The organism is Bradyrhizobium sp. 23AC (assembly GCF_054863025.1).
The window spans coordinates 1-57028 of record NZ_JAVAYN010000008.1 but is presented as its reverse complement, the minus strand read 5'-3'; the positions used below and the strand labels follow the sequence as shown (position 1 = coordinate 57028).

The following is a 57028-nucleotide window of genomic DNA, read 5'->3' as shown; positions in this document are numbered from 1 at the left end:
GGAAAGAAACGGCTCTCTTTTCTCGCCGGCCTCGACGACATCTTCGCGGTTGCGCGGCCGCCTTCGCTGAAGAAAGCGCGTGCGTCCGCACCACCGCACTGGCGGATGACCCTCGACCAGCTCGACGAGCTCGCGCTTCGCCATTCGGCGCACGCGCGCGTGTTCGGTAGCCTGGCATGGGAGACGCTGACCGGGCTCGACTACGTCACCGTGGGCTCGGATCTCGACCTCCTGCTCGAGACCAGCCCCGAAACGGATCTGGATCGTCTCGTCGCCGATCTGGCTGCGATCGAGAGCCAAGCGCCAATGCGGCTCGATGGCGAGCTGATGCGCGCCGAGGGTGCCGCGGTGAACTGGCGCGAATTCCAGGCGGGCGCGAGCGAGATTCTGGTCAAGAGCCTCGAGGGCGTCACTTTGCTCGACAGGGGCGACTTCATTTCGGGAGTGACGCGATCATGATCACCGCGGCCTTGCGGAGCGCTGAACCGCTCGCTCCACGCCGGACGGGAATTGCGTCCGATGCCTCCGCAATCGGCGACGTCGCCGCCGACTGCCTTGTCCTGGAGCTGGAAACCTGGCCGAAGCCGGGTCTCGTGAGCCATGTCGACAATGGCAGTCACGACGACATGGATGTGGACACGTTTCGCCGCAGCGCTGCGGCCATCAGGCCTCATTTTCAACGCCTCGCCGATGCGGGCGCGCTTGGTTGCGGCATGGGACGGCTGCGGATCATCGGCCTTGAAGCCGAGCGGGCGATGCTCGCGGCGACCTCCGGCGTCAACACGCATCGCGGCGCGATCTTCGGTCTCGGCCTGTTGTGCGCGGCGGCCGGTGCGAAGGCCGGCGGGCTGGTCGATCCGGCATTGCCGCTCGGCCATGTCGTTGCGCGCCTCTGGGGCAGCAGCATCCTCGACGGTCCGGTGCTGCTGCACAGCCATGGCAGTGCCGTCCGCCGCCGCTTTCACGCTGGCGGCGCCCGTATCGAGGCCGCGCAGGGCTTCCCCAGCGTCTACCGTATCGGCCTGCCAGCCTTGCGGAGGCGCGCTGCGCCAGACGATGTGGAATCCGCTCGCGTCGAAGCGTGCTTCGCGCTGATCGCAGTCGTCGAGGACACCAATCTGCTGCATCGCGGCGGACTTGATGGCCTCCGTTTCGCGCATCGCGCGGCGCGTCGATTCATCGATGCCGGCGGCGTGCGCGCGGACGGCTGGCGTGCGCGGGCGCGGTCGATCCATGAAGACTTCGTCGCCCGTCGTCTCAGCCCGGGCGGATCAGCCGACCTTCTTGCCATGACGCTTTTCGTCGACGCCCATGAGCGAACGGGCCGATGATGTCCAACGCAATCCTGATGGCCCTGGTGCCCGTCTTCTTCGTCCTGTTGTTGGGATACGCTGCCGGCAGGTTTCATATCGTCGACAATCTTCACGTCGACGCTCTCAATGCGCTGGTGATGGATTTCGCGCTGCCGGCCTCGCTGTTCGCGGCGACAGCTTCGGCGTCGCGCCACGAGATGATCGACCAAATTCCGCTCTGCGTGGCGCTCGGCGTTACGATGCTGCTGCTCTATGTCGCCTGGTACTTTGCCGCGCGCAGATTCTCCTCGGTCTCGCGGTCCGACGCGTCGCTCCAGGCGCTGACGATCGGCTTTCCGAATCTGGCCGGAGTCGGCCTTCCAATCGTGGCATCGGTCGTGGGGCCTGCTGGCACCGTCCCGGTTGCCGTCGCATTGGCGACCGGATCGATCCTGATCAGTCCGCTGACCCTGATCGTGGCTGAAATGGAGGCGGTCAAGGCACGCGGTGCCGAAATGTCCGCACGACAAGTCGTCACGGCGGTTTGGCGCGCCGTCACCAAGCCGGTCGTGCTGGCGCCCGCGCTCGGTATCCTGCTGTCGTTGTCGGATTTGAATCTGGATGCGCTTGCCCATGCGTGCCTCGCGCTGATCGGGAATGCGGCCGCTGGTGTAGCCCTCTTCCTCACCGGAGCTATCCTGTCGGCGCAGTCCTTCCGGCTGGATTGGAGGATCGTCGTCGCAACCATCGCCTCGAACATCGTCCGGCCGCTGCTCGCCGCGGCAGTCATTCACGTGGTTCCGATTGCACCCGATACCGCGAAGACGGCCATTCTGCTTGCCGCGGTACCCTCGGGCTTCTTCGGCATCCTGTTCGCCGTGAACTACCGGCTGGATTCGGCAACGGTGGGCTCCATGGTCATCGCGAGCACCGGATTCAGCGTCGTGACCCTGGCGGTTGCGATCGCAATGCTGTTTCCAAACTAGGCTGCGACAATGACGCTTGCGATCCTGTGCTCGGGGCAAGGCAGGCAACATCGGAAGATGTTCGCCCTTACGGGCGATGCGCCGGAAGCCGAGCAACTGTTTACGTATGCGGCGACATTGCTGGGCGGCAGGGATCTGCGTGATTTCGTGCGCCGAGAACCCGACGAGACCCTGCATAGCAACCGCGCCGGCCAGGTTCTGTGCACCGTCCAGGCGCTGGCTGCGGCAGCCGCGCTCGCAGATGCCATTCCGCATGGCGCCATCGTCGCCGGCTACAGCGTCGGTGAGGTCGCGGCTTGGGGCGTCGGCGGTCTGTTCGAACCGGCGGCCACGCTCGACCTCGTGGCGCGTCGGGCGGAAGCCATGGAAGCTGCAACGCGGTCCGGTGACGGGTTGATATTCGTTCGCGGACTTTCACGCGAGGACGTCGACCGGATTTGCGCGCACCACGGGGCGGCGGTCGCCATCGTCAATCCGGGCGATGCCTTTGTGATCGGCGGCAACCGGGAGGCGCTGAACAAGGTCGCCGCAGACGCGGAGACGATGAACGCCAGAAGAATCGTCGGTTTGCCGGTTCAGGTCGCTTCACACACTGAAAGGCTCGCAAAAGCGTCGGTTGCCTTTCGCCAAGTCCTGCGGGCGGCGTCGGTTGCGTTCCCGCCGGCTGCCGGTGCGCGTGTGCTGAGCGGCATCGATGGGGCTTCGGTGATGTCCGCCGGGACAGGTCTCGACAAGCTCGCTGCGCAGATATCGCAAACCGTGCAGTGGGCAAGTTGCCTGCAAGCCTGTGTCGAGGCGGGTGCTACAGTGTTTCTCGAACTCGGGCCCGGATCTGCGCTGAGCAGGATGATTGCGGAGGTTCGGCCCGACTTTCCGACACGTTCGCTGGATGATTTCAGGAGCCTTCAGGGCGTGCGCGCCTGGCTAGCGCGGCAACTGGCAGCCTAGGGATCGCGTCCGGTCTCGCATGGATGGCGCTTCGATCGCGCGTGATGCTTCCCAAAAAAGGGGCCGTCCTTTTGGGGGAAGGACGGCCCTAATGCTCGTATGCCTGGGAGGAGGGGCTCGAGCCGTGACTTGGGGTCTTAAGTCACGCAACATCCGCAGCATCACCGATCGCGCGGGCAAAGTATTTCCTGAACCCAGCCTGTTTCTCATTTCGCATGATTCACGAAGGGGCGGCCGGCAGGACGGGAGACACGGACTTGCGGGGCGAGGCCGGATCGCTGTCGGCAGGCCTGGACGAGGCCAGCGTATTCCGGCTGACGCATCGCCAGCGTGCCGGGGTGTCGCCCGTGATGCGCTTGAAGACGGTCGAGAAGTGCGCTTGCGTGCAGAAACCGACGGCCAGTGCCACCTCGGCCAAAGACGTCTCCGAATTCGACAACAGCGATTTTGCATGCTCGATGCGCTGATGCAGCAAATACTCGCGTGGCCGGTACCCGGTCGCAGCGCGAAACTGCGCCGCAAAATGCATGCGAGATAGTCCCGCGACCTTGGCGAGGTCGGACAGGCTGATGCTGCGGTCGAAGCGCGTTCTGACATACTCTTCGACCCGACGGAGCCGCCATTTCGGCAAGGCGTTGACCTTGGTGCGCGGCAACTCGCGCCGGGCAACATGCATCGCCAGCGTTTGGCCGATGCACTGCGCGAATTCCTGGTCGGCCGAATGGCCATGCTCGGTCAGCGCCTTTGCGAGCTGCTCGGCGAAGGGGTCACGCAGCAGAACCAGATCGTTCAGGCTTTCATGCGCGATGGGATCAGTTCCGGGCAGCGGCGACAGAAAGTAGCTGGCGGACACGTGGAAGTGCAGAAAATCGCACGGTGCATAGAATTGCGCGCTGATCTGCTTCGCCGGCGCACCGACATAGAGGGTGCCCGCCGGCATGATGCCGTCGAAGACAATCTGATTGCCTCTACTCAGCTTGAGACGGGTTGTCTTCAAGGCGATGGAGAAGAAATAGCGGTCCGGAGGCGTTGTCGCGTCTTCGTGTTTCACCGCGGTCGGAGCACAGGTCCAGCGCGAGATCGTGATGTCCTCGGTGGCGAGGCGTTGTTCAGGCCTGCGCCACTTCCGTTCCTGGAGAAATACGCGCGCCCCTCGCGGAGAGTCGGATTCGCGGGGGCTGGGTTGATACGCCGACCAGGCGCCGGCCGCGGGCATATCGGTGAGCATCGTTCGTCCCGTCTCTTGGGTTCCACTGCCGTCGTGACGGCCGCTGAACTGCCGAATGCAACAAGTCGATGCTCAAACGATAAGTCTGAACTCGCCGCAAAGCTCGTTAGGGATGCTTAAGCGGTGTTAGATTTTGCAAATGCACAGAGTGCGACCGGATGTCGCAAAAACTCCAATTGGACCAAGGGCCTCAAGGACTTGTCTGTGAAGCCCGATGCTAGGCTCTGTGATACGCCTCGGCGCCTTGCCGGACTCAGCGAGGGCGCGGCGAGGCGTCGATGCCCGGGGTGAGGCCCGGCGCGATCGTCTCCGCGGGAGGAATTGCGGGCTCCCGCGCGCAAGGATGCCAACGGACGCGCCCCGACGGCGGCGCTAATGGAGTTCACTTGCATCGCGCAACATCCCTCGGCAGGGCGGGCGCCGCTGCCAATGTCGTGATTTGTCCGCAAGTATGGGATTTGCGCCGGTTACCGGTATTTCCGGTCCACCAACATGGTTGCCGGAATGCACGCCGGCCATTCGAAGATGGCCGTTACTCGTTCGCGTGGAAAATGGACTATTGCCGCGCTTGGCCTGCTAGCGCCTCTTCGAGGCAGCGGATGATCTCGTCGCCGCTCGAGGGTTTTCCAAGATAGCAATGTGCGCCTGCCGCCATCACGCGCTGGCGCACCAACTCGCTCGGAAATGCGGTCATGAAGATGATGGGAAAACGACGACCCGAGGCAACCAGCTGCGCTTGCAACTCATCGCCTGTGATAACAGGCATCTGAATGTCCGCGATCATGCATGTCGGATCGTTTCCCGGCGATTGGCGCAGGAATTCGGCCCCGGACGCATAGGCGTGAGCCTCGTAGCCGAGCGAACGCACCAGGCTTGCGAGTGACGTGCGAACGCCTTCGTCGTCGTCCACGATTGCAATCACCGGGGTCTTGGCCATTGGCACACATCCTGGCCGCAATGTTCCGCAAGGAGGATATCTCCCATTGCGCGGCCGATGGCACCTTATGCCCCGCTGGGCGGTCCCACCGAAATTATACTCAGGTTTGGTCCGGGGTCCTGCGGATCTGGGAAACCCCGAGCGCCTCGGCCTGGCGAACCAGCTCGGCCAGCGATCGGGCCCCCATCTTGCGCATGACGTTCCCGCGATGGATCTTGACCGTGATCTCGCTGAGGCCGATCAGGCCGGCGACCTGCTTGTTCATCAGCCCGGCCGTGACATGGCCCATCACCTCGCGCTCGCGCGCCGTCAGGGTCTCGTAAAGGGCGCGGATATCCTCCTTTGTCGCGGCCTCGGCCCGGCGCAGCGCATCGCGCTCGAGCGCCACCGTCACGGCATCGAGCATGTCCTGATCGCGAAATGGCTTGGCGAGGAAATCGACCGCACCCGCCTTCATGGCGCGCACCGACATCGGAATGTCGCCGTGGCCGGTCATGAAGATGATGGGATATCTGATGCCCTGCCGGGTCAGTTGGCCTTGGAGATCTAGCCCGCTAACGCCCGGAAGCCTCACGTCCAGCACGATGCAGCCCGGGCCCTCGGGCAGCGTGCCGCCGAGCAGCTCGGCCGGTGAGCCGAACAGGCGCGTCTCCAGACCAACGGATCGGAACAGGCTGTCGAGCGAGGCCCGAATGCCTGCGTCGTCATCGACGATCATGACGACCGAGCTGGATGGTTGGGCCGGTGGAGACGCTTGGTTGGGTCGTGTCATGGCGGGGCGTGTTGTTGGCTGAATGGCAGTGTTAGGTGGAACGTCGCCCCCGAGCCGGGGATGCTCTCTGCCGACAATTGGCCGCCATGAGCTTCCACCGTCGTTCGGGAGATCGCAAGTCCCATGCCCATTCCTCCGTTTTTCGTCGTGAAGAACGGGTCGAACAGGCGCGGCAGGTCGTCAGGGCGGATACCGGGACCACTGTCCTGCACCGTAATGGCAAGGTTTTCGGCCTGGGCAATGCCGACGCGCAACGTGACGACGCGGGAACCGCTTTGGCCCGACATGGCCTGGCCGGCGTTGATCAGCAGATTGACGAGAACCTGCTGGAGCTGGATCCGGTCGCCGCGAATCGGCGGTAAGCCGGCCTCGATCTCGACGGTGAGGACAACGTCGTCCTTGGCGAGCTCGCGCGCGACAAGTGAGGTTGCCTCCTCGATGATGTCGCCGATCTGCAGCATGTCCTGCTGGGGCGGTGCCTTCTTCAGGAAGGTTCGAATCCGGGCAACGATCTCGCCGGCACGGCGGCCCTGGGCGACGACGTGATTGATGGTCGTTGCAACCTCCCTCAGATCGGGCACGTCGCGCCGCAGCCATCGCAAGCCGGCCTCGCCACTGGTGACGATTGCTGCCAACGGCTGATTCACCTCGTGGGCAATGGAGGCGCTGATCTCCCCGAGAGTGGCGACGCGCGCGGCGTGGGCGAGGTCCGCCTGTGCCGCGAGCAGTGCATCCTGAGCCTGCCTGCGCTCGGTGATGTCGACGACGAAGGCGAGTACGTTGCGATCTCCGTCGGGCCCCGCCGGGAAGGAAATTGTGAACAGTACCGGAATCTTGCGTCCATCCAGCCTGATGAGTTCGGTCTCGCCTTCGTAGAATGGCTCGCCTTCCGCGAACGCCACCAATGCGCCGACGAACTTCCGGTCGCTCCGGTCCAGGAGCTTGTCGATATTCGCGATGAAGACGGAAGAGCTGCTGGCTCCGACCATCTTCTGCAGGGCGGGGTTGACGTTCGTGATCTTGGCGAGCGGCCTGACCTGCCAGAAGAAATCGGGATTTCGCGAAAGATGGTCGCGCAAGCCGGCCCCGTCGAGGTTCAACGCCGTCAGCGCTTTTCGGAGGTCGCTCCAGTCCTCTTCGGCGACGCCGATCCGGCTGGCGTCGAACATCCGGCGGTAACGTCGCTCGCTTTCGACCAGCGCGCCGTGCGCCATCATGCGTTCGGTCACGTCGGTATGCGTTTCAAGCACTGCGACGGGCTTGCGCAGATGGTTGTGCTGCAAGGCCCATCGGGTATCGACGGTGATTGCGGCGCCACCCTTGGTCCGCTGCTGCACCCGGCCTTCCCATCGGCCGGTGTCGATCAAGCCGGCCTCGATGACGTCTCGCTGGTCGGGATATGTGGTTTGCAGAAGCTCGTCGGCGATCTTTCCAAGGGCCTCGTCGGCTGACCAGCCGTAGGTCTGCTCCGCGGCCTTGTTCCAGAAGGTGATCACGTTTGCGCGATTCCTGACGAAGATCATATCATGCGACAGGTTGAGCAGGCGCGCCTGCGCCGCCAGGCGATTGGTCGCGGTGTGATTCTGGAGCGCAAGCACGGTGGTGATGGCGATCGCCGCGAGGCTCACCAGCGCACGGAGGGCGGGCGAGGCGATAGATTGCAGGCCGTGCGAGAGCAGATAGGCCGCTATCGTCAGGGCGGCACAGCCGGTGGCAGCGACCAAGATGTCGTGGCGCCGGTTCGTCCTCGCCGCGAGCAAGATGGCGACGACGTAGAGCACCGCGACGGCGCCTTCGAGCGGCGTCAGGACATCGACCAGGAAAACCGCGACGGCGAGCGCAGTAGACCAGATCCGCAAGCCGGTGCGGCTCATCGATGGCCCCGTGGCTCGGTCAACTATCGTCATTGTCGCTGGTCGTCGTTCGCTTCATTCGAGCGGCGTTGATGCCGCGATTTGATCGCGCCGACAACATCCTGCCGCGTGATTTTCGTGCTCTCTTGGAAGACGCTCAGTGCGTCGAATCCGGTGCGAATGCCGGCAAGGGCCGTTACTGAAGCAAAACAAGGGCACTTCGCGATCCTGCTGGTCTGTGGCGCTCGGCGAGCGCGTCAACTTACCGCAGGCGGAGGTCGATCGCCCATCAGGGCGATTCGGCATCCGTGGCGAGGCCGCGCGGGATGGCTGTGCCGCGATCATACCTAGGTATGACCCGATCACCCCGAGAACCTATCGATGCACCCCCGCGTAGAATGGAGCGCGTGGACCGGCGAATTATTCTTCTCATGACATTCGGACAGGCCGGTTCGGCCCTGCCGGATCGAAATGGGACAAGGAGATTCGACGATGTCGCTGCAGATGTCACACCAGCAAGCCGCCAAGGATCATGTCGTTCGCGGGATCGACGTCTCGGCAATCGATCGTCGTCGGCTAGGCCCGTCGGGCCATGTCGAGTGGTTCGACGACGACGGGACGACGCTGTCTCTCGTTCATCTCGACGTGGCCCTGGCGGTCGAGGCATCTGCGGGCGATATCGAGCGATCCGCCGATCGCGTGCCCAGCTTCAGAGTCTCCGCCAAGCGTCTTGCGAGTGTATCGGACGGGAGCGAAGAGACCTCAGTGGATTTTACGGACCCCGTCATGCGGCGTCTCTCTGACGCGCTCGCGGCGACCGAAGCCACGCATGACGCTCATTCCGCCATCCTGGCGGATGCGTTGCGGCTGGCGATCCTTACCCGCCAGTTCAGTCGCCAGGCGCGTGACGAGTGCGCCGAACTCGATCGCGCTGCCGGTGAGTACGGTGATCATGTCGGTCGGACCGTACGGTCGCTGCAGAAATGGCGCCTCAGGCGTGTCATGCAATACGTTGACGAGAATTTGAATGTAAGGATCACGCTGCAGGACCTGGCGACGGTCGCCGGCCTCAGCAGGATGCATTTCGCCGCGCAGTTCCGCGCAGCTGTCGGCGTTCGGCCTCACGAATACCTTCTGAAGCGTCGCATTGCGCGCGCTCAGGAACTGCTCGCGCAGGCCGACGCATCTCTCGTCGACGTCGCCCTGACGGTCGGCTTCCAGACGCAGGCGCACTTCACCACGGTGTTCAAGCGCTTCACCGGCGATACGCCTCATCAATGGAGGAGCGCCCATCTTGCGCAGCTTGCGCCGCTACCGCGCGCGGGAGCCAACAGGTCATGACCATCATCGGAATTGAGGCTCTGGTGCTACCGCTGGCGGGCATCCATTCGGTGCTGACGCACCAGGAGCTGATGGGGACGGTCGAGTTCGTCCGCGCTCTCGGCAGCTCGTATCGCCTGGCAGCGTCAGAACCGGGGGCGAGTCTCTTCTATAGCCGCTTCGCCTTCGATTTCTGCAGGATCGTCGTGGCTTGCGTCACGCGATAGGCAGAGCGGGGTTCAGCCGGCCGATCGAACAATCGGTGATAAGAACCTGACCGAGTGCGCAGACCCGACATCGGGTCTGCTTCAAGACGACGGTCAACGCACGTGTTCGATATGAGCCCGGATCGCCTGTCGCTCTGCATCGATCCAGCCATGCTGGCGCGCCTTGGCTACCATCTCCGCATAGCGCCGATCCCAGCTTGCGTCGTCAGGGCGGCCCGCCAGCGTGGGGACCAGATCGATCGAGACAAGCGCATCACGATCGTCGAGAAGCGTGATCCCCTTCCAGCCCTGCGTTTCGGGATTCGCGTCGGCATGCAGCGCCAGCTTGAAGTTGCGGAAGTCGAACGGCTCGGTGAGCCGGACAATGCCGCCGTCGAAGCATTCGATGATCACGATGCCGCTCCCGTGTTCTGGCCCTATGGCGACGATGCCGGTTTGGCGTCGCCGGAGCCGCCTATGTTTGAGGCAAGGCCCGCAGCGCGCCCTGAAAATTGACGAGAGGATCGCCGTCCCCGCCGCGCGTCGCCACGATCCTGCCGATGAAGAGACCGTGCGTGCCGACCATCTGGTGATGATGCAGCACGCATTCCAGGATGCCGATCGCCGGTTCGAGCAGCGGCACGTCGAGGACGCCTTGGGCCCATGGCGCCGTCGCGAAGCGGTCAACGCCCTTGGCGCCGCCGGCAAAACGCAACGCCAGATCTTCCTGTCCGCTGCCGAGGAGGCTGATGCCAAAGCAGCCATTGGCGAGGATGGCGGCATGCGTTTCGGAGCTCGCATTGACGCCGACGAGGAGACAGGGCGGCTCCATGCAAAGCGAGGTGACGGAGCTGACTGTCAGCCCGCGCCGTGTGGTCCCTGTTCCCGTCGCCACGATCGCGACGCCGCTCGCGAGGTTGCGCATGGCCAGGCGGAATTCGGCAGCTTCGACTGAGCGGACATCGGTCATTTGAGAGATCTGGCATCCCATGACGTACCTCCGGGCTCGCCCTGGCGCCGCGCTATGCCGAAACCGCATCGCCCGCGATCGTGCCGCGCCCCGCAGGGGCGGATTTCAGCTCTTTCCGGATCGCGGGGATGATCCTGCTGCCCCACAATTCGATCTGGCGCAGCATTGTGCGCTGATCGAAATCGCCGAGCTGGGTCTGAAGCGCGATATGGGTCGGCTTGAGAATGCTGATCTCTTCCAGCATACGGTCGATCACCTGGTTGACGCTGCCGACGGGCAGGTTGCTGCGCATCGTTTCCAGGCTCATATCGTTCGGGCCGGCTTCTTCCTTGATCAGATAGCCGTCGTCGCTCTGGGCGCGTCGGAACTTCAGGCTTTCGGAGAGCCGGCGCTGAAAGCGCGCATTGTCCAGATAGGACTGGATCTCGCTGTCATTGTCGCTGGCATAGGCGCAGCGCAGGAAGCCGAAATGCGTGTCGTCGATGGAACGGCCTTCCGTGGCCGCGATCCCCTCGAGACGTTCGCGCAACGCCTTGATGGCGTCGAGGCCGTTGAGCAGCGCGGTGACGAACAGATTGTGGTTGTCACGGATGGCGCGGCCGAGGGTTTCGCCATGGCCCGACGTGACCCAGATCGGCGGCATCGGTTTCTGCACCGTGCGCACGGCGATCGCGGTCGGCGGCATTTTCAGGTGCTCGCCGTCATAGGAGAAGATGCGCTCGCGCATGCCGGCCTGGAGCACGTCGTAGAACTCGGCGAACAGGGCGTGCGAATGATCAAGATCGACTCCGAAGCGATCGAACTCGAATTTCTGGTAGCCCGAGCCGATGCCGAGATCGAGGCGGCCGTTCGAGACGGTGTCGGCAAAGCCGATCTCGCCGAGCAGTCGCGCCGGGTTGTACAGCGGCAGCACGCAGACCGCAGTGCCGAGGCGGATGCGCCTGGTCAGGCCGGCGCAATGCGCGACCATCATCAGCGGCGAGGGGCAGAGGCTGTAATTGTTGAAGTGATGTTCGGCGTACCAGGCCGTGTCGAAGCCGGCGTGCTCGGCGGCAACCGTCTGCTCGACGGCGTTGTTGATGACCTGCTGCGAGCTTTGATGATAGCCGCGCTGCTGCGCCAGAATGAATACGCCGAATTCCATCGGTTGCGTCCTCCACCGGATTGCTTCTCGGCCGCGCTTGCGGCCGCCCGTCGCTTTTGCGACGCGTTCTCAGCAAGCTAGGGCCTTGAGATTTTTCGAACAATTGACGTATTCTAAGCATGTCCTTTGCAAAATCTGAAAAGATCGAATGAATCGCCTTCAGGCCATGGAATTGTTCGTCAGCGCCGTCCGTGAGGGCAGCTTTTCCGCGGCCGGGCGCCGCGTCGGACTCTCGCCGGCGTCGGTGTCGCGCTACGTGGGCGAGCTCGAGGCGCAGCTCGGCGTGCAGCTGTTGAACCGCAGTACGCGCCATCTCGGATTGACCGATGCTGGCAAGATCTTCTTCCAGCGCACCGAGCAGGTGCTGCACGGCATCGAAGATGCCGAAGCCGCGGCGCTTGCGCTTCAGACTGCGCCGCGTGGAACGCTGCGGGTGCACTCGCGGACGCTGTTCGGCATCAAGGTGCTTTCGCCCCTGATACCGGGCTTTCAGAAGCTCTATCCGGAGCTGAAGGTGGAGCTGCGTCTATCCGAGCGGCGTCCCCAGCTTCGTGAAGATGAATTCGACGTCGACTTCCAGATCCAGGCGGCGAAGGACGCAGGCCTCATGCAGCGAAGGCTGCTGAGGAGCGAGCGGATTCTCGTGGCTTCACCGGACTATGTCGGCCGGATGCCGAAATTGCGCGAACCGGAGGACATCACCCGCCACAATTGCCTGACCTACTGGATGGGTCCCGACGACGTGGTCTGGAAGTTCATGCGCAAGAACAGGCTGCGCGAGATTGTCGTGCCTTCGTCCTTCAGTAGCAACAACGGCGTGGTGCTGTGCGATCACGCCGTTTCCGGGCACGGCATTGCCCTGCTGGACGACTACACCGTGGCGGAGGAGTTGAAGAGTGGGCGTCTGATCCGCCTGCTGCCGGGCTTCCGGGTGACGAACTCCACCTTCGACGAAGGCATCTACGCGACGTTTCTCCAGAGCAGCTATCTGCCGGAGAAGATCAGGGTGTTCGTGGACTACATGGCGGAGAACGTGCCAAGGCAGATCAAAAGATCGCAGTAATCGAGGAGGGGCTTAGCCCGAAGTAAACCGGTGCGCCGGCAGTCCGCGAACGCCGAGGCCTTCGACCGCGAACAGGCCGCCGGCATCCGGGTGATCGTCGGCGAGCGCGTGGCTGCGCGAGATCGATGTCACGTAGAGAACGTCGAGATCGAGCCCGCCGAAGGTGATGCTGGTCGGATGACGGATCGGCATGTCGATCGTCCGCACCATCGTCCCGTCAGGCGCAAACCGCGCGATCTTGCCGATGCGCACGAGGACGGACCAAAGGTAGCCTTCCGAGTCGATCGTTCCACCGTCGCAACCTGAGCGATGCGCCTCCGTATCAACGAAGACGCGCTTGTTCGCGAGGGGACCATCCGCCCTGTAGTCATAGGCCCAGATAATCCGTCTTGCGCTGTCGGCGAGATAGAATGTCCGGCCGTCCGGGCTGAAGCACGGTCCGTTGCTCACGGCAAGGTCGGTCTCCAGCAGCTCCACCGCGCCTGTTGCGTCCAACCGGTAGAGACCGCCCAGCGGCGTCTCACCCTGGGCGCGGTCACTGTGCATCGTGCCTGCCAGGAAGAGCCCATGGGGATCGGCCTTTCCGTCATTCAGCCGCAGCTTCGGGTGGTCGAGCCCGATCGACGGCCCTTCGGTCAGTGTGCGCTTGTCGAAATCGTGACCGGCAAATCCGTGGCGCATGGCCAGCACCGCGCCGCCATCGTCTCGCAGGGCCATCGAACCGATCGGCGCAGGCACGCTGAACGCGTCCGCCGCACCGGTGGCGGGATCCCGCATGCGGATCAATCCGGCCAGCGCGTCGATCCAGAAGAGGCACTTCCGTCGCTCATCCCATACCGGGCTCTCGCCGAGTTGGTCCTTTGTCGCGCCGATGCGCGTAATCCGGATCGCGCTCATGGTTCCTCTCGAAGGGGTCGCCGGGCTTGACCGATCGGTCTGTGAAAAACTAGTTTCATTCCAGGGTTCTCTGGTTGGCGCCGGGCCGCCGAATGGATTGCAGGCTTCATGACTGAACTGTCAACGATGAAGGACGGCGTTGCGAACCAGGCGGAGGCCTCCGACCGCGTGCTGCAGATTCTTGCCGAAGCCGGGCGGCTGTTCGCCAGCAAGGGATTCGAGGGAACGTCGATGCGCGACATCGCGCTCGCCTGCGGCATCTCCAAGTCGCTCCTCTACCACCATTTCGCCAACAAGGACGAGATCTACGCGCGCGTGGCGGTCGGCTCGACGCTCGAGCTCTATCTGTTCGTGCGCGACCGGATTCCCGACGGGCCGCCGTCGCAGAAGATCCGCGCGTTCATGGTCGCCACGGCCGAATACTTCCGGCGCTATCGCTGGGCCTGGATCGCTTCCACGACCGCCTTCTGGAACGATCCCGATCGTCACAGGCACAAGGAGCGGCTGACGCGCCGCGACCGTTTCGAGAATTTTCTCCGCGGCCTGATCCAGGAAGCCATCGATGCCGGCGAAATCCGCAAGGTCGACGTTCCCATGACCGGGCGGCTGGTCCTTTCCTCGCTCAACTGGATGCATCGCTGGTACAATCCCAACAAGTCGGCGACCCCCGAGCAGATCGCGGATATCTTCTTCGACATGATCTTCAACGGGCTGCGAAGCGGCGAATTGGTCGAGCTTCCCGGCGCGGTGCCGCCCAAGGAGCCGCCCAAGACAGGCCGGCGCAAGTCGCGCTGAGCGGCGGCTGGCAGCCGGGCCTCATTCCAACACGATGTTTTGCGCTTTGATCACCGGTCCCCAGAGCGCGGCATCCTTGGTCAACTGCGCGTCGAGCCGGTCCGGTGCGCCGAGATCGGTGATCAGGCCGTCGGTCTCGAGTTGCTTTGCGATCTCGGGCTTCTGCATCGCAGCGTTGGCCGCCGCGTTCAGCCGCGCGATCGCATCGCGCGGCGTGCCCGCCGGCGCGTGCAGTGCGGTCCAGAATGATGCCGTCAGGTCGGGATAGCCGGATTCGGCCAGGGTGGGGATCTCCGGGAAACTCGCCATGCGCTTGTCCGAGGAGACCCCGAGGATGCGAAGCTGACCGCTGCGCGCGTGCTCGATGACTGCGGCGGGCGTTGCGAAGTTGAGATCGCATTCTCCCGACAGCGTTTCCATGATGGAGGCCGGATTGTTGCGATAGGCGACGTCGGTGACGGCAAATCCCATCGACTTGCTGATCATGATTCCGAACAGATGCGTGACGCTGCCCGGACCGAGGGTGGCATAGAACAGCGGCTTGTCGCGTCCCTTGGCATAGGCGACGAAGCTCTTCACGTCGGAGACGGGCGTCCGCGCGTTGACGGTCAGCGACAGCGGGCCGTTGCAGAGCATGGCGACTGAGGCGAAGTCCGCGAGCTTGTAGGGCAGGTTCTTGCGCAGCAGCACGTTCAGCGAAATCGGGCCGGTGCCGCCGGCCAACAGGACCGATCCGTCCTTCGGCGCGCGCGCGACATATTGCGATCCGACGATGCCGTTGGCGCCGGGCTTGTTGTCGACCAGAACCGGCTGGTCCAGGCTTTCCGCCATCGCCTTCGCGATCGAGCGCATCAGGCTGTCGATGGAGCCGCCGGGCGCATAAGGCACGATGATGAAAACCGTTTGCGAGGAGCGCGCTCTCACGATGCCAGGTGCGGCAAGCGGAGCGGCGAGGGCGCCGGCGATCAGAGTTGCCGCTTGGCGTCGGCTGATCCTGGGCATGCGAGTCCTCCTCAAGGGCGTTTTTCGATTGCACGTGAATCTATCGACTGACCGATCGGTCGGTCAATAGAAGATCGGCAGGATATTGCCAGCTCCGACGTTCGGTGCTATCACCGCGAAAAGCTGACCGATCGGTCAGGAGACAACAAGCAGAAGCCCAGGAGGAAGCCATGTCAGAAGATATCGTCACTCTCGAAGTGTCCGATCACATCGCGCTGGTGACGCTGAATAGGCCTCCCGTGAATGCGCTCGATCGCGCGATGCGCGATCGCATCGTGGCCGTGTTCGACGAGATTTCCGAGCGCAGCGACGTCAGGGTCGCAATCCTGACCGGAGCCGGGAAGGTGTTCTGCAGCGGTGCGGATCTGAAGGATCGCCCGGATCCGACCAAGATCGGCGCGTTTCACAGCCACAACCGGATCACGCGCGAGACCGGCAATTGCATCCGCGAATGCTCAAAGCCTGTCATTGCGGCAATCAACGGCGTTGCGCTGGGGGCCGGTGTCGGCCTGATGGCCTCCTGCGACATCTTCTACGCCAGCGAAGAGGCCGTGTTCGGCATGCCCGAGATCAATGTCGGGCTCGCCGGAGGTGCGGCCATGCTGAACACCTTGTTCGGCCGCTCCCTGATGCGTCGCATGTTCTTCACCGGCAATCGGGTGCCGGCCGCCGAGCTCTACCGCCTCGGCATCATCGAGGCCTGCACGACCAGAGAAAACCTCATCCCCGAAGTGATGAAGCTCGCCCGGGAGATCGCGTCCAAGAGCCCGATCGCGATGGAATACGCCAAGAACGCCGCGAACATGGTCGAACTGATGCCGCCGCGCGACGCTTATCGCTTCGAGCAGAACATCACTATGGCGCTGTCGAAGACCGAAGACGCCAAGGAAGCGCGGATGGCGTTCCTGGAGAAGCGCGCACCGGTGTTCAAGGGGCGCTGAGATGCGGCCGGGAGAAGGTCTCGAAGCGCTGATGTCGCCAAGTTCGATCGCGATCATCGGCGCCTCGCAGGAGGCGACCAAGATCGGTGGCCGGCCGGTTGATCTGCTGCGCCGTCACGGCTATGCAGGCCGCATCTATCCGGTCAACCCGAAGGCCGCGATGGTGCAGGGCCTGAAGGCCTATGCCTCCGTTGCCGAGGTGCCGGAGGCGCCGGATCTCGCCATCATCGCGGTCGACGCGGAGCGCGCGGGCGAGGCCGTGGAGCAGTGCGCCGCGCGTGGCGTCCGCAGCGTCGTCGTGTTTTCGTCCGGTTTTGCCGAGCTCGGCGAGCAGGGCCGCGCGATGCAGGAGCGGCTGCGCGTTGCCGCGCGCAACGGCGGCATGCGCCTGCTGGGGCCGAACTGCCTCGGCGCGGTCAGCATCGCCGAGAAGAGCATCGCGACGTTTTCGATCGTGCTCGAGCACAGCATGCCGGTTGCCGGCTCGCTCGGAATCGTGTCGCAGAGCGGCAATCTCGGCAGCTACACCATGCGGCTCGCCAGCGAGCGCGGTGTCGGCGTCAGCCGCTTCATCACCACGGGCAACGAGTGCGACATCGATATCGCCGACGGCATCGCCTGGATGGCGCGTGATCCCGCCACCAAGGTGATCCTGTGCTGCCTCGAGGCCTGCCGCGACGCCGGCCGCCTGATCTCGGCGCTGGAGGAGGCGCGCGATGCCGGCAAGCCGGTCATCGCCATGAAGATCGGGACATCGGCGGCAGGCCAGGCCGCCGCGGCGTCGCACACCGGAGCGATGGCGGGGGCGGACGCCGTGTTCGACGCGCTGTTTGCCCGTTGTGGCGCGGTGCGCGTCCGCAGCATCGACGAGCTCATCGATCTCGGTCATGCCGCATCGATCCTGCTGCCGGATCGGCTGCCGAAGGGGCCGGGCGTCGCGATCCTCACAGCCTCGGGCGGTTTCGGCGTGCTGCTCGCGGATGCGGCACAAGCGGTCGGGCTGACCTTGCCGGAACTCGGACAGGAGACGCAGCGGCAGATTCTTGAGCTGGTGCCGTTCGCATCGGCCCGCAACCCGGTCGACGCCACGGCGCAGATGTCGAGCCGCCCCGATCTTTTGGAGAAGATCATGTCCGCCGTCGTGGCGGACGAGAGCGCTGACGTGGTAATCCTGCCTTTGCCGTTCTCGCTGCACCTGCCGCGCCTGCGATCCATCTATATGGACACGCTGCGCAACATCCGCGCGCAGTTTCCGCACCGTCCCGTCATCCTGTGTGTCGACGGCCCTGAGGATGCGCTGACCGAGCTGCACGCACTGGGCTTTCCGACGGTGGAAAGTTTCGACGGCTGCTGCGCAACCATCGCTGCACTGGTGCGATTGCAGGCAGTGTCGAAGCACCCGCAGGAGGCGCCCGCGGCGGTCGAGCGAGCACGACCGCTTGTAGCCGATGCCTTCCGCCACGAACTCGGAGCCAAGCGCGCGCTTGCCGACGCCGGTGTTCCGGTCCTTGTCGAGCATCTTGTGCAGGACGTCGATGCGGCGGCGCGTGCCGCCACCGAGATCGGTTATCCCGTCGTGTTGAAGATTGCCTCGCCCGATCTGCCGCACAAGACGGAGGCCGGCGGTGTGGTCGTGGGCGTGGGCTCGGAAGCCGAGGTTCGGCGCGCCTATCCCCAGATGCGCGATCGCGTCGCCACCAGGGCGCCGCATGCAACGATTGATGGTGTGATCGTGGCGCCAATGGCCAAGGGCGTGGCCGAGCTCATCCTGGGCAGCCGCATCGATCCGGTGTTCGGGCCGGTGGTGATGGTCGGCCTCGGCGGCATTTTCGCGGAGATCCTCCAGGACTCCGCCGTGCAGATGGCGCCGGTCAGCGAGACGCAGGCCATGGCGATGCTGAAATCGCTCAAGGCATTCGCGGTGCTCGACGGTGCGCGCGGCCGGCCGCGAGCCGACCTCGCAGCCGCGGCGCGGGCCGTTGCCGCGTTGTCGCGTTTTGCCGCCGCGCATGTCGATACGATCGCGGAGATCGACGTCAACCCGCTGCTGCTGCGGGCGGAGGGCGAGGGGGCCGTGGCGCTCGATGCGCTGCTGATCCCGCACGGTGCGCCGCCAACCCACTGACCCAAAAAATAGAGCCGGCGGAAGCCGGCCCCCAGGAATCGCTTAAAAGCAGGAGGAAACGGTGAAGAGATCGACGATCACTGCGCTCGGCATGATTACCTTGCTACTCACGAATGCGCCGCTGTCCGCACAGGGCATCTCCGGCGACGTCGTCAAGATCGGCATCATGAACGACCAGAACGGCCCCTATGCCGACAATTGCGGCCTCGGCTCGGTCGCCGCGGCGAAGCTCGCGGTTGGCGATTTTGGCGGAACGGTCAATGGTAAGAAGATCGAGCTCGTGATCGCTGACGACCAGAACAAGCCCGATATCGGCGTCGCCATCGCGCTGCGCTGGGTCGACAATGAAGGTGTCGACGCCATCGTCGGCTGCTCGGCTTCGTCGATCGCGCTTGCCGTGCAGGACATCATGAAGAACCGCAAGAAGCCCTATCTCCTTGCCGGCACGGCGGGCTCCTTCTTCACCAACGACAAATGCTCGCCGATGACCACGCAGTGGGTGGTTGATACCTATGCCCAGCCGAAGGCCACGGTGAAAGCGCTGCTCGCGCAGGGGATCGACAGCTGGTTCTTCCTGACGGTGGATTATGCCTTTGGCAAGGCCTGGCAGGCGGATGCGACGAAGTTCATCGAAGCGGGGGGCGGCAAGGTGCTGGGCTCGGTGCTGCATCCGCTGAACTCGTCGGATCTCTCCTCGTTCCTGCTGACGGCACAGGCCAGCGGCGCCAAGGCGATTGCGCTCGCCAATTCGGGTGCGGATTTCGCCAATGCGATCAAGCAGGCGCAGGAGTTCGGGCTGACCAAATCGCAGCTGCTCGTTCCCCTCGGCCTCATGATCAGCCAGACGCACGGAATTGGCCTCAAGGATATTCAGAACGTTCGGCTGACGACGCCGTTCTACTGGGACATGACGCCGGAGAGCCGGGCCTTTGCCAAGCGCTATGCCGAGGCGACGAATGGTCAGCTTCTCAACGAGGGCAAGGCCGCCACCTACAGCGCAATCACGCATTATCTGAAGGCGGTCGCTGCGGCCAGTTCCGACGACGGTGACGCCGTGATGCGGCAGATGAAGAACACGCCGATCAACGACTTCGAAATGAAGAATGTCAGCATCAGGGCTGACGGCCAGGTCATGCGTCCGCTCTATGTCGCGCGCATCAAGGCTCCGGCGGAATCCAAATACACCTACGACTATTACGACATCACGGGCACGATCGCGCCCGAGGATGCGTGGCGGCCGGCATCGGAGAGCGCCTGCGACCTTCTCAAGTCGCAGTGAAGGACTGGCAGCCGGGCGGGACATGTCGGCAGATATGGCGAAAGCAGGAAGCGTGCGATGAGTGTGGTTGAAGCGGTATCGATGCAAGCCGTCGCGGCGGAGAACCTGACGGGTGAGGCCTATCGCGGCGCGATGCGTCGCTGGCTGCATGGTAATCTGCCCGCCAGTTTCCGCAGCGACAGCGCCGCATTCGCATCGCCCACACTTCAGCAGTCCATTGCCTGGGAGGCGGCGATGTACCGCGCCGGGCTGACGGGCATCACTTGGCCGCAGGCCTATGGCGGGCACGGCCGCTCCTTGCGTGAGCACCTGATCGCCAATCAGGAGATCGGTGCGCTCGCGATGCCCGAAAGCGTCAATTCGATCGGTAAGGAGCTTGCCGGTCCCATCATTCTCGCGGTTGGGACCGAAGAGCAGAAGCAGCGTTTCCTGCCTGCGATCCTCGACATGCGCAACATCTGGTGTCAGGGGTTTTCCGAGCCCGAAGCCGGCTCCGACCTGGCGGGGCTTCGCACCCGCGCCACACGCGACGGTGACGGCTGGCGCATCACCGGCCAAAAGATCTGGACCAGCGGCGCATACCGGGCCCAACGCTGTCTCGTGCTCGCCCGCACCGGGCCGCTGGAGGATCGCCATCGCGGCCTTGCGATGTTCGCGGTGCCGCTCGATGCGAAGGGCGTGCGGGTGCGGACCATCAAGTCGATCGATGGCCGCGAGAGCTTCTGCGAGGTGTTCTTCGACGAGGTCGAGGTGGCTCAGACTGATGCGATCGGTGCGCCCGACGAGGGCTGGGCCGCGGCGATCCGCGTGCTGGAGATCGAGCGTGCGACCAACCGCATGTATCGCGCCTGGCGATTCGAGAACGAGTTGCGTCATCTGATTTCGGCCTGCAAGGCGGATGCCGCGCTGTCGCAGATGGTCGACGATCATCACTACGCGGTCAGGCTCGGCGAGGTCGCGGTCGAGATCGAGGTGCTGAAAGCGCATGTCGAGACCGCCGTCGAGGCGCTCGTCAACGGTGACAAGATCGGCGCGCGGGGCAGCCTTGCGAAGCTCTATTGGAGCGAATCGCATCAGCGCTTTGCCGCGCTTGCCCTCGAGCTGCTTCAGCAGGCCATGTTGCCGCAGCTCGCGGCAATCAAGGTGGCGCGGCGGCGTTTCGAGGCGATCTATCTGCAGGCCCGCGCCGAAACGATCTATGCCGGCACGACCGAGATACAGCTCGGCATCATCGCCGATCGGATCCTCCAGCTCTCGCGAGGCAAGTGATGACCGTGGCCGGTGAAGGACTTCAGCCCGCCGAATTCGCCGCAACCGCGACGCGTGCCGTCGTGGCCTGTGCCGGGCAGGAGATGCGTGCGCAGGCGCGCAATCTCGCCGATGACGGGCTGCTCGGCATCATCGCGGACGAGGAGGTCGGGGGGCTTGCCCTGCCGCTCGGCTTCGCGGTGCCGGTGATCGCGGCCGCCCATTCCGGACTGCTCGGTTTTCCGCTGCTGGAGACGCTCTTTGCCGGCCGCCTGCTCCAGCAGTCGCTGCCGCATCTCGCCGCCGCGATCATCTCGGGCGAGACGTTGGTGTCCATCGCGTGGCAGGGCGAGGCTGTCGCCGAGCGGGAAGGTGAAGCTGTCGTACTGAGCGGCTGGGTTGCGCGAGCCCCCTGCGCGGACAAAACCGACTATCTGTTGGTCCGGATCGGCGAGGGTGCTGCGGCCTTGGTCTCGATCGATGCCGAGGGCGTTGTAGTGGAAGACGCGGCAGGTCTCGACCTGACGGTGCCGGAACACGCGGTGGGTCTCCAGAGGGTCCGCATTCCCATCGACTCGATCCTGCCGGCGAACACATGGGATATGCTCAGCTCAGACGCCAACGTACTGCGTGCCGCGGCCATCCTGGGATCTGCCGAGGCCTGCCTGTCGCTGGCGCAGGAGCATGCGTCGACGCGCCGGCAGTTCGGTCACGCTCTGTCCTACAATCAAGCCATTCGTCATGCGCTGGCGCGACAGAAGCTGGGGCTGGAGAGCATTCGTCATGCGATCACGCGAAGCGTGTCCGAGGGGAGTGGCTCCGTTCAGCGTGATGCGGCGTTCCTGGCCGCGGCAACCTATGGCAGCTCGATCAGCGAAGGCGCGCTGCAGATCCATGGCGGTATGGGCTTCACCTGGGACATTCCGGTGCATCGTCATTTGCGCCGGATCCGCACGCTGCAAGCCCAGGGCGATGCCAGCGGCCTGATCAGCGCATTTGGCCGCCGTTACATATCGGAAGTTGCTCCGTTCACTGAGGCAGGAGCATGAAGGAGATGACCATGACCGAGACCAGGGATCAGACGCTCGCGGGCCGCGTTGCACTCGTCACCGGTGCCGGAAACGGCATCGGCCGCGCGACTGCGCTCAAATTGGCCTCACGCGGCGCGATTGTCGGCGTCAATGATCTGAAGCCGGAATTCGTGAGCGGCACGGTCGATGCGATCAAGGCTTCCGGCGGCGAGGCGTTGGCCGTTACGCAAGACGTGTCCAGTCGCGACGGCATGCGGCAGGCACTGCTTGGAGTGGCGGAGCGGCAGGGACGCTTCGACATCCTCGTCAACAACGCAGCCTGGGTCCGTTACCAATCGGTCGCCGACATCGCGCCGGAGACCGTCGAGCGCATGCTCAATATCGGCTTCAAGTCGGTGATGTGGGGTATCCAGGCCGCCGCGGAAGTCATGGATGCCGAACGTGGCGGCGCGATCGTCAACGTCGCTTCGGTGGCCGGTCTGCTTTCGGCCAAGAACAGCATCGTTTACAGCGGCATCAAGGCCGGCGTCATGGGCATCACACGCGCAGCCGCGGCGGAGCTCGGGGAGCGCAACATCCGCGTCAACGCGGTGGCTCCCTCGGCCATTCCGACCGAAGGAACCATGCGCAACCGCAACGCCGAGCTCGACGCGCGCCGGATCGCGCGAACGCCGTTGGGGCGGCTCGGCACGGTCGACGACATCGCCAAGGCGATCTGTTTCCTCGCCGGCGACGAGAGCGGATTCATCTCGGCACAGGTGCTCACCGTCGATGGCGGGATCACCTTGACCAACATTGCCTGACGGTGCGATCGCCATGTCCAGTCTGACGCCGGAACAGCAGGTCCTGAAAGAGGCCTATATCAAGGCGCGCGGCTATTGGCGGCCCTGGACGGAAGGCCTGCTGCGCCTCGATCCCGAATTTCTTCAGACCTACGGCAAGTATGCGGGCTATGCCGCCGAAAAGGGGCCGCTGTCTCCCAAGATGCGGGAGCTGATCTACGTCGCGCTCGATGGCTCAGCGACGCATCTGTTCCGCTCAGGGCTCGCACTACACCTCCGCCTCGCGCTTCAGGAGGGGGCGTCGGCACGGGAGATCGTCGATGTCTTCCGTCTCGCAACGGCTCAGGGGCTCGACGGCTGCAACGTCGGTGTCGGCATTCTCGCGGAAGAACTGGCAAGCGCGGGCATGGATGTCGATCAAGGCGAGCTTTCGGACGAGCAGAGGGTGCTGCGGGATGCCTATGTCGCGCGGTTCGGCGATTGGCCTGACTTCTGCGAGCAGTGGCTGCGGCGCGATCCCGGCTATTTTGCCCTCTTGTTCGATCTCCTCCGAGGCGGAACGGCCGGGGAGGGTCTCGACCAACGGTCGCAATGTCTGATCTCGATCGCATTGAACGCCTGCTTCACGGCGCTCAACCCGCAAGGGCTGCGTGTGCAGATTAGACGGGCCCTGCGCCTCGGCATCGCCCAGCGGGAGATCCTTCAGGTTCTCCAGATGACCGCGCATCTAGGCGTTCATTCCTGCGCCATCGGCATCCCGGTTCTGATGGAAGCCCTCGATGAGCGCGCGTCGAAGGCGGGCGCAAGCGGGGAAGGGCCGGGCGAGGGAGAACGAGCATGAAGGGATTGGCGATCCGCAATCACAGGGCCTTCGCGTCCGGCGCCCTGTTCCTCGCCTTTGCAATCTTCTTCTTCGTGGCGGCGCTAGGCTACCCCGCGGGCACGGCCGCGCGAATGGGGCCGGGCTATTTCCCGCGTCTGCTCGCGGTCGTGCTCGCTGCCATCGGTCTCGTCGTGATCCTCAGTGCCATGAAGCCCGCCGCGGAACGGCAGCTGCTGCGCAAATGGGATTTCAAGGGGCTCGCCTGGGTGACCGGGTCCGTGGTCCTGTTCGCAGCCTTGCTGTTTCCGCTCGGTCTGGTCGGCGCCTTGTTCGTGCTGATCATGGTGTCGAGCCGGGCCAGCTCCGAGTTCACCTGGACGGGCGCGCTGGCGAATGCGGCGGTGCTCATTGCGCTCTGTCTTGCCGTCTTCGTCTACGGTCTCGGGCTGCAGCTGCCCGTCTGGCCGTCCCTTCTCAACTGAACGGGCCGACCGATGGATCTCGTCCACAATCTGGCGATGGGCTTTGCGACCGCCGCCCAGCCCGCCAACCTGCTCTACGCCTTCTTCGGATGTCTGCTCGGGACCCTGATCGGCGTGCTTCCCGGCCTTGGCCCGCTCGCAACCATCGCGATGTTGCTGCCGATCACCTATGCGCTGCCGCCGGACGCCGCGCTGATCATGCTCGCCGGAATCTATTACGGCGCGCAGTACGGCGGCTCGACCACTGCCATCGTCGTCAATTTGCCCGGCGAGTCCTCCTCTGTCGTGACCACGATCGATGGCTACCAGATGGCGAAGCAGGGCCGCGCCGGCGTCGCGCTCGCCACCGCTGCCATCGGCTCGTTTTTTGCCGGATGCGTGGCCACGCTTGCGCTGGCCGCCCTTGCAGGCCCGCTGACCGCGACGGCCCTGCTGTTTGGCCCAAAGGAATTCTTCGCGCTCATGATCCTGGGGCTGATCCTCGCCTCCGTGCTGTCGAGCGGCCCGTTCATCGAGGGCATCGGCATGGTCGTGCTCGGCATGCTCCTCAGCCTCGTCGGCACCGATCTGAACAGCGGCAGCCAGCGCTTTGCCTTCGGCATTCCCCAGCTGTTCGACGGTCTCGATTTCGTACCGTTGGCGATGGGCATCTTCGGCTTTGCGGAGATCGTCAAGAATCTCGAGCAGGACGACAAGCTGTCGCTGGTCACTCAGAAGATCACCAATCTGTTTCCGACCCGCGACGACTTCCGCCGCATGGTGCCCGCGATGCTGCGCGGCACGGCGCTCGGCACCCTCCTGGGCGTCCTGCCTGGCGGCGGTGCGGTGCTCTCGTCCTTTGCGTCCTATACGCTCGAGAAGAAGCTGTCGCGGCATCCCGAGCAGTTTGGCAAAGGAGCCATCGAAGGCGTTGCAGGGCCTGAATCGGCGAATAACGCAGGCGCGCAGACCTCGTTCATTCCTTTGCTGACGCTCGGCGTTCCCTCCAACGTCGTGATGGCCCTGATGGTCGGTGCCATGAACATCCACAACATCCACCCGGGTCCGGAGGTGATGACGAAGAACCCGACCCTGTTCTGGGGCCTCATCGTCTCGATGTGGGTCGGCAATCTGATGCTGTTGATCCTCAATCTTCCGCTCGTCGGGCTGTGGGTGAAGCTGCTCACCATTCCCTACCGATATCTGTTTCCGGCGATCATGGTGTTCTGCTCGATCGGCGTCTATTCCATCAACAGCGGAACGTTCGAGGTCTACGAGGCCGCAATGTTCTGCGTGTTCGGCTACGTCCTGATCAAGCTGCAATTGCCGGCGGCGCCGCTGCTCCTGGGGCTGGTTCTGGGCCCTGCCATCGAGGAGAATTTTCGCCGCGCCATGGTGCTGTCGCGCGGCGACGTCACTGTGCTGCTCACCTCACCGCTCTCGGCGAGCCTCCTGGCCGCGGCCGCAATCGCGATTCTCCTGATCATGCTGCCCACGATCCGGGCGCGGCGCGAGGAGGCGCTGCAGGAATAAGACGCACGAGAGGTATCCGAAGGCTCCATCCATGATCCGTGAACCTGCCGCCTTCGAGGCCCTGCTGGAGCGCGTGCGTCGGTTTGTCCGCGACATTGCCATTCCGGCCGAGGCGCGCGTCGAAAGCTGCGATGAGGTCCCGGCGGACATCGTCGCCGTCATGCGAGCCGATCTCGCGGGCGGCGTTGAAGCAGCATTGACCTAGATCAACCGCCGCCATGGCCGATCGGCGCGAGTGTCACGTGCTCGCCACGTGAAGTTCCAGGCCTTCGCCGTAGCCGGTGAGGGAAACCGCGGCGGTGGGTCCACGGGCGGACCTTTGGCATCGTTTGGCGGGGACGTAAGACGTCCTGGGGTGAATTGAGGGCGGGTGGGTTGCCATGATGCTACAGTTCCTCGCCGGCACGCTGGTCAGCATGATCAATATCGGGCTCCATGCGCTCGTGACGGTCGTCGCCGTCGGGATCGCGCGCAGCGCAGGTCTGCGTCACTTCAAGCGGCCGAAATTGCACCTGATGGGCGTCATGATCGCGACCGCCGTGGTGTTGAAGGTCGCGCACATGCTGGAAGTCCTGGTGTGGGCCGCGGCCTATGGCATCGTCGAGGCTGCCGCCGCCGACACCGACCTGCTCTACTTTGCTTTCGTCAACTATACCACGCTCGGTTATGGCGACATCACGCCGGTACGCGAATGGCGGCTGATCGGCCCGTTCACCGCCATGAATGGCGTGCTGCTGTTCGGCTGGTCCGCCGCCATTCTTTTCGAGGTGTTGCGCAAGACGCTCGAGCATCTTGGGCTGACTGAAGCGCCTGGCCCAGTTTCACGCCGGCCATGAATGCGGCTGGGGCGAACGGCCCCCCGGATCGTTCGTCAACCGCGATCGACGTTTCGCCAGTTCAAGGATGCAGGTCGAGGCTGGCGAGCTGGTTCCGGTCGAGCAACACGATCTGCCGTTGGGTGTTGCCGATGAAGCCGAGGATGCCGAGCTCGTGCAGGCGCGACAGAGCGCGCGAGACCGTCTCCAGCGTCAGGCCGAGATAGTCGGCAATATCGCGTCGCGACATCGGGAGCGCGATGACGCCCGCCGCCGTCAGCCGCTTGTCCATTTCGAGCAGGAACGCCGCGACCCGTTCCAGCGAGGTCTTGCGGCCGAGCAACAGCATGTGGTCTTCCGCATGCTGGAGATTGTTCGTGGTCATGCTGAGCAGGTTTCTGGCTACCATGGCATCGCTCTCGGCCACCGTTTCAAGACTTTGTCGCTTGATCAGGCGCACCGTGGTGTCGACGACCGCTTCCGTCGTAAATCGATGCTCCCCGCCGTTCTCGAGCCCAAAGATGTCGCCGATGAGGTGGAATGCGCCGATCTGCCGGCGACCATCCGACAACAGCTTGTAGCTCCGCACCGCGCCCGCCTTGACCTGATAGACATATTCGGCGGGCTCTTTCTCGCCGTAAATCTCGGTGCCTTTTCTGTACGAAAATTCGCTTAAACTGACGAGCGCATTTGAATCGCTGGTCATGCCGAGGTCACGGAGGGAATTGGGACGCTGTGCGGAATCGGTTGTGATGCGAACAAACATTGGCCAAGTCCTCAGCTCATCGCCGAATTTGGTCCGTCCGACGAAGTATTTCCGCTGTTGGGAATGCGCCGCGCTGTTCCGCTCCCGCCGGGTTGATTTACGCCCAAGGCAGTATTTCAATCCATTGTCCCTAGGTTCATTGTACCAAGGGACAGCTCTGGCGCTTGGTGCGCAGAATGAGAAAGCGCTGCCGCTGCGGGGATTTGGCTCATTGCATGCAGATATTTCGGTTCTCAAACTGTTGAAGCTGACCTTGTCCAGCGAGAGGACGTCAATGGTCCTCGCTGGAACTGGGTGAGAGGTTGAAGGTGTCGGGTCTCGTTCACGTGGTTGATGACGACGAGTCCTTTCGGACCGCGATAGCACGGCGTCTGAAGCTCGCGGGCTATGAGGTCGCGACCTATGCGTCGGCACTGGAGTTGGAGAAGACCGCGCTGGATCCCGAGCAGGCCGGATGCATTTTGCTCGACGTGCGCATACCAGGATTGAGCGGCCCCGATTTGCAGGCGCGATTGATCGCGTCCGGCTCGACGCTGCCGATCATCTTCCTGACGGGGTATGCAGACACGCCGACCACCGTGAGGGCGATCAAGGCGGGTGCGGAAGACTTCCTGACCAAGCCGATATCCTCCGAGCAGTTGATCGATGCGATCGAGCGCGCTCTGGCGGGTCAGCGGACGGCGCGCGTTCAGCGCAGCAAGCTGGATACTTTTCGGACTCATCTGGCCACGCTGACGCAACGCGAGCGACAGGTGTTCAATCTCATCGTGCGCGGCCGGATCAACAAGCAGATTGCGCATGAACTCGGGACGACCGAACGCACCGTGAAAGCCCACCGCCATCAGGTAATGGAGAAGATGCAGGTGCATTCGCTTGCGGAACTCGTTTCGATCGCGGAACGGCTCGGAATGCTCGGTACGAACGAGGATTAGCTGCTTCGTCACAGCAAGCCCGGTTCCCACGGGGTAGTTACCCCAAAGGACAATATCGAGGCGTGTTGACAGTGCACGGCGAGGCGTGCGCAATGATGCACAGGCGCCGGGTCGGCAACGCAAAGCAAGCGTGTGCAATATCCCACCGCCGTCACAGCGCTCGCAGTTCGTCCATCTCCCGAAAGGCAGATCGCCTTGCCGCTATGCCCGTCCGTTTTTGTCGTCGATGACGATCAGTCCATGCGGACCAGCCTGAGCAGGTTGCTGCGTGGGCACGGTTTCGACGCCACACTGTTCGACTCCGCGAGGGCCTTGCTCCAGCACGGCCAATTCTACACCGCGATCTGCATCGTCCTCGACATCGATCTTGGTGGAAAATCCGGCATCGACGTCCGGCGAAGACTGGCTGAGCAGGGCGTCACCGCACCGGTAATCTACATTACCGGCAACGACAGCACCGCGAACCGCGCTGCGGCGCTTGGATCCGGTTGCATCGCCTATCTGATCAAGCCCTTTACTGCGAAGTCACTGATTGAATCCGTCGAACGCGCCGGCACCTCGTAAGTCCGGCTCCAGCGGTCATTCGTCGATCTGCTGCTCGAGCGTCCTGGCTGGCGTTCCCCTGTGGACTGAGGCGAATTGCGCCAGCGGAATCGAAGTCGTCAGGGCCAGGAGGTTCGAATCGACGAGTTCGAGCGTCAGGGTCTTGCCGGATTCCATTTCCCTGATGATCTTCGGCGCCGCCACATCGGCGGCGATGCACAGATTGGTGAGACACCAGGTATAGGGCAGGCGGAAGGGCGCGCCCTGGTCGACACTCAACCTCGGTGACTGTTGCAGGTACATGCCGACAGGCACGAACAGTTGCAGCCGGGCCGTGGCGGCGTCTTCGCGTTCGATCAGATCGACGCGCACCGCCGTCTGTCCGGTCGCGAATTGGCCGGTGATCGAGGTCCGGCACAGTGTGGGCGCGCCTCCCGCCTTGAAGCAGAGCTTCTGCCAACCTCCGTAGCTGATGTCCTTTGCTTCACGCTGACCACGTGTGGCGACTTCGGCCGGCGTCTCGGCCTGGGCGCCCTTCGGTGCGGCATGGCTGGGCGCCGCCGTGGCGCCGGCGATGGCGATAAGCAGGAGACTGGCAAGGCAGTCACGGGCATTGGGCATGATTTCACCTACGGATCTGGCATCTATTTCAGCGCGTCGAGGAACGTCGTTACCAGTGGCGACCAGAGCGGGATGGCATCCCTCGAGCCGATGAAGAAATGGCCCTCATTGCCGAACGGCGGCATCAGGTGGTACTCGGCCCGGCCGCCGGCGGCGGTGAAAGCCGTATGCATGCGCTTCGACAGTTCGGGGCCGAAGAAAGTGTCGTTCTCGATATAGATCCATAGCATCGGCACACGCGACGTGCGGCCGAAATCGGCGGTGGCCTCAACCAGCCTGTCGGGGGCGCAGTTGTTGTTCGGCTTGCCGCCGACGCGTCCACCACGACCCGCAGCGAAGGTGATGATGGCCTTCACCTGCGGCGGGTTCATGCTCGACAAGGCGATCGAGGCCCAGCCACCGGCGGACTGCCCGATCACGATCACGTCCTTGGGGATGATGCGCTTTTCGGCGGCCAGATAATCGATGATATCGAGGTCGACCTTGGCGACCGCGAGCCCGGCGTCATGGAAATTGGGATTGCTGCACTTGCCGATCTTGGAGAAGAACGGTCCGTAGACCGCGCGCTCGGGAATGTCGATGGCGACTGCGCCATAGCCGGAGCCGACCGGCGCCACCACGAGGTAGCCGCGCCTTGCGAACCATTGGGCGGCGTCGCGGAATTCGACCAACGGAAAGAAACTGCGGTCGGTCGGGTTGAGCGAGACGCCGTGGTTCATGATCACGAGCGGGAAGGGGCCGTCGCCGACGGGACGCACCAGATAGGCGAACATCGGAAGCGGTAGTGGCAGCGCCCATATCTCTTCCTGGATGCGGACGTCATCCGCCGCGCGCGCGGCCGTGGCGAAAGCGGCCCACGCGAACAATATGGCCGCAAGATATCCCAGCACCGATCTGGCCGGTCGCCGCATCATGGGTCTCCGTCATCCGCTGTAGGTTGCCGCAACGATGATCGGCCCGAGGACGGTGAGCACCACGTTTCCGACCGCATATGGCACGGCGACGCCGAGGACCGGCGTCTGGCTCTCGGCCACCTCGCACGCGCCGGTCACCGCGGCATCGACGGTCATGGCGCCGGCCAGTGCGCCGCAGGTCACGACCGGGTTCATGCGCAGCACATAGAAGGCAAACAGCGTCGCGACGATCAGCGGCACGAGCGTGATGACGAGACCCATGCCGACCAGAAGCAGCCCGTGGGCCTGGATCGCGGCCCAGGCCGCGGCGCCGTTGCCGAGCCCGATCGCCGCGATGAAGCCGCCGAGTCCGAGATCGCTCAGGGTCTGTTGCGCCGCCGGCGGCAATGCGCCCATGGTCGGCTTGCGCGACCGCAGCCAGCCGCAGACGAGGCCCGCGATCAGCGCGCCGCCGCCACCGCCGAGCGTGAGCGCGACGCCGCCGATCCTGAAGCTGACGAGCCCGGCGAGCAGGCCGGCCGCAATGCCGGCGGCAAGAAAGGCAATGTCGGCGCGATCACCCGATCGCAGGATCTGGCCGATGGCCTTTGCTGCCCGTTCGATATTGCGCGTGCTGCCGACCAGCGTCATGACGTCGCCGACATAGATCCGTGTGTCCGCGCTCAAGGGAACCTCGCGGCCCATGCGGGTGAGGGCGCGCAGAAAGACGCCCCGGGCGTCGGTGCCGACACGCGCCGCGATCTCCTGGATCGAGCGGCCGTGGAGATGGCGGTTGTCCACGAGCACCTCCAGCACGTTGCCCGGGACCGCCTTCAAGATTTCATCGGCGTCGATCTCGGTGCCGATGATCGGCTTGGCGGCGACGATGACAGCGGTGCGGCCGGCGATGACGATGTCGTCGCCGGCCTCGAGCATGGTCTCCAAGCGTGGCTCGATGTCCGCGCCTTGGCGGACGATGCGCTCGACGACCGTGCGGCTGCCGAGTTCCTCCTCGATCGACTTGACGGTGCGCCCGGCGCCCGCGGTCACGCGATAGGCGCGGGCCTGGAACTTGCGATAAGAGAGGTTCTCGGTTTTGGGCGGTTCGCCGCCGGCAAGCTCCGCCTCGAGCTTCTTTGCCTCAGCCTTCAGGTCGATCCGCATCAATTTCGGCGCGACGAAGGGGACGAACAGCAGCGTCAGGATATAGCCGAGCACGTAGGTCACGGCGTAGCCCGCCGCGATGTTCGCCTCCTGCTGGCTCAGCACATCCTTGGGCAGGCCGAGCTGGGCCAATGCCCCCGAGGCCGTGCCGATGACGGACGATTGCGTCAAGGCTCCGGCCGCAATCCCCGAAGCGGTGCCGGGATCAAGCCGGAAGCCGTGGGCAAACAACAGGACGACGACCAGACCGGTGCCGCCCAGCACCAGCGCCATGGCGACCTGCGCGAGCGTGCGGACGCTCAAGGAGGCGAAGAACTCGGGCCCGGACCGGTAGCCGATCGTGAACACGAACAGGCTGAACAGGATGACGCGGAGCAGCGGCGGGAACGCAAAATTGCCGAGCTGTCCGAGCAGCACGGAAACGATCAGGATGCAGGCTGTGGTCCCGACGGCAAAGCCGCGGATCCGGACTCGGCCCAGGATCGTGCCGATGGCGACGGCCAGCAGCAGAAAGATTTCCGGAGCGGTGGAGATGATCCACCTGACGGTATCCATGTCGCTCTCCCCCGGCGCTTTGCCGTGATCTCAGTCGGGAAATCGCGGGCATTGCTTGATCCAGATCAAGCCCTGCGAGCGGCAAGGCACCGCCTATCGGATGATGCGGAATTCGCGACAGTCGGCATCGTCAACATGAGCGCTCTCGACCTCGCAGCCGGCGCGATCCGGCGCGACGAAACGGTGGAGATCGTTCTGCTGCTCGCGTTCTCGGGCGGCTATATCGACGCCTATACCTGGATCATCCACGGCGTGATGGCGAATGCCCAGACGGCCAACCTGATCTTCCTCTGGGTTTATGCGACGGCCGGCGACTGGACGAAGGCGTTTCACTTCGTGCCGCCGCTTCTCGCCTTTGCCGCCGGTATCGTGATGGCCGCATGGCTGCGCCGCGCTGCGGGCGAGCGGGCCAGCGCAATCAGCACCCTGCTCGAGATATTGCTGCTGATCGCGATCAGCATCCTGCACAACAGGCTGCCGGATCTGGCTGGAACGCTCGGCATCTCGTTCGTCGCCGCGATGCAGACCGCGATTTTCACCAGGGTCGAGGGCGTTGTTTGCAGCACGGTGATGATCACGGGCAACATGCGCCAGGCGATCGAGGCTGTCTTTTTGGCCGTCGCCGGAGGCGCGCCGCTCGGCACGCTGCGCCGCTCGGGCATTTTCTTCGCCTTGTGTGCGGTGTTCGGCTTGGGCGCCGCGGTGGGCGCCTTCGCCACCAAGGCTATTCCGGACCTCGCGCTCGGCCTTCCCGTGGTCGCGCTGTTGGTGGTCTTGCTGCGCTGCGAAGCCTCGCATCAGAGGGCCGTCCAATGAGCGCGCCGTCCGAACCTGGATGGATACGGTTCTTCCCGCCGGCCGGCTGGCTTGGCGTCTACCGGCGAGAGTGGTTTTCCTCCGACGCCGTCGCCGGCGTCACGCTGGCTGCTTACGCCATCCCGGTCTCGCTCGCCTATGCCGCGCTGGCCGGCCTGCCGCCTCAGATCGGCGTTTACGGCTATATGCTCGGCGGCATCGGCTATGCGTTGCTCGGCTCGTCCCGGCAACTTGCGATCGGGCCGACCTCGGCGATCTCCCTGATGATCGCGGGCACCGTCGGTGCGCTGGCTGGAGGCGATGCGATACGCTATGCGCAGATCGCAAGCCTTGCGGCCTTTGCAGTGGCGGTGCTGTGCTTCATCGCGTGGTTGTTCAAGCTGAGCGTGCTGGTCCGCCTCGTCAGCGACAGCATCCTGGTCGGCTTCAAGGCCGGCGCCGGGCTCACCATCATCATGAGCCAGCTGCCGAGCCTGCTCGGCGTTGCCGGCGGGGGCCACAATTTCTTCGACCGCGCCATCAAGCTGGCCGGCCAGCTCGGGACCGTCAACCTGCTCGTGCTCGCCGTCGGCGCGGTCGCGCTGCTGCTGCTCCTGTTCGGCGAACGGCTGTTGCCGGGCAAACCGGTCGGCATCACCATCGTCGCGCTCGCGATCGGGACGGCGACGCTGCTCGGCCTGCCGGCGCTCGGCGTGCCCGTCACCGGGAAGATACCGGAAGGTCTGCCGGCCCTGGGCATTCCGACGCTCGGCCTGCTGGACTTCGACGATCTCTTCCCGCTCGCCGCAGGGTGTATCCTGCTGGCTTATATCGAGGGTGTTTCGGCCGCCCGCAGCTTCGCCGCCAAGCACGGCTATCCCCTCGACGTCCGGCAGGAGTTCCTGGGGCTGGGCGCCGCGAACCTCGTCGTCGCCTTCGGCCATGGCTATCCGGTTGCCGGCGGGCTGTCGCAATCAGCCGTCAATGACAGCGCCGGCGCACGGACGCCGCTCGCTTTGGTGATCTGCTCGGTGACGCTCGGGCTGTGCCTTCTGTTCTTCACGGGACTCTTGACCAACCTGCCCAAGGCCGTGCTTGCAGCTATCGTCTTTGCCGCCGTCTACAAGCTCGTCGACGTCCGCGCGCTGGTGCGGATGTGGCAGGTCAGTCGGATCGATTTCTACGCCGCAACGATTGCGTTGGTCTCCGTGCTATTGCTCGGAATCCTGCAAGGCGTGCTGCTGGCGTCGATCGCTTCGATCCTTTTGCTGCTGGCCCGGGCCTCGCGGCCAAACATCGCGTTCCTCGGCCGCTTGCCCGGCAGCGGCCGTTATTCGGACAGTTCAAGGCACGCGGACATCGAGCCCTTGATCGGCGCCATTGCGTTCCGGCCCGAAGCCTCGCTGCTCTACATCAACGCCGAGACGATCCTCGATACCGTCCTGATCGCGCTCCGGCGCGCTCCCGAGATCCGGCTGGTGGTCTGCGATCTCTCGGCCTCACCTTATATCGACCTCGCCGGCGCGCGCATGCTGCACGATCTCTACGACGAGCTCGCCGCGCGAAAGATCATGTTCTCCATCGTCGGCGCGCACGCGCAGCTCCGCGACCTCTTGCGCGCGGAGGGGCTGGCGGAGAGGACGGATAGCGGCCAATGGCTGCGGTCGCTCGACAGCGTTCTCGGCGACGAGCAGGCCGTGCCGGCGCAGCGGACGGCCTGAGCGAGCGTGTTGCAATGCGAATGACCGCTGCGGCCGACGGTCTCGCCAGAATGCGTCCGACCGTTGACTTGGATCAATAGAGCCAGCGGCGCCGAACTCACGATCGCGCTCATCTTCGCCCAATTGGCATCAAATGACCATCGAGTGACCATCAGGGCTTCGCCGAGGATCGGGAGAGACATATGTCCCAGGACACCAAGCCAGCGCAAAAGCGCATCGATCAGTTCTTTTCCGGACCCGGGAGCCGGGCGGACGAATGGCGCGACCTCGTGGAGGCCGCGAAGGCGTGGGCTCGCGTCGGCAATCGGGCGGTCTACGATGCGGCACTGGCCGAGCTCTCGGTGACTGAGGAGTTCTACGGCTATCCCGGCCTGCAGCTGATGGCGGCATTGCGGGAGGCCGCGTCCGCGGGCGATGGGGCGGTGTCGTTGGCCCTTGCGACGCGGATTACCCAGGCACTGACGACGCGATCCTTCCGTCAGCATGCCGGCGACTGGAGCGCGAAGGATGACGGCAATGGCGACGCGCCCGAGCTGGTGCCACCGACATTCGGTGCGCATACGGCACGTCGGCCGTATTTCGAAACCCTGATCGTGACCGGCGTGTCATCAAGTCAGTGGCCGGCGCTCGCCGCCGAATGGCGCAAGTTGCGGCGTCCAATCGATGGCTTCATCTATGAGCCTGTCATCGTCGGCAGCCTGGAAGACGCATTCTGCGCGACCATGCTCAATCCCAATATCGCGGCCGTCATCATCAACGAAGGCTTCGGGCTGCGCTCCCGCCACAACGCACCGGTGCTGCGCTCGATCACGACTTCGGCCGGCCTCAACGACGAGTCCGACGCCTCCGCGCTCCGGCTCGCCCAGATCATCAAGCGCGTCCGACCCGAGCTCGACCTCTACATGATCTCGAACCGCGACGTCGAGGAGCTGGCTGGAAACCCTGAAGCCAACGTCGTTCGCCGCATCTTTTACTCCGTCGAGGAGCTCCTCGAGCTGCATCTGTCCATCCTCGAAGGCATTCAGGATCGCTACGACACCCCGTTCTTCGACAATCTGAAGAAGTATGCGCAGCGTCCGATCGGCACGTTCCATGCGTTGCCGATCGCCCGCGGAAAGTCGATCTTCAAGTCCGACTGGATCCGCGACATGGGCGAATTCTACGGGCCGAACCTGTTCCTGGCCGAGAGCAGCGCCACCACGGGCGGCCTCGACAGCATGCTGGAGCCGACCGGCAACATCAAGAAGGCGCAGGAGAAAGCGGCGAGGGCGCTCGGCGCTGACCGCGTCTTCTTCGTCACCAACGGCACCTCGACATCGAACAAGATGGCGGTGCAGGCGCTGCTCGCGCCGGGCGACATCGCGATCGTCGATCGCAATTGCCACAAGTCGCATCACTACGGGATGGTTCTGGCCGGTGCGCAGCCGCTTTACGTCGAAGCCTTCCCGATGACGGAATACTCGATGTACGGCGCGGTGCCGCTGAAGACGATCAAGCAGGCGTTGCTCGGCGCCAGGGCCGACGGCCGGCTCGACCGCGTCAAGATGATCGACCTCACCAACTGCACCTTCGACGGCCACATCTACAACACCCGCCGGGTGATGGAGGAATGTCTCGCTATCAAGCCGGACCTGATCTTCCTCTGGGACGAGGCCTGGTTCGGCTTCGCGCGCTTCTCGCCGTTCCTGCGCCGCCGCACCGCGATGGGAGCGGCAAACGAGATCGAGGCGTGGATGCACGACCCGAAGTCGGTCGCGGCCTATGAGAAGCAGCAGGCCGAGCTCGGCAAGAACCCGTCGGACGAGATGCTGCTCAAGACCCGGCTCATTCCCGATCCCAGGCAGATCCGCCTGCGCGTCTACCAGACCAACTCGACCCACAAGTCGATGTCGGCGATCCGGCAAGGCTCCATGCTCTCGGTCAAGGACGTCGAATTCCACACGGTCGAGCAGCAGTTCAAGGAGGCCGTGTTCACCCACGCTTCCACTAGCCCGAACCAGCAACTCATCGCCAGCCTCGATATATCGCGGCGGCAGATGGAGCTGGAGGGTTACGGTCTCGTGGCCAATGCGATGGAGATCGCGCTTGCCATTCGCCAGGCGGTCAACAACAACCCGCTGATCTCGAAATATTTCCGCATCCTCGGCGCCGACGCCATGGTGCCTGCCCAGTATCGCCAGAGCGGCTTTACCGATTATCTCGCCGCGGGCGTGAATTGGGTCAACACCCTCAAGAGCCTGGAAGAGGACGAGTTCTGCCTCGATCCGACCCGCATGACATTGGTGTGCGGCATGGCCGGTTATGACGGCACCCAGTTCAAGGGTATCCTCGCCAACGAGTACAACATCCAGGTCAACAAGACCTCGCGCAACTCGGTCCTGGTCCAGTCCAACATCAACAACACCCGCAGCGACGTCGCGCATCTCATCCGCGTCCTCGCCGAGATCGCGGGCGAGGTCGATCGCGGGTTGGCGCAGGGCGGTGCCAATGCGAAGAAGACGTTCGAGGCACGGGTCAAGAGCCTGATGACCGACGTGCCTGATCTGCCCAACTTCTCGCATTTCCACCCGAGCTTCCGCGGGGATGCCGGCAGCAAGACCAATGAAGGCGACATTCGCAGCGGCTTTTACGCGGCCTACGACGTGGCGGGTTGCGAACATATCCGTCTCAACGATCCCGAGATCGATCGCCGGCTCAAGTCGGGACCAGAGCTCGTTTCGGCCAATTTCGTGATCCCGTATCCGCCGGGCTTCCCGATCATGGTCCCCGGTCAGGTCGTCACGCAGGAGACCATCGACTTCATGCGCAAGCTCGATGTGAAGGAGATCCATGGCTACGACGCCAAGGAAGGGCTGAAGCTCGTCCGCTCCGAAGCCTTGGCGAAGATCGGAAAGCCCAGGCCCGCCGCGACACCGAAGTTGAAAGCGGCATCTTAGAGGGGATCGAACATGCAGGGCTTTTTCACGTTCCTGCAGCAGAATCCGTACCTGCTGCTGTTCTTCGTCGTCGGCCTCGCCGTCTATATCGGCCGGGCCAGCATCAAGGGGTATGGCCTCGGTATGGTTGCCGGCGCCATCGTGGTCGGCGCCGGCGTCTCGGTGTGGTCGTCGACCTACGGCGTGAAGCTCGAGCTGAACAATTTCGCCAAGAGCCTGTTCTACTATCTCTTCATGTACGGCGTCGGGTTGCGCGTCGGACCGTCCTTCATCAATAGCCTGAAGGGCGACGGCCTGAAGTTCTGCATCCTGGCGGTGGTATCGAGCGTCATCGGGCTCGCGCTGGTGGTGATCGGCGCCAAGATGTTCTCGCTTCCGCCAGGCGCAGCCGGCGGCATGTTGGCGGGATCGCAGACCATGTCGGCGGCGATCGGCTCGGCCGAGCAGGCCGTCACGTCGGGCGTCGTCAAGCTGCCCGAAGGAATGAAGCCTGAGGAGGCCTCAGGCATGATCGCACTGTCCTACGGCATCACCTACATCTGGGGCACCGTCGGCATCATCCTGATCTGCAAATATCTGCCGCGCTGGTGGGGCGTCGACGCTAAGGCCGCCGCAAAGCAGTACGAGCGGGAATTCGGCGTCAAGGATCTCGAAGGCGGCGGCCTGACCGGCTATCGTCAGTTCGGTCTGCGGGCCTACCGGCTGGAGAACCCGGCGACGGTCGGCATGAGCATCGCAAAGTTTCGCGCGATCAATCCCGAATACCGGATCGTCAATGTTGGGCGGAACGGCGAGCCGCAAGGCGCGGATGCCGACCTCGTGCTGCAGAAGGGCGACATCGTCGCCCTCGGTGGCTCGACCGAGCACCTCACCGAGAAGATGGGCCTGATCGGTCCGGAGGTCCCGGATGCCAAGACGCTCGGCATTCCCATGGACCAGGCGGACATCCTCATCACCAACAAGGAGATGGTGGGGCGCACCTTCGAGTCCTTCCGCGACACCGCGATCGCCGGCCAGCTGCAAGTCACCAAGGTCGAGCGCGGCGGTGTTCAGATTCCGGCGGGTCTCAAGACCAAGCTGGAGCGGATGGACATCGTTTCCGTGGTCGGCTTGAAGTCTGCCGTCAACGAGCTCGGCGAGATGTGGGGCCGGATTGCCCGATCCAACACCTCGACCGATCTGCTGACGCTGGCGGTCGGGATGATCATCGGCTTCCTGATCGGCAAGATCGAATTTCCGGCGTTCGGTGCCAAGATCGGCCTCGGCAACGCAGGTGGTCTGTTGCTGTCGGGTGTGATCGTGTCGTCGGTCGTGTCGCGTCTGCGCTTCTTCGGCAACACGCCGAACGCGGCGCGCAACGTGCTGGAGGATCTCGGCCTCGTGGTCTTCGTCGCCATCGTCGGCGTCAACGCAGGCGCGGGACTGCTGTCGCAGCTCACGGGTGCAGTCGCCTTGAAGATATTCCTGGTCGGCTTCATTGCCTGCACGATCCCGCCGTTCATCGTCTGGGCGATCGGCTTCCACGTCTTCAAGATCAACCCGGCCGTGCTGATGGGCGGCGTTGCCGGCGCGCGGTCGCACTCCGGCCCGTGCCGTGAGGCCGCGGTCGAGATCCAGAGCTCGGTACCCTGGATCGGATTCCCGGTCGGCTATGCCGTCTCGGGCATCTTGCTCACCGTGTTCGGCTACTTCGCAATGATCCTTGCGCAATGATCAAAAGGGGGAAGAAAGTCATGAAGATACTTGCCGTTGGCGTCGCCCTGGTTGCCTCGATTGCCGCCCTGACCGGTCTCAGCACGCCGTCGCGTGCCGAGACCGGCGAGGTCGCCGTCGTCTTCACCAAGGGCGGCTTCATCGTCGGCGTCGGGGGCGGCGAGGGCGTTCTGCTCCTCAGGGGCAAGAAATATCCCTTCACCGTCTCCGGCATGAGCGTCGGCCTCACGGTCGGGGCGTCGACGACCAAATTCGTCGGCCGGGCGCTCAATCTGAAGGGACCAGCATCCATCGAAGGCTCTTACGCCGTGGGCGGAGCGGGCGGAGCCGTGGCCGCAGGCGCCGGCGCCGTTCAGCTGCAGAACGCCAACGGCGTGATCCTTCAGCTCAGCGGTCCGAGGGTCGGCGCGGAAGTGTCGGCTGCGGTCGGCGGCGTCACGATCCGCCTGAAATAAGCAGGCACTTAAAGCAAACGGGCTGCGTCACCGCAGCCCGTTTGGCATTTCTATATCGCGCTTCAGTACCGCTCTTCGACGAATTTCAGCCCGCGCAGGCTCGCCTGATCGTTGTAGCGTCCCTTGTGGGAGCGCGGCGGCAGCTTGACCTTGTCCCGCTTGACCTTCTTGTACGGGATCGTTCTCAGGATGTGCGAGATGACGTTGAGCCGCGCGCGCCGCTTGTCGTCGGAGCGGATCAGCCGCCACGGCGCATGCTTGGTATCGGTTGCCTCGAACATCATGTCGCGTGCGCGGGAGTAATCGTACCAGCGCCCGAACGACTCGGTGTCCATCGGGCTCAGCTTCCACTGCCGAAGCGGGTCCTCGATGCGCGCCTTGAAGCGGAGCTCCTGCTCGTCCATGCCGACCTCGAGCCATAGCTTGATCAGGATGATGCCGGCGTCCACGGCGAATTTTTCGACCAGCGGACATAATTCCAGAAAACGCTTGTGCTCCGACGGCGAGCAGAAGCCCATCACATATTCGACGCCGGCGCGGTTGTACCAGCTGCGGTCAAAGATCACGATTTCGCCGCCGGCCGGGAATTGCTCGATATAGCGCTGGAGGAACAGCTGGGATTTCTGCCGGTCGGACGGCGCGGGCAGGGCGCAGACGCGGAACACCCGCGGGCTCACCTTTTCCGTCAGCGCCTTGATGGTGCCGCCCTTGCCGGCGGCATCGCGCCCTTCGAAGATGACGATCACCTTCAGCTTCTCGGCTCTCACCCATTCCTGGAGGTGACACAGCTCGACCTGGAGCTTTTCCAGCTCCTTCTCATAGTCCTTCCGCTTCATTCGCTCCGCGGGCGCATCCTTGGCCATGCAGGTCCTTTCGCTGCTGAGCTTGTCAATCGCCCCAGAACTAATCGTCCCAGGAGATGGTCACGCCGATATCGCCGGGCACGCCGCCCGGGAATTCGATGATCTGGTAGGCGATGCGATAGCCGCGCGGTTTCAGATAATCGGTCCAGAGCTGGAAGATCTCCTTGGGGATGCCGGTCAGCGTGGTCTCCCAGCCCTTTTCCATCTGGTTGATGGCGCGCCCCTTGTCGGTGCAAAGCGAGTTGGGGAAGCGATAGACCAGCACCTCCGTCAGGCCGTTTCGCACCGCACGCTGGATGATGGTCGAGGCGAGTTTGATCTTCTCCTCCTCGCTCTTGCCGGAGGGTTTGCTGAGCCGCTCGATCAGCGCGCGCTTCTCGGCTTCGACCGCGGCGGCGAGGCGGACATACTCCTCGGCCTTCTCGGCCTCCTTGAGAGCGGCTTCCTTCCGAATCTGGGCGGCGTTGGGGATGAGATCGTCTAGGCCGGGCATGGCTGGCGGCTCCTGATGGTTATCCAATCAGCATCCAGGAAACGCTAGGTCCGGCGGAGGATGTTCCCTTGATTCAAATCAAGCAAACCGCGGCCAGCCCGAGCACAATATCGCACATGCGCATTTGATCGGGAGAGACGCTTTGAGCGACCAGCTTCATCCGATGGCTCCGCACCATCTGCCGTTTTATCTGGCGCCGGGGAGCGGGACCGATACGCTGATGGTCGTGATGGGGCTGTTCCTGATCGGCACCGTGCTCTGGGTCGGTACGCTCTATTGGAAGCTGCACAGCCTGCCCGAGCGGATGGCGCACAAATCGCAAAAACTGCAGTTCGAGCTCGTCGCGGTGCTCGGCCTGATCTCGTTGTTCACGCATATGCACATCTTCTGGGTCGCAGGCCTCCTGCTCGCGTTGATCGATCTTCCCGATTTCGGCACGCCGCTCCGCAGCATCGCCGGGTCGGTCGAGAAGATTGCAGAGGCAGCGCCTGCCGCCGGTGGCGAAGAGATCCGGACAGAGGCCGCGACGCCTCCCGCACAGAAGCCGGAAGCCGCAAAGAAGGAGCACAGCCATGTTTGAGCTGATGTTCTGCTCGCTGCTGACGATCCTGCCGGACTATCTCTATCGCCGCTACGCCCAGGGCAAGCGTTTCGGCAAGGAGATCACCTTCTTCTCGGTCTGGTACGAGCTGCGCTGGGGCATTACCGGCTGTCTGATGCTGACGGTGTCGCTGATCACCATGATCTTCTACTTCCATCCTTCGACGTCATCGGCGACGCTCTATTTTCGCACCGTGCCGATCCTGCCGGAAGGCTCGGGCCGCGTTGCCGAGGTCAAGGTCGGCTTCACCGCGCCGGTGAAGAAGGGCGACGTGCTGTTCACGCTCGACGCCTCGAAGCAGCAGGCCGCGCTCGAAACCGCCAAGCGGAAGGTCGCGGAGGTCGAGGCCGCCATGCAGACGGCGCAGGCCGACGTGGTCAAGGCCGAGGCGCAAATCGGAGAAGCAAAGGCGAGCTATCAGCAGGCCAAGGATGAGCTCGAGGTCAAGACCGAGCTGCAGCGACGCAATCCCGGCATCGTTCCGCAGCGTGATATCGACAAGCTCCAGGTCTTGGTCGATCAACGTCAGTCCGGGATCGATGCCGCGACCGCCGCGAAGCAATCCGTCTCGATGCAGATCTCCATTCTGCTGCCGGCGCAGAAGGCCAGCGCGGAGGCCGCGCTCGACCAGGCCCAGGTGGATGTCGACAAGACCTTCGTCCGCGCCGGTGTCGATGGACGCGTCGAGCAATTCCTGATCCGCCCCGGCGACGTCGTCAATCAACTCATGCGGCCCGCAGGTGTTCTCATCCCGGAGGGGGCCGGCCGCAAGGCGCTCCAGGCCGGGTTCGGCCAGATCGAGGCACAGGTGATGAAGGAGGGCATGGTGGCGGAAGCGACCTGCATCTCCAGGCCATGGGTGATCATCCCCATGGTGATCACGATAGTGCAGGACTACATCGCTGCCGGACAATTCCGATCCGGGGAGCAATTGGTCGATCCGCAGAACGCCGTCCGCCCCGGCACCATCCTGGTGTTCATGGAGCCGCTTTACAAAGGTGGCCTTGATGGCGTGACACCGGGCAGCAGCTGCGTCGTCAATGCCTACACCAGCAACCACGAGGAAATCTCGGCCAAGGGGACTTCGACCAGCCGGAAGATCGCCTTGCACGTTGTCGACGGTGTCGGCCTGGTGCATGCCCTGCTCCTGCGCATTCAAGCGCTGCTGCTGCCAATCCAGACGCTGGTGTTGAGTGGGCATTGAGCTGTGACGGCGCCTCACGAGCCTGTCGCAGCGGTACAATTCTCGCTAGAATTGCTGGGACAGCAGTTGCTGGAAGCTGCAAGGATGGAGCATGAGCGGGCGCACGTCCATCTCCAAGGTCAGGCCAAAGGCCGTGGCGGCGCTATTCTGTCTTGCGCTGCTTTCCGCCGTGTGCCTGTCAACCGGGCGAGTTGGTGCAGTCGAACGGAGTCTCCGGGGGGAGCTGAAGCGCGTCCTCATATTGCATTCTTTCGGCCGTGATTTTCGGCCGTGGAGCGAGTATGCGCGCGATATCAAGGCCAAGCTCGAACGGCAATCGCCCTGGCCGCTCGACATCCAGGAGCACGCGCTGCTCACCGCGCGCTTCAATAATCCTGGTCCCGAGGCGCCCTTCGTCGACTATCTGCAATCGCTGTACCAGGGAGCGATGCCCGACATCGTGTTGAGCATCGGCGCGCCGGCGGCCCGGTTTGCGCAGAAATACCGCGGAAGATTATTCCCTGATGTGCCATTGATTCTCTCCGCGGTCGAGCATCGGCTGATCAATCGCGCCGATCTCAGCGACAACGACGTCGTCGTGGCGATCCGCAACGATTTCATGGCCGCGTTCGGCAACATCCTTCAGGTTCTGCCAGACACAAAGTCGATTGCGGTCGTGATCGGTGCATCGCCGCTCGAGAAGTTCTGGGTAGAGGAGGTGAAGCGGGAACTGCAACCTTTTGGAGAAGGGATTGAGCTCGTCTGGTACTCGGACTTGTCATTCGACGAAATCCTGAAACGCGCATCAAGGCTGCCGCCGCACACCGCGCTGTTCTGGGGACTGATGTCGGTCGATGCGGCCGGGGTCGTCCACGAGAGCGATATCGCCTTGCGCAGCCTGTACGCGGCCGCGAATGCCCCGATCTTCTCCTACCAGGAGCCGTTCTTCGGTGACGGCACCGTCGGGGGACCGATGCATATGATCGCGGAAACGAGTTCCAGGACCGTCAGTGCAGCGATTGCCATTCTCGGCGGCGCGAAACCAGCGAGCATCAGTTACGAGCCGATCGGCTTCGCCGCGCCGAGATATGATTGGCGCCAGTTGCAGCGTTGGGGCATCAGCGAGAGCCGTTTGCCTCCCGGCAGCGAAATCGTGTTTCGCGAACAGAGCATCTGGGAGCGCTATCGTTGGCAGATGCTGCTGATCGCGTCCGTGATGCTGGTGCAGGCCGGCCTGATCAGCGGGATGCTGCATGAGCGCCGTCGGCGCCAGATCGCCGAAGTCGAGTCCCGCCAGCGTCTGGCCGAGCTCGCTCACGCCAACCGCTATTCGGCCGTTGGCGAGTTGACCACGTCGATCGCCCATGAACTGAACCAGCCGCTCGGCTCCATCCTGACCAACGCCGAGACTGCGGAGCTGATGTTGAAGGCCGCTTCGCCCGACATCGACGAGATCCGGCAGATCCTCGCGGACATCAGGCGCGACGATCAGCGGGCGAGCGAAGTCATTCGCAGGCTACGCAGTATTCTGAAAAAGACGCCGTTCGAGGTCAAGAACATCGAGCTCAACGATATGGTCCGCGAAGCGATCGGCCTTGTGCGGGCCGTCGCCGATGGACGCCGGATCACATTGATCTACACGCCTGTCCTGGCCGACCTGCATGTCAGAGGCGATCCGATCCAGCTTCAGCAGGTCGTTCTCAACCTGATCATCAACGCGATGGATGCGATCTTCGACGCAGATCCCGGAAAACGCCAAGTCAGCGTCTCGACCCTGCGCGTCGGCAACGTAGCGGAGATCCGGGTCTCCGATACTGGTCCCGGGATTGCCGCCTCCGACCTTGCGGACGTGTTCAATCCGTTCTTCACGACCAAGCCTCAGGGTATGGGCATGGGGCTCGCGATCGCCAAAACCATCATCGAAGCCCATCACGGCACGATCTCTGCCGAAAACCAGGCCGCGGGCGGCGCGCTCTTCACGATCCGTCTTCCGATCCTCCACTGATCGCCGGCATCTTGATCTTGATCAAGCCCGCGGGTTCGGCGAAGCCGTTTCCTTCTCGCAGTTGCGCGATGACCGGGATGGGGGCGCATGTGGGGAGCGTCGGTGGCGATGAGACGCCGTGAGTTCATGTCGCTGGTTGGCGCCGCGGCTGCGTTCCCGGTCGTGGCTCGGGCCCAGGACAGAGCGCCGTTCGTCGGCGTGCTGACCGGCAACGTCGCCGGCGATCCCGGCGCGCAGATGCGTGTCGATGCCTTTCAGCAGGGGCTCACCGATCGCGGCTGGATCGCCAACCAGAACTATCGCCTGGAGGTGCGCTGGCCGGGTCCCAATCCGGCACGCCAGCAATTGGAGGCGCTCGAGCTCATTGCCGCCGGGCCGGACGTACTGCTCTCGACCAGCACGGGCACGACCCGGGCGCTGCGCGATGCCACGCAGCGAATTCCGATCGTCTTCGTCGGGCTCTCCGATCCTGTCGGGACCGGCCTCGTCGCCAATCTGGCGCGGCCGACCGGCAATCTCACCGGCTTCTCGCTCTATGAGCACTCGATGAGCGGGAAATGGCTCGGTCTGCTGAAGGATATGGTGCCTGGGATGAGCCACGCGGCGCTGCTGTTCAATCCGGAATCGTCGCCCTATGCGCCGTTCTATCTTCAGGCGGCGCACCAGATGGAAAACCGCCTCGGTCTCAAGGTCACCGGTGCCAGTGTCCGGAGCGGGGCCGAGATCGCGGCGGCCATCGAAACCGCGACACGCGACGGCGGTGGCCTCGTCGTGCTGCCTGATGGCGGCTTCTTCGGGACCCAGAGCGCGATGACGATCGCACTGTTGACGCAGCGCCGCGTGCCCGCGATCTTCGCGGTCCGCTTCTACGCGGTGAACGGTGGGCTGATGTCCTATGGCGCCGATCTCACCCAGCAATTTCGCGACGGCGCCGGCTATGTCGATCGCATCCTGCGCGGCGCCGAGATTCGGTCGCTCCCAGTGCAGTTCGCCACCAGGTTCGAGCTCGTCATCAACATGAAGACGGCCAATGCCCTCGGGCTGACGGTGCCGGGCCGCCTGCTGATGGACGCCGAACTGATCGAATGACGCGTGGCTCTCGCGCTGCAGCAGCCACGAGGACCTCGTTTCGTTGATCTCGATCAACAAACGTCTGCGTTCCGGCCCGATCGTCCCACCCTGGAAGTGCAAGGGAGGATGCAATGTTTCGCTGCGGCAAGATCCTGATGGCGCTTGCGGTCGTCATGGCGACATCGTTCGCCGCAACGGCGCAAACCAGCACGACGCCTGCGGCCCCGTCTTCGCAAGCGCAGCCGGCTGCTCCGCCTGCGCCGACGGCCGAGCTTCTGAAGCCGGAGCAGCTCGAGGCCTTGGTGGCGCCGATCGCACTGTACCCGGACGAGCTCCTTGCCAATGTGCTCGCCGCCTCAACCTATCCGTTGGAGGTGGTGCAGGCCGACCGCTGGCTGAAGGAGCGCAAGACCCTGAAGGGCGATGCGCTGAAGACGGAGGTCGAGAAGCAGGCCTGGGACGACAGCGTCAAGGCGCTAGCCAGCACCGCCGATGTGTTGACCATGATGAGCGACCAGCTCGAATGGACCAAGAAGCTCGGTGATGCCTTTCTCGCCCAGCAGCCCGACGTGATGGATGCGATCCAGCGCTTGCGCAACAAGGCCTATGACAACAAGAAGCTGGTCACCACCAAGCAGCAGAAGGTGAGTGTCCAGTCGCAGGAAGGCAAGCAGGTCGTCGTTATCCAGCAGGCCAATCCCGCGGAGATGTACGTGCCATATTACGATCCGGCGACGGTCTATGGCAGCTGGCCCTATGCGGAGTATCCGCCGTATTATTGGGGCTACCCGTCCTATATCGGCGCCGGCGTGGTTGCGGCGGGCCTCGCTTTCGGCACCGCCTGGGCGATCGGGCGCTGGGGCAATTATTGGGGCGGCGGCTGCAATTGGGGCAACCGCAACGTCTACGTCAATCATCGCACAACCAACATCGGTAACGGCTGGCAGCACAATCCGGCGCATCGCCAGGGCGTGCGCTACAACAACAGCAATGTTCAGCAGCGCTTTGGCAACAACAACCTGAAGGCGGGGGCGTCGGACCGGATGGATTTCCGAGGCCGTGACGGCAATCAGGTGCTGCGTCCCAATCAGGGCGCAGGAGATCGTGCAGGAGATCGTGCAGGCGATCGTGCGGGAGATCGAGCAGGAGATCGCGCGGGCGATCGTGCTGGTGATCGGGCCGGCGATCGCGCGGGTGACCGTGCTGGCAATCGCGGCGATCGGCCGGGCGGTGGTGATCGCGCTGGTGCCGGGGATCGTGCCAAGGGCGGAGGCGACCGTGCCAAGGGTGGCGGCGATCGCGCAAAGGCTGCCAGCCGCCCCAGCGGCGGTGCGGCCAACCGCGGCGGTGGCGGCAATCGCGGCGGCGCGATGAACGTCTCCTCCGGCCGATCGGCAGCCGCAGCATCTGCACGCGGACGATCCAGCATGGCGAGCATGCCGCGCGGTGGCGGCGGCGGACCGAGCATGGCCGGTCGCGGCGGCGGTGGCGGAATGGCAATGCGGGGCGGTGGAGGTGGCTTTGGTGGTGGCGGCCGCGGAGGTGGCGGCGGTGGCCGGCGTTCCGACATCGCGCTGAAGCGCGATGTCGTCCTGCTCGGCCATCTCGCAAGCGGTCTCGGCTACTACCGCTTCAGTTATATCGGCAGCGACAAAGCCTATGTCGGTGTCATGGCACAGGAGGTCGAGCGGGTGGCGCCCGATGCTGTAACGCGCGGTAGCGACGGCTATCTGCGGGTCTACTACGACAAGCTCGGGTTGAGATTCCGATCCTACAGTGACTGGCTCGCCAATGGCGCAAAGATCCCTGCGGAGGAATTGCCATGACCGGCTTGAAGTTGCTTCGTCGCGCCGCTCTGCCGGGCATCGTGGCGCTGGCTCTCGTCACCACGGCCCGAGCCCAGCAGTCCTATCCGACGCCGGAGGATGCCGCCTCGGCACTCGCGGCGGCGGCCAAGATCGGTCCAAGTGACGTTCTGAAAGTGCTCGGAAGGGCGGGTGATGACATCGTCTCGTCGGGCGACGAAGTCGCCGACGCCGATATCCGCGCCCGCTTCGTCTCGATGTACGACGCCAAGCACTCGATCAAGGCGGAGGGCAACAAGAAGGCGACGCTGGTGCTCGGGCCTGACGATTTCCCGTTCCCGATTCCCCTCGTCAACACCAAGGCTGGCTGGGAGTTCGACACTGACGAGGGGCGGATCGAAGTGCTGCGCCGCCGCATCGGTCGTAACGAGCTCGACGCGATCCAGACCGCGCTCGCCTATGTCGACGCGCAGAATGAATATGCCGACAAGGATCGCGGCGAGGGCGCCGGCATCTACGCACAGCGCTTCCTCTCGACATCAGGCAAGAAGGACGGTCTGTTCTGGCGCGACGACAGTGACCCGAGCCCCCTCGGTCCCCTTGTCGCGGAGGCTTCAGCCGAGGGTTACAAGCCGGGCGAAAAGCTCGCGCCCTATCACGGCTATTACTTCCGCATCCTGAAGGGCCAGGGTTCCGACGCGCCTGGCGGCGCGCTCAATTATGTCGTCAAGGGCAAGATGATCGGCGGCTTCGGGCTGATCGCCTGGCCCGCCGAGTACGGCAATTCCGGTGTGATGACGTTCGTGGTGAACCATGCCGGCACCGTTTACGAGAAGGATCTGGGGGCGAGAACCGATTTCATCGCGCCGCGCACGATGTTGTTCGATCCCGACCAGACTTGGAAGAAAGTCGATGCCGCAAAGCCTTGAACGGATCATGGCATCGCGGCTGCGCGCATGTCGCCTGATTGCGATACCGGTGCTGGCGCTGAGCTTCGCAGTGCCGGCTACGCCGTCCTTCGCGCAAGCCGCCGGTCACGTGCGTGCCAAGATCGTCAAGGCGGGTCTCCTCGTCGGCGGTGGCGTAGGAAGCGGTGTGCTGACCTATCGGGGCAGCAAGTATCCCTTCAAGATCACGGGCATGAGTTTCGGCATCACCGCCGGCGCGACGATAGGCCGGCTCGACGGCTGGGCCTCGGGTATCCGGGAGGTCGGCGACTTCGCCGGCACCTACAGCTCCGTCGGCGGCGGCTTCGCTTTGGTCGGGGGCGTCAGCGGCGTCCACCTGCGCAATGAGAAGGGGGTGACGATCGTGATGCAGGGGCCGAAAGCCGGCCTGGAGCTTGCGGCCAACATCAGCCAGATCGTGATCTCGCTGAGATAGAGCGCGTCAGCGGCGGATGTCGTCGTAATCAAGGCCACAGCAACGAAGTGATGACGCCGAAGCGTTCCTGACGAGCGCACTCCCGGCGAATCTTCCTGCGGCATTTTGACCGCACCGATCTGGAATCATCCAAAGCGCATTTGAATTGTTCCAGACATTCTCCTCGCAGTTGGCGATGATCGAGGCATTCTAAGCCACGCGCACGCATTTGCGTTGCCGTTACGATGGCGTCTTTTTAAAGAGGCGATGCAGATCGCTGACATTCGGATGTTGCCGCCAAGACGAAGGCAGCAAACGCGCGTGCGCGTCTGCAGAGCAACTGATTGACGGGCCATGCATGCCGGCCGAGCTCGGATACGAAGAGCTGCTCTTCGATCCATGGTCGTTGCTGGCCAAGCGCGGTTTCACGGCGGGCTGCGCGCTATTGATGAAGGACTTTCTGGAATGCGACGTGCGGGTAGGGATAAGACGGTAGCTCGCTTTGGTGCGGCGCTGCTGGGTGGTGTGGCGTGGCTGACGTGGTTTGAATCGCCTGCTCAATCCCAAACGGCTCAGGGCGGCAGCTCCCTTCCGCCCGTGACTGTCGAAGCTCCGACGCAACAGTCGGTTCGCCGTGCGCCAACCAGGCGAAACGACGCGCGGGTCCGATCGACCTCACGGCGCGCCCCGCAAGCTCCGACGGTCGCAGTGCAATCGCAACCGGCTGTCGTCCCGCCATTTGCCGGCGGGCAGGTCGCTCAAGGCGCGCGACTGGGGATGCTCGGAAATACCAACACCTTGAAGTCACCCTTCAGCGTGACGAGCTACACGGACAAGTTCATTCGGGATCAACAGGCGGCAACGGGCGCGGATGCCCTGATCCTCGATCCCTCCGTGCGAAGTTCCCACCCGACGGGCGGTATCGTCGATTCCTTCAACATACGCGGCTTCCCGATCAACGAAGGCAATAACGGTGAGTTCGCCTTCGAGGGCCTTTACGGAATCGCGCCGACATATCGGATCTTCACGGACTACGTCGAGCGCATCGAAGTGCTCAAGGGTCCCTCGGCCGCGCTCTCGGGCATGGCGCCCAATGGCGGCGTCGGCGGCGTCGTCAATGTCGTGCCCAAGCGCGCGGAAGAGGATTTGACCCGCTTGACCGCGAGCTACGGCTCGACCGCACGTTTCGGCGGTCACTGGGATGTTGCGAGGCGCTACGGCGATGGCAAGGAATGGGGCGTACGCGCCAGCGGAAGCGTCCGCGGCGGCGACACGCCCATCGACCGCCAGTCCGAGACGACAGGTGTCGGATCGCTGGCGCTCGACTATCAAGGCGAACGGTTCAGATCCTGGCTCTATCTCATCGCCCAGACCGATCGGTTCGACGCGCCGTCACGTCCCTTTCTGATGGCTCCCGGCCTGCAGGTGCCGAAGGCGCCGGACGGCAAGCTGAACGTGACCCAGCCCTGGGAATGGTCGCGCATCAACGACCAGTCCGCCTTGCTGCGGACCGAGTACGATCTCACCGAGCAGGTCACGCTGTTCGCCGATGTCGGCGGCTCCAAGACCAATGTCGAGCGGTTCTTCGGTCTTCCGACCATCGTCAACACGAACGGCAATACGACCTCAACGCCCCAGTACTTCGGCCTCAGCATCGATCGAACTACATATGATGGCGGTGTTCGCGCCCGCTTCGATACCGGCTTCGTCCACCATGCCGTCGCCTTCCAGGCCTCGGTCTATCACGACGCGCTGCACCGGCGGCTCACCAATGGCAGTCTGGTCACCTCGAACATTTACAGTCCGACCGTCGCGCCAACTCAGTTCGCGAACGAGATCAGCGACCGCCCTCGGCTCTCGGACAGCGAGCTTACCGGGCTTTCGATTGCCGACACCTTGTCCGTGCTCGATGAGCGCGTCCTGTTGACTTTGGGCGTCCGCCGCCAGGGCATCGAGGCGAACAACTATTCCTCCAATGTCGGGACACCGACGTCGTCCTATGACAAGAGCGCGGTCACCCCGGTGGTCGGCCTGGTCGTCCGTCCCCAGGACAACGTCTCCCTCTACGCGAACTATGTCGAAGGTCTCGCGCGGGGCGACATTGCCCCTCAGGGTACGTCCAATTTCGGTGAAGTGCTGCAGCCCTACATCGCCAAGCAGTACGAGGCCGGTATCAAGGTGGAGTTTGGCCGGATCGCAACCACCTTCAGCGCGTTCGAGATATCGAAGGCGAGCGGCGAGTCGTCCGCTGGGCGCTTCGCGGCGACAGGCGAGCAACGAGTCCGCGGGCTCGAATTCAACGTCTACGGCGAACTCTTGCCGGATGTTCGTGTCCTCGGAGGCATCTCGCTGCTGGACGGCACCCTGACGAAGACCGCCGTCGCGGCCAATGTGGGCAACACGCCAATCGGCGTTCCGAACATACAGGCCAATATCGGTGCGGAGTGGGACCTCCCGTGGATGAGGGGGCTCACCGTGAATGGAGCCGTGATCTACACCGGCAGGCAGTTCGTCGACGCCGCGAACAAGCAGCCGATTCCCGAGTGGACGCGGCTCGACCTCGGCGCCCGCTACACCACCGCGATCAACGGCAAGAAGACGGATTTCCGCGCAAACATCCAGAACGTGACCGGTGAGAGTTATTGGTCCAGCGTGGCTTCGTTCGGAACGTTCTTCCTGGGAGCACCGCGCACATATCTCCTGTCGATGACCGTGGATATGTGACCGCGCACGCGCTTGCGTGAAACGCAGCCCAGCATTCCGCTCCGGCGCCGTGATGCGCCGGACTAAAAAAGTCTCCATTGAATCAACGAGGTGACTTCCGTCTCGCTGGGCCCCTTCGGCCGCCAGGCCGAAAAGTGGCGCGGCTCTTGCTCTTGCCAGTATGAGGGTTCTTGATAAACGTCATACTGCGGGATCAGGTGGATGGAGCAGGCGGTGAGGCGGACTTTGCGGGCGGTCGAGCCCGGAACGGTGGTGCTGTTCGGGGGGCTGATCGCCGCCAACATCGCCGCATGGGCCTGGGCCTTCGCGCTGTTCGGCGATCGGCCGACGGTGCTGGCGACTGCGCTGCTGGCCTGGGTGTTCGGTCTGCGCCACGCCGTCGATGCCGACCACATCGCCGCCATCGACAACGTTGTGCGCAAGCTGATGCAGACGGGTGGCGCGCCGCGCAGCGTCGGCCTCTATTTTGCGCTCGGCCACTCCACCGTCGTCGTGGTCGCGACCATATTGCTCGCGCTCGGCGTGGTGAGCCTTGGCGGCGACAGCCTGCTCAAGGAGATCGGCGGCCTCATCGGCACGTCGGTGTCGGCGCTGTTCCTGCTCGTGATCGCGGCCATCAATCTCGTCATCTTCGTCGGCCTGTGGCGGACGTTTCGCGCGGCGCGGGAGCAGGGGGTTCACGACGCCGAAGGCCTCGAGAGGCTGCTCGCCAATCGCGGCTTCCTCGCGCGACTGCTCGGACCGCTGTTCCGCCTGGTCACAAAACCCTGGCACATGTATCCGCTCGGCTTCCTGTTCGGGCTCGGCTTCGACACGGCGACCGAGATCGGCCTGCTCAGCATCTCAGCAACTGAAGCCGCGCGGGGAGCGTCGGTCGCCGACGTGCTGGTTTTCCCTGTATTGTTCGCGTCGGGAATGGCGCTGGTCGACACCGCCGATTCCGCGCTGATGGTGAGCGCCTATCGATGGGCCTTCGTCGACCCCTTGCGAAAGCTCTGGTACAACCTCACGATCACCGGCGCCTCGGTGGCGGTCGCGCTGTTGATCGGCGGTATCGAGGCGCTCGGGCTGATCGCCGACCGGCTCGATCTGTCCGGAGGAGTGTGGACGCTGGTCGACGGCCTCAACGAGTCCCTCGCCAATGTCGGCTTTGCCGTGATCGCGCTGTTCGCGGTCGCCTGGCTCGTCTCGGTCGTGCTCTATCGCCGCGTCTTTGCTGACGGCCGACACCGGGCCGCGACGAAAGCTCTGGCATGCGCCGATGCGACCGAAGTGGCGTGAGCCCTGTCGTGGCGGCGGCGCGCTGACGGCACTCTCGGCCCTGGTTCTGCTCGCGGATGACGGCCGCGCTTTCGCGCAGAGCGAGAGCACCTCACGCGAGCTGCCGCCAATCCAGATCGGCGGCGGCGAGACGGCGGGGCGCAAGAAGCCGGTCGCATCGCGCCGGGCCGGCAGGCCGTCCCCAGCCGATCACCGCATCCCCGTGTATCCGGCAGCGGCGCAAGCGTCGGATGTGCGCAGCGTCGCCTCGGGTGCAAAGGGCCAGCCCAGCATGGCCAGCGAGATCTCCGTCTCGGGCGAGGAGATCAATGCACGCCCTTTCACGCGGCCGGGCGAAGCGCTCGAAGCCGTACCGGGTCTCATCGTGACGCAGCATTCCGGCGAGGGCAAAGCCAACCAGTATTTGCTGCGCGGTTATAATCTCGACCACGGTACCGACCTTGCCATCACCGTTGACGGCGTCCCCGTGAACATGCGCACCCACGCGCACGGCCAGGGCTATGCCGATCTCAACTGGCTGATCCCGGAAACCATCGCCGCAGTGGATGTGCGCAAGGGTCCGTACTTCGCCGACGAAGGCGATTTCGCATCAGTCGGCAGCGTCCATATCGGTCTGATCGACCGCACCAGGGGAATAGCGCAGGTGACCGCCGGCAGCTTCGGCTATCGCCGCCTGCTCGGCATGGACTCCGCGAAGGTCGGTGACGGCTCCGTGCTCGTGGCCGGCGAGATCGGGACCTACAACGGTCCGTGGGAGAATCCGGACAACGTGCGAAAGCTCAACGGCCTCGTGCGCTTCAGCCAGGGCACCGCGACCGACGGCGTCTCCGTCACCGGCATGGCTTACGCCAACAAATGGAATTCGACGGACCAGGTCCCGCAGCGCGCGATCGCATCCGGCTTTCTCGATCGCTTCGGCTCGGAAGATCCAAGCGACGGCGGCAGCACCAACCGCTTCGCGCTCTCGGGCCGCATCGCGCAGAGCGACGATCTCGGCTCCTGGAAAGCCAACGCTTATGTCGTGAAGAGCCAGCTCGACCTCTTCAACAATTTCACCTACTTCCTCAGCGATCCCGTGCTCGGTGACCAGTTCCACCAGCACGACGATCGCCTGATGGTGGGCGCCAACATCTCGCGCACGCTGAACGGCTCATTGGCGGGCTTGCCGATGCAGACCAGCTTTGGCCTGCAGTCGCGCTATGATGCGATCGATCTCGCGCTCACCAACACTTTCCAGCGCGGCTTCCTTGCCAGCGTTCGCAGCGACAAGGTGGGCGAGGGCAGCGTCGGCGTCTATGCCGAAAACACGGTGCGCTGGACCGACTGGCTCAGGACGACGGTGGGCTGGCGCGGCGACTATTATGCCGCCGACGTCACGTCGCGGTTCAATGCCAACAATTCCGGCCGCACCGACGCCGCGCTCGGCAGCCCGAAATTCAGGATGGTGCTCGGCCCGTTCAACCAGACCGAATTCTTCTTCGGCGCCGGCTACGGCATGCACTCCAACGACGCCCGCGGCGCGACCACGACGGAGGATCCTAGCGACCCCGCGACGAGGCTGACGCCATCGCCGCTCCTGGTGCGCACCAAGGGTGCAGAGGTCGGCGTGCGCAGCAGGATCGTTCCCGGCCTCGACACCTCGCTCAGCCTCTTCATCCTGGATCAGGATTCCGAGATCCTGTTCTCCGGCGATGCCGGGGACACGTCGGCGACCCGCGCCAGCCGCCGCTACGGCTTTGAATGGACCAACCACTACCGGCCCAGATCCTGGATCGACATCGACGCCGATCTCGCAATGAGCCATGCACGCTTCCGCGGTTATGACAGCGAGCAGGCGGACGTCTATACCTCGCTCGCCGGCTATCCCGAGGCGCAGATCGGTAATGCGCCCGGCAACTACATTCCGAACTCGCCCGCGATGATGGCATCAGTCGGCGTCACGCTGGGCGAGAGGACCGGCTGGTTCGGGACCTTGCGCTGGCGGTATCTGGCGTCGAGCCCACTGACCGAGGACAACGCGTTCCGTTCCTCTGCGACCGGCATTTTCAACGGCCGCCTCGGCTATCGTATCGACAATGGCTGGCGCCTTCAGCTCGACGTGTTGAACCTCCTCAACACGAGGGCGAACCAGATCAGTTATGCCTATGGCTCGCTGCTCAAGACCGATACGCTCTACAACCTCTGCGCATCGGGCACTGCGCCAACTTCAGTCTGTCAGAACGGCGTGATGGACTACGTGCTGCACCCCGTGGAGCCGTTGACGTTCCGTCTTACCATCGCCGGGACGTTCTAGGTCTGGTTAGGCTGTGGCCCGCGAAAGTCTCTGCGGCGAAAAAACGGCCTCGCAACGCGCGATGCGTTGCAGGCGAGGTGTGTTGTGGTAGTGAACGGCCAGGTTGGCGGCACATCGCGGCCTGAAAGCCCACCAGGGGACCGTCGATGAACCGTGACCTCGATCTCGCCGACTTCGAACTGCATCCGCAGCGTGGTGCGGTGCTGGCCGAGGTGCATGCGCGTCCATTCACCCGGTTGACGGCGCCGGTCACGGTGCTCCGCTTTGCCTTTCTCGGCCAAGGCGAGGTCGCTGCGGCGGATCGGCAGAGCTTCGTGGCATTCTGCATGTCGCACGGGCAGGCGCCGCCGGACGCCGCAACCAAGCATCACCAGGTGACGATCGGTGACACCCAGCTCCGCTGGGAGCAACACTCGGAGTTCAGCACCTTCACCTGGATCCTGAGCAGCCCGCAGGCGCCCGCGCGCCGGTTCGGCGAGATCGGTGAAGAGTCGGCCGGGTTGATCCGGTCTCTGCGCCAATCCGGCCAATTGCTGGTCGCCGTCAAGCTCGAGGTCGAGCAGACCTCGGCGGCGCTGGAGCGTGCGCAGCAGCTGTTCGAGAGAGGCAGTCTCGCCATCGCTGCGGTCCGCAGCGGACCTGCCGTCGTCGCATCCGACTTTCGCACGGATGATCAGGGTTTCGTCCGCATTCTCGTTTGCAACGACGGCCTGTCGCCCGGCCGGCTCGGCGCCCTCGTGCAGCGTGTGCTGGAGATCGAGACCTATCGCACGCTGGCGCTGCTCGGTCTGCCCGCCGCGCTCGAGCTTGCGCCCTCTGTCGATCATATCGGCCGGCGGCTCGTCGAAGTGCTCGAGGAGATGCAGGGCGCCGAGGATCTCAAGCTCAACAACCATCTCTTGACGGAACTGACCGCATTGGCGGCTTCGCTCGAAAGGGGAGCTGCCGGCAGCTCGTTTCGGTTCGGCGCCAGCCGCGCCTACAACGACATCGTACAGGCCCGCCTCGCCGTGATCGAAGGCGGCGAGATCGCGGGCTATCCGACCTGGTCCTCCTTCCTCGCCCGCCGCATGGCCCCTGCGATGCGCACCTGTGCGACGATGGAGGACCGGCAGGCCGATCTGTCGATCAAGCTCGCGCGCGCGGCCGATCTGTTGCGCACACGCGTCGATGTCGAGCTCGAGGAGCAGAATCGCGATCTGCTGCGCTCGATGGACGAGCGCACCCGGTTGCAATTGAGGCTGCAGAGCACGGTCGAAGGCTTGTCGGTGGCGGCCATCGGCTACTATGTCGTCAGCCTGTTCGGCTACCTCGCCAAGGGCGCCCATGACGGTGGTCTGCATGTCGAGCCTTCGCTGGCAACCGCGATCTTCGTGCCGGTTGCCGTGGCCGTGGTCTGGATCGTCACCCGCAATATCCGCAGGCGGCACTTGAAGCACGACGAAATGTCGGGCGCTCACGACTGAGGGCGCAAACGAGGCTCTTGCGCTCGCGCGCCGCCCGGCTCGATGTCGCTGAACAGGATCCGCGCGTCCGCACCGATCGCCGTGCAGCGACTCGCGCCGATACCGGATGTCGCTGCGCTCATCCGGGCTGCGCGACCGAGCCTGTGTCGCCCTCTGTCAATCCACTAGCGCAAAAATATTCCACTTTACCGAAATTCGGTTTCGGCGTATGTGTCGCCCATCCCGGCTCATCCAAGAGGGGCGATCATGTGTCGTCACTATCGCGAGCCGGGCTTGCGGTGGACGCGGCAGCGTCGGCATGAGAGGTGCGGGCAGGGCGGGTAGTCCCTGTGAGCC

The 57028-nt window shown here is 64.1% G+C and carries 52 protein-coding genes (1 of these 52 cut by a window edge); 37 read left to right on the top strand and 15 right to left on the bottom strand.

The annotated features are described in order from the left end of the window. The 4 genes in view from mdcG to RAD10_RS20405 are tightly spaced (at most 9 nt apart) and all read left to right on the top strand, a layout consistent with a single transcriptional unit that may run on beyond the window. Positions 1-459: the 3' portion of a malonate decarboxylase holo-[acyl-carrier-protein] synthase gene (mdcG, locus tag RAD10_RS20420; protein ID WP_461618973.1), read on the top strand. It extends 222 nt beyond the left edge of the window; 459 of the gene's 681 nt are visible here — the last part of the coding sequence; its start codon lies beyond the left edge, outside the window; it ends in the stop codon at positions 457-459. Next, entirely contained in the window at positions 456-1331 is an 876-nt protein-coding gene (gene mdcB / locus RAD10_RS20415; RefSeq protein WP_461618972.1) for a triphosphoribosyl-dephospho-CoA synthase MdcB, read from the top strand. The genes mdcG and mdcB overlap by 4 nt, the downstream gene beginning before the upstream one ends. Beyond that, positions 1328-2278 carry an AEC family transporter gene (locus tag RAD10_RS20410; RefSeq protein WP_461618971.1) on the top strand — a complete coding sequence of 317 codons (951 nt, stop codon included), beginning with the start codon at positions 1328-1330 and terminating at the stop codon, positions 2276-2278. The genes mdcB and RAD10_RS20410 overlap by 4 nt, the downstream gene beginning before the upstream one ends. A 9-nt stretch (positions 2279-2287) precedes the next feature. Then, positions 2288-3226: an acyltransferase domain-containing protein gene (locus RAD10_RS20405; protein ID WP_461618970.1), complete on the top strand. Its 939-nt coding sequence runs from the start codon at positions 2288-2290 to the stop codon at positions 3224-3226. A 220-nt stretch (positions 3227-3446) separates the two neighbouring features. Here RAD10_RS20405 and RAD10_RS20400 read toward each other — a convergent pair whose 3' ends face one another. The 4 genes from RAD10_RS20400 to RAD10_RS20385 form a co-directional block, all read right to left on the bottom strand. Continuing rightward, positions 3447-4454, bottom strand: coding sequence for a helix-turn-helix domain-containing protein (locus tag RAD10_RS20400; RefSeq protein WP_461618969.1), 1008 nt, complete (start codon positions 4452-4454; stop codon positions 3447-3449). Between the two features lie 556 nt (positions 4455-5010). Next, positions 5011-5391 carry a response regulator transcription factor gene (locus RAD10_RS20395; RefSeq protein WP_461618968.1) on the bottom strand — a complete coding sequence of 127 codons (381 nt, stop codon included), beginning with the start codon at positions 5389-5391 and terminating at the stop codon, positions 5011-5013. A 100-nt stretch (positions 5392-5491) separates the two neighbouring features. Continuing rightward, positions 5492-6163 (bottom strand): response regulator transcription factor, encoded by a 672-nt coding sequence (locus RAD10_RS20390; RefSeq protein WP_461618967.1) that lies wholly within the window; start codon positions 6161-6163, stop codon positions 5492-5494. Further along, positions 6160-8037, bottom strand: a complete 1878-nt coding sequence (locus RAD10_RS20385) for an ATP-binding protein (RefSeq protein WP_461618966.1) — start codon at positions 8035-8037, stop codon at positions 6160-6162. Before RAD10_RS20385 ends, RAD10_RS20390 begins: the two co-directional genes overlap by 4 nt. A 450-nt stretch (positions 8038-8487) precedes the next feature. On the opposite strand from RAD10_RS20385, the gene RAD10_RS20380 reads away from it, so the two are divergent. After that, on the top strand, positions 8488-9357 hold the full coding sequence (locus RAD10_RS20380) for a helix-turn-helix domain-containing protein (protein ID WP_461618965.1): 870 nt from the start codon (positions 8488-8490) through the stop codon (positions 9355-9357). Then, positions 9354-9563 (top strand): hypothetical protein, encoded by a 210-nt coding sequence (locus RAD10_RS20375; protein ID WP_461618964.1) that lies wholly within the window; start codon positions 9354-9356, stop codon positions 9561-9563. Before RAD10_RS20380 ends, RAD10_RS20375 begins: the two co-directional genes overlap by 4 nt. Before the next feature lie 93 nt (positions 9564-9656). Here the strand turns inward: RAD10_RS20375 and RAD10_RS20370 are convergent, their stop codons facing one another. The 3 genes from RAD10_RS20370 to RAD10_RS20360 form a co-directional block, all read right to left on the bottom strand. Beyond that, positions 9657-9956, bottom strand: coding sequence for a hypothetical protein (locus RAD10_RS20370; protein WP_461618963.1), 300 nt, complete (start codon positions 9954-9956; stop codon positions 9657-9659). Positions 9957-10017: 61 nt separating this feature from the next. Next, positions 10018-10512: a flavin reductase family protein gene (locus RAD10_RS20365; protein WP_461618962.1), complete on the bottom strand. Its 495-nt coding sequence runs from the start codon at positions 10510-10512 to the stop codon at positions 10018-10020. A gap of 52 nt (positions 10513-10564) precedes the next feature. After that, a complete protein-coding gene (locus RAD10_RS20360) occupies positions 10565-11656 on the bottom strand; it encodes an LLM class flavin-dependent oxidoreductase (protein ID WP_461618961.1) in 1092 nt (363 codons plus the stop codon). Between the two features lie 148 nt (positions 11657-11804). Here RAD10_RS20360 and RAD10_RS20355 point away from each other — a divergent pair, with 148 nt between their 5' ends. Next, entirely contained in the window at positions 11805-12719 is a 915-nt protein-coding gene (locus tag RAD10_RS20355; RefSeq protein ID WP_461618960.1) for a LysR family transcriptional regulator, read from the top strand. A gap of 12 nt (positions 12720-12731) precedes the next feature. Here the strand turns inward: RAD10_RS20355 and RAD10_RS20350 are convergent, their stop codons facing one another. Then, complete coding sequence (locus RAD10_RS20350) at positions 12732-13616, bottom strand: SMP-30/gluconolactonase/LRE family protein (protein WP_461618959.1); 885 nt, start codon at positions 13614-13616, stop codon at positions 12732-12734. Between the two features lie 108 nt (positions 13617-13724). Between RAD10_RS20350 and RAD10_RS20345 the strand changes: the two genes are divergently transcribed. After that, positions 13725-14411, top strand: a complete 687-nt coding sequence (locus RAD10_RS20345) for a TetR/AcrR family transcriptional regulator (protein ID WP_461618958.1) — start codon at positions 13725-13727, stop codon at positions 14409-14411. Positions 14412-14432: 21 nt separating this feature from the next. Here RAD10_RS20345 and RAD10_RS20340 read toward each other — a convergent pair whose 3' ends face one another. Further along, a complete protein-coding gene (locus RAD10_RS20340; RefSeq protein ID WP_461618957.1) occupies positions 14433-15413 on the bottom strand; it encodes a tripartite tricarboxylate transporter substrate binding protein in 981 nt (326 codons plus the stop codon). Between the two features lie 170 nt (positions 15414-15583). On the opposite strand from RAD10_RS20340, the gene RAD10_RS20335 reads away from it, so the two are divergent. The 11 genes from RAD10_RS20335 (at position 15584) to RAD10_RS20285 (ending at position 26472) form a co-directional block, all read left to right on the top strand. After that, positions 15584-16354: an enoyl-CoA hydratase/isomerase family protein gene (locus RAD10_RS20335; protein ID WP_461618956.1), complete on the top strand. Its 771-nt coding sequence runs from the start codon at positions 15584-15586 to the stop codon at positions 16352-16354. A gap of 1 nt (position 16355) precedes the next feature. Beyond that, a complete protein-coding gene (locus RAD10_RS20330) occupies positions 16356-18479 on the top strand; it encodes an acetate--CoA ligase family protein (RefSeq protein WP_461618955.1) in 2124 nt (707 codons plus the stop codon). A 61-nt stretch (positions 18480-18540) separates the two neighbouring features. Then, positions 18541-19758, top strand: coding sequence for an ABC transporter substrate-binding protein (locus RAD10_RS20325; RefSeq protein WP_461618954.1), 1218 nt, complete (start codon positions 18541-18543; stop codon positions 19756-19758). 57 nt (positions 19759-19815) lie between these two features. Then, positions 19816-21027: an acyl-CoA dehydrogenase gene (locus RAD10_RS20320; protein WP_461618953.1), complete on the top strand. Its 1212-nt coding sequence runs from the start codon at positions 19816-19818 to the stop codon at positions 21025-21027. After that, positions 21027-22055: an acyl-CoA dehydrogenase family protein gene (locus tag RAD10_RS20315; protein WP_461618952.1), complete on the top strand. Its 1029-nt coding sequence runs from the start codon at positions 21027-21029 to the stop codon at positions 22053-22055. Before RAD10_RS20320 ends, RAD10_RS20315 begins: the two co-directional genes overlap by 1 nt. Before the next feature lie 11 nt (positions 22056-22066). Further along, positions 22067-22840 carry an SDR family NAD(P)-dependent oxidoreductase gene (locus RAD10_RS20310; RefSeq protein ID WP_461618951.1) on the top strand — a complete coding sequence of 258 codons (774 nt, stop codon included), beginning with the start codon at positions 22067-22069 and terminating at the stop codon, positions 22838-22840. 13 nt (positions 22841-22853) lie between these two features. Further along, a complete protein-coding gene (locus tag RAD10_RS20305; protein ID WP_461618950.1) occupies positions 22854-23660 on the top strand; it encodes a carboxymuconolactone decarboxylase family protein in 807 nt (268 codons plus the stop codon). Further along, positions 23657-24124: a tripartite tricarboxylate transporter TctB family protein gene (locus RAD10_RS20300; protein ID WP_461618949.1), complete on the top strand. Its 468-nt coding sequence runs from the start codon at positions 23657-23659 to the stop codon at positions 24122-24124. The genes RAD10_RS20305 and RAD10_RS20300 overlap by 4 nt, the downstream gene beginning before the upstream one ends. 12 nt (positions 24125-24136) lie before the next feature. Beyond that, positions 24137-25636 carry a tripartite tricarboxylate transporter permease gene (locus RAD10_RS20295; RefSeq protein ID WP_461618948.1) on the top strand — a complete coding sequence of 500 codons (1500 nt, stop codon included), beginning with the start codon at positions 24137-24139 and terminating at the stop codon, positions 25634-25636. A 31-nt stretch (positions 25637-25667) separates the two neighbouring features. After that, positions 25668-25841, top strand: coding sequence for a hypothetical protein (locus tag RAD10_RS20290; RefSeq protein ID WP_461618947.1), 174 nt, complete (start codon positions 25668-25670; stop codon positions 25839-25841). Between the two features lie 175 nt (positions 25842-26016). Next, positions 26017-26472, top strand: a complete 456-nt coding sequence (locus RAD10_RS20285; protein ID WP_461618946.1) for a potassium channel family protein — start codon at positions 26017-26019, stop codon at positions 26470-26472. Positions 26473-26533: 61 nt separating this feature from the next. Here RAD10_RS20285 and RAD10_RS20280 read toward each other — a convergent pair whose 3' ends face one another. Beyond that, positions 26534-27217 (bottom strand): helix-turn-helix domain-containing protein, encoded by a 684-nt coding sequence (locus tag RAD10_RS20280; RefSeq protein ID WP_461618945.1) that lies wholly within the window; start codon positions 27215-27217, stop codon positions 26534-26536. Between the two features lie 308 nt (positions 27218-27525). On the opposite strand from RAD10_RS20280, the gene RAD10_RS20275 reads away from it, so the two are divergent. Then, positions 27526-28149 (top strand): response regulator transcription factor, encoded by a 624-nt coding sequence (locus RAD10_RS20275; RefSeq protein WP_461618944.1) that lies wholly within the window; start codon positions 27526-27528, stop codon positions 28147-28149. Positions 28150-28281: 132 nt separating this feature from the next. After that, positions 28282-28713, top strand: coding sequence for a response regulator (locus tag RAD10_RS20270; protein ID WP_461618943.1), 432 nt, complete (start codon positions 28282-28284; stop codon positions 28711-28713). A gap of 15 nt (positions 28714-28728) precedes the next feature. On the opposite strand, the gene RAD10_RS20265 is transcribed toward RAD10_RS20270, so the two are convergent. From RAD10_RS20265 to RAD10_RS20255, 3 genes are read right to left on the bottom strand one after another with little or no spacing between them, the layout of a single operon-like run. Next, a complete protein-coding gene (locus RAD10_RS20265) occupies positions 28729-29313 on the bottom strand; it encodes an invasion associated locus B family protein (protein WP_461618942.1) in 585 nt (194 codons plus the stop codon). A 23-nt stretch (positions 29314-29336) separates the two neighbouring features. Then, complete coding sequence (locus RAD10_RS20260) at positions 29337-30227, bottom strand: alpha/beta hydrolase family protein (protein WP_461618941.1); 891 nt, start codon at positions 30225-30227, stop codon at positions 29337-29339. A gap of 9 nt (positions 30228-30236) precedes the next feature. Further along, the gene (locus RAD10_RS20255; RefSeq protein WP_461618940.1) at positions 30237-31925 is read right to left on the bottom strand and encodes an aspartate:alanine exchanger family transporter; all 1689 of its coding nucleotides are present in this window, start codon (positions 31923-31925) and stop codon (positions 30237-30239) included. Positions 31926-32060: 135 nt separating this feature from the next. Between RAD10_RS20255 and RAD10_RS20250 the strand changes: the two genes are divergently transcribed. From RAD10_RS20250 to RAD10_RS20230, 5 genes are all read left to right on the top strand, one after another. Beyond that, positions 32061-32741 (top strand): YoaK family protein, encoded by a 681-nt coding sequence (locus RAD10_RS20250; RefSeq protein ID WP_461618939.1) that lies wholly within the window; start codon positions 32061-32063, stop codon positions 32739-32741. Continuing rightward, complete coding sequence (locus tag RAD10_RS20245) at positions 32738-34441, top strand: SulP family inorganic anion transporter (protein ID WP_461618938.1); 1704 nt, start codon at positions 32738-32740, stop codon at positions 34439-34441. The genes RAD10_RS20250 and RAD10_RS20245 overlap by 4 nt, the downstream gene beginning before the upstream one ends. Before the next feature lie 182 nt (positions 34442-34623). Then, positions 34624-37377 (top strand): decarboxylase, encoded by a 2754-nt coding sequence (locus RAD10_RS20240; RefSeq protein WP_461618937.1) that lies wholly within the window; start codon positions 34624-34626, stop codon positions 37375-37377. A gap of 12 nt (positions 37378-37389) precedes the next feature. Continuing rightward, positions 37390-39090 carry an aspartate:alanine exchanger family transporter gene (locus RAD10_RS20235; protein ID WP_091952571.1) on the top strand — a complete coding sequence of 567 codons (1701 nt, stop codon included), beginning with the start codon at positions 37390-37392 and terminating at the stop codon, positions 39088-39090. 20 nt (positions 39091-39110) lie between these two features. Further along, positions 39111-39545 carry a hypothetical protein gene (locus RAD10_RS20230; protein ID WP_091953865.1) on the top strand — a complete coding sequence of 145 codons (435 nt, stop codon included), beginning with the start codon at positions 39111-39113 and terminating at the stop codon, positions 39543-39545. Positions 39546-39607: 62 nt separating this feature from the next. Here the strand turns inward: RAD10_RS20230 and ppk2 are convergent, their stop codons facing one another. Then, positions 39608-40408, bottom strand: a complete 801-nt coding sequence (gene ppk2, locus RAD10_RS20225) for a polyphosphate kinase 2 (protein ID WP_091952570.1) — start codon at positions 40406-40408, stop codon at positions 39608-39610. A 40-nt stretch (positions 40409-40448) separates the two neighbouring features. Then, entirely contained in the window at positions 40449-40901 is a 453-nt protein-coding gene (locus RAD10_RS20220) for a hypothetical protein (RefSeq protein WP_091952569.1), read from the bottom strand. Positions 40902-41064: 163 nt separating this feature from the next. On the opposite strand from RAD10_RS20220, the gene RAD10_RS20215 reads away from it, so the two are divergent. From RAD10_RS20215 to RAD10_RS20165, 11 genes are all read left to right on the top strand, one after another. Continuing rightward, positions 41065-41481, top strand: coding sequence for a hypothetical protein (locus tag RAD10_RS20215; RefSeq protein WP_049814962.1), 417 nt, complete (start codon positions 41065-41067; stop codon positions 41479-41481). Continuing rightward, positions 41474-42706: an HlyD family secretion protein gene (locus RAD10_RS20210; RefSeq protein WP_091952568.1), complete on the top strand. Its 1233-nt coding sequence runs from the start codon at positions 41474-41476 to the stop codon at positions 42704-42706. Before RAD10_RS20215 ends, RAD10_RS20210 begins: the two co-directional genes overlap by 8 nt. 91 nt (positions 42707-42797) lie before the next feature. Continuing rightward, entirely contained in the window at positions 42798-44690 is a 1893-nt protein-coding gene (locus RAD10_RS20205) for a sensor histidine kinase (RefSeq protein ID WP_461618936.1), read from the top strand. 108 nt (positions 44691-44798) lie between these two features. Next, the gene (locus RAD10_RS20200) at positions 44799-45779 is read left to right on the top strand and encodes an ABC transporter substrate-binding protein (protein WP_461618935.1); all 981 of its coding nucleotides are present in this window, start codon (positions 44799-44801) and stop codon (positions 45777-45779) included. Between the two features lie 113 nt (positions 45780-45892). Next, positions 45893-47587 (top strand): DUF3300 domain-containing protein, encoded by a 1695-nt coding sequence (locus RAD10_RS20195; protein ID WP_461618934.1) that lies wholly within the window; start codon positions 45893-45895, stop codon positions 47585-47587. Continuing rightward, complete coding sequence (locus RAD10_RS20190) at positions 47584-48495, top strand: DUF2950 domain-containing protein (RefSeq protein WP_461618933.1); 912 nt, start codon at positions 47584-47586, stop codon at positions 48493-48495. Before RAD10_RS20195 ends, RAD10_RS20190 begins: the two co-directional genes overlap by 4 nt. After that, positions 48479-48949: a hypothetical protein gene (locus tag RAD10_RS20185; protein WP_461618932.1), complete on the top strand. Its 471-nt coding sequence runs from the start codon at positions 48479-48481 to the stop codon at positions 48947-48949. The genes RAD10_RS20190 and RAD10_RS20185 overlap by 17 nt, the downstream gene beginning before the upstream one ends. A gap of 777 nt (positions 48950-49726) precedes the next feature. Further along, on the top strand, positions 49727-51652 hold the full coding sequence (locus RAD10_RS20180) for a TonB-dependent receptor (RefSeq protein WP_461618931.1): 1926 nt from the start codon (positions 49727-49729) through the stop codon (positions 51650-51652). Between the two features lie 201 nt (positions 51653-51853). Next, a complete protein-coding gene (locus RAD10_RS20175) occupies positions 51854-52933 on the top strand; it encodes a HoxN/HupN/NixA family nickel/cobalt transporter (protein WP_461618930.1) in 1080 nt (359 codons plus the stop codon). Next, on the top strand, positions 52914-55226 hold the full coding sequence (locus tag RAD10_RS20170; protein WP_461618929.1) for a TonB-dependent receptor: 2313 nt from the start codon (positions 52914-52916) through the stop codon (positions 55224-55226). Before RAD10_RS20175 ends, RAD10_RS20170 begins: the two co-directional genes overlap by 20 nt. Positions 55227-55372: 146 nt before the next feature. Beyond that, positions 55373-56692, top strand: a complete 1320-nt coding sequence (locus tag RAD10_RS20165; protein ID WP_461618928.1) for a DUF3422 domain-containing protein — start codon at positions 55373-55375, stop codon at positions 56690-56692. Positions 56693-57028 lie beyond the last annotated feature (336 nt).

Coding starts and splice junctions, on each gene's coding strand:
- mdcB (WP_461618972.1), top strand. CDS start 456: ATGATCACCGCGGCCTTGCGGAGCGCTGAACCGCTCGCTCCACGCCGG.
- RAD10_RS20410 (WP_461618971.1), top strand. CDS start 1,328: ATGATGTCCAACGCAATCCTGATGGCCCTGGTGCCCGTCTTCTTCGTC.
- RAD10_RS20405 (WP_461618970.1), top strand. CDS start 2,288: ATGACGCTTGCGATCCTGTGCTCGGGGCAAGGCAGGCAACATCGGAAG.
- RAD10_RS20400 (WP_461618969.1), bottom strand. CDS start 4,454: ATGCTCACCGATATGCCCGCGGCCGGCGCCTGGTCGGCGTATCAACCC.
- RAD10_RS20395 (WP_461618968.1), bottom strand. CDS start 5,391: ATGGCCAAGACCCCGGTGATTGCAATCGTGGACGACGACGAAGGCGTT.
- RAD10_RS20390 (WP_461618967.1), bottom strand. CDS start 6,163: ATGACACGACCCAACCAAGCGTCTCCACCGGCCCAACCATCCAGCTCG.
- RAD10_RS20385 (WP_461618966.1), bottom strand. CDS start 8,037: ATGAGCCGCACCGGCTTGCGGATCTGGTCTACTGCGCTCGCCGTCGCG.
- RAD10_RS20380 (WP_461618965.1), top strand. CDS start 8,488: ATGGGACAAGGAGATTCGACGATGTCGCTGCAGATGTCACACCAGCAA.
- RAD10_RS20375 (WP_461618964.1), top strand. CDS start 9,354: ATGACCATCATCGGAATTGAGGCTCTGGTGCTACCGCTGGCGGGCATC.
- RAD10_RS20365 (WP_461618962.1), bottom strand. CDS start 10,512: ATGACCGATGTCCGCTCAGTCGAAGCTGCCGAATTCCGCCTGGCCATG.
- RAD10_RS20360 (WP_461618961.1), bottom strand. CDS start 11,656: ATGGAATTCGGCGTATTCATTCTGGCGCAGCAGCGCGGCTATCATCAA.
- RAD10_RS20355 (WP_461618960.1), top strand. CDS start 11,805: ATGAATCGCCTTCAGGCCATGGAATTGTTCGTCAGCGCCGTCCGTGAG.
- RAD10_RS20350 (WP_461618959.1), bottom strand. CDS start 13,616: ATGAGCGCGATCCGGATTACGCGCATCGGCGCGACAAAGGACCAACTC.
- RAD10_RS20345 (WP_461618958.1), top strand. CDS start 13,725: ATGACTGAACTGTCAACGATGAAGGACGGCGTTGCGAACCAGGCGGAG.
- RAD10_RS20340 (WP_461618957.1), bottom strand. CDS start 15,413: ATGCCCAGGATCAGCCGACGCCAAGCGGCAACTCTGATCGCCGGCGCC.
- RAD10_RS20335 (WP_461618956.1), top strand. CDS start 15,584: ATGTCAGAAGATATCGTCACTCTCGAAGTGTCCGATCACATCGCGCTG.
- RAD10_RS20330 (WP_461618955.1), top strand. CDS start 16,356: ATGCGGCCGGGAGAAGGTCTCGAAGCGCTGATGTCGCCAAGTTCGATC.
- RAD10_RS20320 (WP_461618953.1), top strand. CDS start 19,816: ATGAGTGTGGTTGAAGCGGTATCGATGCAAGCCGTCGCGGCGGAGAAC.
- RAD10_RS20315 (WP_461618952.1), top strand. CDS start 21,027: ATGACCGTGGCCGGTGAAGGACTTCAGCCCGCCGAATTCGCCGCAACC.
- RAD10_RS20310 (WP_461618951.1), top strand. CDS start 22,067: ATGACCGAGACCAGGGATCAGACGCTCGCGGGCCGCGTTGCACTCGTC.
- RAD10_RS20305 (WP_461618950.1), top strand. CDS start 22,854: ATGTCCAGTCTGACGCCGGAACAGCAGGTCCTGAAAGAGGCCTATATC.
- RAD10_RS20300 (WP_461618949.1), top strand. CDS start 23,657: ATGAAGGGATTGGCGATCCGCAATCACAGGGCCTTCGCGTCCGGCGCC.
- RAD10_RS20295 (WP_461618948.1), top strand. CDS start 24,137: ATGGATCTCGTCCACAATCTGGCGATGGGCTTTGCGACCGCCGCCCAG.
- RAD10_RS20290 (WP_461618947.1), top strand. CDS start 25,668: ATGATCCGTGAACCTGCCGCCTTCGAGGCCCTGCTGGAGCGCGTGCGT.
- RAD10_RS20285 (WP_461618946.1), top strand. CDS start 26,017: ATGATGCTACAGTTCCTCGCCGGCACGCTGGTCAGCATGATCAATATC.
- RAD10_RS20280 (WP_461618945.1), bottom strand. CDS start 27,217: ATGTTTGTTCGCATCACAACCGATTCCGCACAGCGTCCCAATTCCCTC.
- RAD10_RS20265 (WP_461618942.1), bottom strand. CDS start 29,313: ATGCCCAATGCCCGTGACTGCCTTGCCAGTCTCCTGCTTATCGCCATC.
- RAD10_RS20260 (WP_461618941.1), bottom strand. CDS start 30,227: ATGATGCGGCGACCGGCCAGATCGGTGCTGGGATATCTTGCGGCCATA.
- RAD10_RS20255 (WP_461618940.1), bottom strand. CDS start 31,925: ATGGATACCGTCAGGTGGATCATCTCCACCGCTCCGGAAATCTTTCTG.
- RAD10_RS20250 (WP_461618939.1), top strand. CDS start 32,061: ATGAGCGCTCTCGACCTCGCAGCCGGCGCGATCCGGCGCGACGAAACG.
- RAD10_RS20245 (WP_461618938.1), top strand. CDS start 32,738: ATGAGCGCGCCGTCCGAACCTGGATGGATACGGTTCTTCCCGCCGGCC.
- RAD10_RS20240 (WP_461618937.1), top strand. CDS start 34,624: ATGTCCCAGGACACCAAGCCAGCGCAAAAGCGCATCGATCAGTTCTTT.
- RAD10_RS20235 (WP_091952571.1), top strand. CDS start 37,390: ATGCAGGGCTTTTTCACGTTCCTGCAGCAGAATCCGTACCTGCTGCTG.
- RAD10_RS20230 (WP_091953865.1), top strand. CDS start 39,111: ATGAAGATACTTGCCGTTGGCGTCGCCCTGGTTGCCTCGATTGCCGCC.
- ppk2 (WP_091952570.1), bottom strand. CDS start 40,408: ATGGCCAAGGATGCGCCCGCGGAGCGAATGAAGCGGAAGGACTATGAG.
- RAD10_RS20220 (WP_091952569.1), bottom strand. CDS start 40,901: ATGCCCGGCCTAGACGATCTCATCCCCAACGCCGCCCAGATTCGGAAG.
- RAD10_RS20215 (WP_049814962.1), top strand. CDS start 41,065: ATGGCTCCGCACCATCTGCCGTTTTATCTGGCGCCGGGGAGCGGGACC.
- RAD10_RS20210 (WP_091952568.1), top strand. CDS start 41,474: ATGTTTGAGCTGATGTTCTGCTCGCTGCTGACGATCCTGCCGGACTAT.
- RAD10_RS20205 (WP_461618936.1), top strand. CDS start 42,798: ATGAGCGGGCGCACGTCCATCTCCAAGGTCAGGCCAAAGGCCGTGGCG.
- RAD10_RS20200 (WP_461618935.1), top strand. CDS start 44,799: ATGAGACGCCGTGAGTTCATGTCGCTGGTTGGCGCCGCGGCTGCGTTC.
- RAD10_RS20195 (WP_461618934.1), top strand. CDS start 45,893: ATGTTTCGCTGCGGCAAGATCCTGATGGCGCTTGCGGTCGTCATGGCG.
- RAD10_RS20190 (WP_461618933.1), top strand. CDS start 47,584: ATGACCGGCTTGAAGTTGCTTCGTCGCGCCGCTCTGCCGGGCATCGTG.
- RAD10_RS20185 (WP_461618932.1), top strand. CDS start 48,479: ATGCCGCAAAGCCTTGAACGGATCATGGCATCGCGGCTGCGCGCATGT.
- RAD10_RS20175 (WP_461618930.1), top strand. CDS start 51,854: ATGGAGCAGGCGGTGAGGCGGACTTTGCGGGCGGTCGAGCCCGGAACG.
- RAD10_RS20170 (WP_461618929.1), top strand. CDS start 52,914: ATGCGACCGAAGTGGCGTGAGCCCTGTCGTGGCGGCGGCGCGCTGACG.
- RAD10_RS20165 (WP_461618928.1), top strand. CDS start 55,373: ATGAACCGTGACCTCGATCTCGCCGACTTCGAACTGCATCCGCAGCGT.